The sequence below is a fragment of the Streptomyces sp. NPDC014727 genome, from assembly GCF_043083485.1.
Taxonomy (GTDB): Bacteria; Actinomycetota; Actinomycetes; order Streptomycetales; family Streptomycetaceae; genus Streptomyces.
In genome coordinates this window covers 1-49,298 of record NZ_JBIBYR010000041.1, presented here as the reverse complement: position 1 = coordinate 49,298, position 49,298 = coordinate 1, and the positions used below count along the sequence as shown (strand labels likewise).

Below are 49,298 nucleotides of genomic sequence, written 5' to 3'. Positions count from 1 at the left end.
TTTTTGTCTAAAACAAATAGACATTTTTTTTTTTTTTGTTTTTTTTTTGTGTTTTTTTTTTTTTTTTGGGGGGGGGGGGGGGGGCGCCCCCCCGCCCCCCCGGGGGGGGGGGGGGGGGGGGGGGGGGCCCCCCCCCCCCCCCCCCGCCCCGCGGTGGTGCATGTGGCGCGACGGAAACTACTTCACGTCGACGAAGTCACCCGCGGCCGAGACGGCCGGGGTGGTGGACGTTCCGGCGAAGCTGTAGCGCCAGTAACCGTCGACCGACGCCTTGACCGTGGTCTTCAGGGTGCCGGTGCTGCTCGACTTGATCGTCTTGACCGTGGTGTACGTGGAGCTGGTCTTCTTGCGGAACTGGAGCTTCACCGGCTGCGTGGCGTAGCCGTGGTACTTCAGGTCGTCGAAGTTCGCCCGCGACAGCTTGCCGGTGACCGTGATCGTCCCGCCCTTCTTCACGGGCTCCGGAGCGGCGTCGACCGTCAGCTTCGACAGCCGCTGCACCCGGGCCGTGCCCAGGCCGTCCTGCAGCGCGAAGCCGATCTTGCTGACGTCGGGGTTCTTCGGGTCCTGGCCGTTGTAGTCGACGGCGAAGCCCATCGCCTTCCACGTCGTGGCGTCGGCGTTGCCGATCAGGTCGTACTGCGGCCAGATGGCGATCTGGCCCTTGCAGGTGGCGACCGTGGAGGAGACGGCCTTGCAGGTGGGGGCGGCATCGCCGTAGAGCTCGTTCGTCGGGCTCTCGAACGAGCCGCGGTAGAGCTCGACATCCAGCTCGAAGTCCGAAGCGAAGATGTTCACATCGGCGGCGTGCGTCACGGTGAACGTGGTCGGCACGGTCTTCGTGGCGGCGGTGCCCACGGCGATCGGCTTGCCGCCGTTCACCGTGAACTTGGAGAAGGTGAGGTCGAGCTGGCCCGGGGTGCTGGCGGCCGCGAGGGAGCGCGCGCCGGACTTGGCGCCGGAGTCGGCACCGGTGGTGGAACGAGCGGCACGCGCGACGTCGCTGACGGTCGAGCGGTGCGTGTCGTCGGCCTGGGCCGCCGACGGAATGACAAGGGCGGAGAGAGCCAGGGCGCCGGTCACGGCGGCCACGGTGGCACGAATGCGCATGTTCATTCCCCAACAGGAGAAGGGGGCCCGCAGCGGTCCTCCGCCGACAGGCCCAAGATCGTCTGTGAAGCCTGATGGCTTCACAGGAGAGACCACCGGGACATGTGAACGGTTGTGCGCCTGTTGGGGATTTCTTGTGCACTCGCCCCGCGCTCCAGCACGGATGTGCTTCGGACCCGCTCCGGCCGGTCAGTCGAACCAGCGGTCCCGGGCCAGTTCCTCCGTACGGGACGGGTCCTCCAGCAGCGCCGCGACCTCGAAGCGGCGCGGCCACTGGCCCGCCGCCCAGGCCAGCCCCGCCGCGACGCCTTCCAGTGTGGCGGCGTGCACGGTTCCGTCGGGGGTGCGGCGCCAGTCCAGTTCGACGCCGCCCGCGCGCAGTTCGGCGTGTTCGAGGTACACGTCCGGGGTTCCGGCGCCGAGCAGCACCCGTACCGAATCCGGCACGCGGTGCTCCTCGCCCTCCGTCGTCACCTCCGCCTCGACGCTCTCGCCGAGCCGCCGCACCTGGAAGAGCTCGGCCAGATCGGCCGCGCGCGTCGGGGCGACCGGCAGCAGTGGAAGCCCGCCGGTGAGCGGCAGCAGGTCCGGGGCGTCCGCGATCACGGCGTCCGCCGCGTCGACCACCCGGGCCTCGCCGTCGACCACGGCCCGCAGTTCGTCGGGGAGCGTGACCTGTTCCGGGTCGAGATCGGCCAGCGCCGTGTACAGGGAGTGCAGTTGTACGGGGCCGACCTCACGGTCCTCGTCCGCGAGCCGGCCGAGGAGTTCGGCGGCGCCGCCGGGCTCGTCGAGGAGCGCGGCCACGGACGTCCGTACGCCGAGGGCGCGCAGCACCTGGGCGTCGTCGAAACCGGTCGCGTCGGCGGAGTCGTACAGCCCGGCCAGCCGCGGGTCGCCGGACGCCGCCCGCAGACCGGCCGGGCGGCGGCCGTCGAGCACGGGGTGGTCACGCAGCCACCAGGCCGTGTACGGGCGGACGGACTGCGTCGTGCCGTCGGGCAGCAGCACCCGTACCGGCTGGGTGAGCGCGTCGCGCAACGGCGGCTGGGCGAGCAGCGCGAGCGCCTGCGGCCAGGCGTCGTCGTCGACGAGGTCCAAGTCGCGGACGGCGACGAGTTCGGTGGCGACCGGTGGCACGGGGCTGTCCGGCAACTGGTCGAGGACGTCCTCGCACCACACGTCCACGGCGTCGAGCAGACCGGCGTCGTCGGGCTCGGCGAAATCGCCGTCGCGGGGCTCCAGTTCGTCCGGGTCCAGGACGACGTCGGCGGCCCGCACGAGGGCGAAGGTGGCGAGCACCCCGCAGGCCGTGAGCGGCTGCGCTCCCCAGCGGTCGGTCAGCTCCTGGTCGCAGAGGGCGAGTTCACCCTCCCGCATGATGGCTGCGAACGGACTTCCGGGCAGCACGAGTTCACCCGCCGGCGCGGGCTCGCCGTCCTCGTCGGGGAGAGCGAGAGCGCCGAGCCAGGGTTCGTCGCCGGGTGCCAGTTCGGCGTCCCGTACGAGGGTGAGGACGGTCTCGGCGAGTTCGTCGGCGTCCAGCGCGTCCTCGTCCCAGATCTCGCCCGCGTCCAGCGATCCCGCGACGGCGGCCCGCACCTGCGGGGTCGTCAGCACGGCGCGGGGCGTGGCGGGCAGGGCGCCCAGCTTCTCCAGCAGCGGATGGGCGGCGTCCGGGTGGGCGACCTTCAGCCCGAGCCGGGCGAGGCGCCCCAGGACCGGGCCGGTGAGGGCGTCCGGGAGCGGGAGGAGGACCTGGCGGGGGCCGATGGCGGTGCGGGGGGCGGCCGGGGTCCTGGCGTCCACACCCTGCGCACCGGCGAGCGGGACCGGCAGGCCGGACAGACGGTCCGGGTCGATGCCGGACAGGCTGTCGTACAGCCGCCGCCACCAGCCGGGGTCGCGTTCCAGCCCGGCGAGCCGGTCGATCGCCTCGGTCAGCGGGACGCGGGCGACGCCGAGGGTGCGCAGTTCGCTGCGGCGCTCCAGTCCGGCGGGCAGCAGGCACGGCAGGACCTCGGCGAGCACCCGTACGGTCTCGGCGCCGACGCCCTCCAGCACTTCGGCCTCGATGGGGCGCAGCGCGGTGGGGGCCGCCTCGCGGATGCCGCCCGCCGCCGCGTCCCAGCTGTCCCACCGGTCCGCTTCGGCGGCGGGGTCGCGCGGGGCGGCGGGTTCCAGGAACGAGATGCGCGGCAGCCGCTCCAGGATCGCGCCGCGCAGGGCGCCGTCCAGTTCACCCTTGCCGAGCGGCCCGGGGACGAGGTCGATGGTGTCGATGGACAGCGGCTGCCAGCCGGCGAGCAGTTCGGCGTACGCGTCGGCCGCGCGCTGCACCAGGAAGTCGGTGAGCGGCCCGGGGGCGGGGTGACGGCGGGTGGTGTCGAGCGGCAGCGACGCGATGAGCAGCGCGGGGATGCCGAGGGGTTCGTCGGTGGGGGTCGGCGCGTGGACGACGGGGGCGGTGCGGGGGCGTACCGGGGCGCCCTCCGCGTCCACCGGGACCGCCCAGGTGACCGACCAGTGCGGGCGGAGCCGTTCCTCACGGGGCCGGTCGGCGAGCAGGGCGGGCTCGACGGCCCCGTGCCGGACGGCGGTGCGCCAGCGGTGCGTACCGTGCGCGGAGTCCTCGACGTGGGTGTACGGGCCGTGCTGCGAGCGGCGCAATGTCCGCACGGCGTCCGGGGTCTCGATCACGACCTCGTCGAGGCCGCGCAGGGTGAGCAGGAGCGCGTCGTCGACCGCGGTGAGCAGCCGGACGACGAGGTCCTCGGCGCCGCCGTCGCGCAGCGGGAGGACGACGACGGTGTCGTACCCGTCGGGTGCGGTGCCTTCGGCGGGCAGCGGGAGCCGCAGCAGCGGTACGTGGCCGTCGCGGCGGCGGAGCTCGTCGCCGAGGCCGGGGCTGGCGACGGCCGCCCGTGCGGCGAGGTCGCGGGCCTCGGCGAGGGACCAGCGGACGCCGCCGTGCCGGCCGACGACGGCGGGCTCGTCGCTCACCGCGAGCACGGCGGCGAACCCGACGCCGAACCTGCCGACGGCGCCCTCGTGGCCCTCGCGCTTGGCGGAGGCGCGCAGGGTGGAGAGCGATTCCACGCCGGTGGCGTCGAGGGGGGCGCCGGTGTTGGCGGCGGCGAGTACGGCGGGGGCGTCCGCGGTCGCCGCGTGCAGGGTCAGGCGGAGCCGGCCGGGGACCTGTGCGCGGGCGGCGGCGTCGGCGGCGTTCTGGGCCAGCTCGACGACGAGGCGGTCGCGGTAGCCGCCGAGCGCGAGGTCCTCCTCGGCGTTGGCGTCCTCACGGAATCTGGCGGGGCCGGCACCCCAGGCGTCGAGCACACCGCGTCGCAGCCGTGCGGTCCCGAACGGATCGGCCCCCTCGGTCGCATTCATGCTCACGCTCTGACTCCGCTCTTCTCCGGTTACACGTTGCCCGTGCCGCCAAGTGTGCGCCTGAAGGTACCGGGTCCTCTCACCGGACGGGGCGCCGCGAACGGCACTCCACGCGGGGGATGGCGCATCTGCCCCACTCAGCGGCCGGGTTCCGTCCTCGAACGCCGGACGGGCCGGGGTGCGAGCCGGCCAGGGGCCTCTCGTCCGGATCAGCCCGGATGGGCAAAGGACCGTCCTGGCGCGCCGGGGTGCTCCCACGGCCGAGGCCGCCCTTGCGGGCCGGGGCGTCCCACCGCGGGGACGGCCGGATTCAGGCCCGTCCGGCGATCGTGGACGGAACCGGTGCGCCGGGGGCGCCCGCAGGCTCACCCGGAGCGCGCCCGAGCGCAATGCGCCCCGCTCTCCGCGCCCTGCTCAGGAGTGGCCGAGATCCTCCGTGGGGGTGTCCGCTTCCGCCGGGACCGAGCCGGAGTCCCGGGCCGGGCGCAACGGGTACTCGTCCGCCTGCATCGTGTCCAGCGCGTGCGGCGCCGGCTTCGGCGGCTTCGGCATCACCGCCGCCTCCGAATGCCCGCCGCACCCGTACGACAGCGACACCACATGTCCGTCCGCCGGACCGAACTCGTTCGCGCACACCCCGAACGCCTGCTTCAGCGACCCCGCCAACGGCACCAGGAACGCGCAGGTCACACACGAGGCCGGGGCCGCCTGCGCCATCGGCGTCTTCGCGCCGAACGCCTCGTCCCACCGGTCGGCCGCCGCATGCAGCCCGTACCGCGAGAGCACTCGCGCCCGCCGCATGCCGAGCTCGTCCGCGACCGCCGCGATCGAGCCCCGGCTCGTCGTCGCGGGGCGCGTCGTCAGTTCCGCGTCCTCCACGTCGACGAGGTCGGCCATCTCCTGCGACATCTCGGATACCGCGGAGTTCGGCGGCGGCTCGTCCTCGCCGGTGTAGCCGGGCTCCAGGCGGATGTCGTCCGCCTCCGTGGGCAGCAGATCTCCGGGCCCCATGTCCCCGGGGCGCAGCCGCTCGCTCCACGGCACCCACTCCGGGGCGAGGAGCGCGTCGCTGCCGGGCAGCAGCACCGTCTCGTCGAGGGTGACGTTCTTCGCGCGGGAGGCGCGCGCCACGGTCACCGCCCAGCGCCAGCCCCGGTAGCCCGGCTCCTCGCACTCGAAGAAGTGCGTGACGACCCGGTCTCCCTCGGAGACCACGGCCACATGCTCACCGACGACCCCCGGCGCGGCTGCTTCCTCGGCCGCGGCGCGGGCGAGGTCTACCGCCTCGGCGCACAGACGGTCGGGGACAGGGGTACGGGCCGTACGGCTTCGCGTCGTCGCAGCACTCACAGGTCTCGCTTCTCTCCTACGCCAGTCTCACGAGTGCGCCAGCACATCCATCGATTTCGGCCATGACGGATGCGGGCGGAGCGGACCTGGGGGCCGCGTCGACGTCCACACCCGTTGTGCCTGCCTCGGGCGCACCTTCTGCCATCCATTCTGCGGGATCGCCGATAGGCGCGCGGCCGAGAACAACCGCCGGTGGCGCGCTACGCACGCTACCCTCTCTGCCGCCCCCCGCCCACCTGCCCGTCCCAAACAGGCCGTATCCGGCTCCGTGGCCGGGCGAGGACCGCCCCGGAACGCCCGACGGTCACAGGGAGACTGGCCCGACAGGGCGGAGTGCGTCCGTGCCCCGCACCGGTCCCGGTTCGTCGGTGTCATGACTGGGGCACTATGACGAAGTGACTTCCGCCAGGTCGCACAAGGATTCCGGCCCGCTCCGCAGGACGGGCCGGACGATCGGTCGTGCCCTGCGGACCCCGTTCACCGGCACCGCGAGAGGAATCCGGAAGGCGACGCATGCCCATGGTGCCGGCGAATCCGGGCTCGGCAAGCTGATCGAGCTGCACGCCGTGAACGGCGCGGGCGATGTGATGATCACGATCGCGCTCGCCTCGACGGTGTTCTTCTCCGTACCGACGGACGAGGCCCGCGGCCGTGTCGCGCTCTACCTCGCCGTCACCATGGCGCCCTTCACCCTTCTCGCCCCCGTGATCGGCCCGCTCCTGGACCATCTGCCGCACGGCCGCCGGGCCGCGATGGCCGGCGCGATGCTGGCCCGCGCGGTGCTCGCGCTCACCATGGCGGGCGCGGTCGCCACCGGCGGTCTGGAGCTGTATCCGGCCGCGCTGGGCGTCCTGGTCTGCTCGAAGGCGTACGGAGTGGTGCGCAGCGCGGTCGTGCCACGGCTGCTGCCACCCCGCTTCTCCCTGGTGAAGGCGAACTCCCGGGTCACCCTGGCCGGGCTCCTGGCGACCGGTGTCGCCGCCCCGATCGGGGCGGGGCTGCAGACCGTCGGCTCCGGCTGGCCGCTGTACGGCGCGTGCGCGATCTTCGTCGGGGGAACCGTTCTCGCCTTCACGCTGCCGCACAAGGTCGACTCCGCCAAGGGCGAGCGGAAGGCCCGGCTGGTGCTGCCGCACGGCGTGACGGCCGCCCGGCCCGCGACGAAGCGGAACGGAAGGGGCGGCAGGGCGGGGCGCCGGGAGAGGAACGGGGAGAAGCGGCCCGGCCTGCGGTCCGTGGGACCGTCCGTGCTCAACGGGCTCCACGCCAACACCGCGCATCGCGCGCTGTCCGGCTTCCTGATCTTCTTCCTGGCGTTCCTGCTGCGCGAGCAGCCGCTCTCCGGGCAGAGCGCCGCCGTCTCGCTCGGCATCGTCGGCGTGGCGGCCGGTGCGGGAAACGCGGTCGGTACGGCGGTCGGCTCCTGGCTCCGGGCGCGCGGCCCCGAGGCGATCGTGGCCGCGGTGCTGGCCCTGGCCCTGGGCATCGCGGTGCTCACCGCGCTGTTCTTCAGCACCGTCATGGTCGCCGCGCTCAGCGCGACGGCGGGCTTCACCCAGGCCCTGTCGAAGCTCTCACTGGACGCGATGATCCAGCGCGACGTGCCGGAGGAGGTGCGGACATCCGCGTTCGCCCGGTCCGAGACCGTGCTCCAGATGGCGTGGGTGATCGGCGGCGGAATCGGCATCGTCCTCCCCCTCAACGGCGTACTGGGCATGGCGGTCGCCGCGGGCATCCTCGCCCTGGGTGCGGCCACGTCCGTACGGGGTCTGCTGAGCGCCGCTCGGCGCGGCTCGCCGCACCCCCGCGTGGCGTGAACCGGAGCGACCGATAGCCTTCGGCCCATGACCGTTGCGTTCTTCTCCGGTAAGGGCCGTCGAATCGGCGTCGCTCTCGGTGCCGTGTCCGCGGGACTCCTTGTCCTGTCCGCCTGCAGCAAGCCGACGCCGCTCGCGACCGTAACGGTCGGCGGCAACTCGGTGAGCACCGAGGCGGCCTGCTACAACGACGGCAAGCCCCTCAAGACGTCCGAGTACCAGAGCTGCCTGAACAAGAAGGCGGAGAAGTCCGTCGAGGTCGCGATGGACGACAAGGTCCGCTTCGGCGTCGACCCGGAGATCGCGGACAACGGCTGGACGCTGTTCATCAACGGTCAGCAGGCCGAGCAGGAGCCGTACAAGAGGACCTACCGGTCCATCCCGGGCAGCGCCTTCTTCTCCAGCCAGACCGGCGAGACCACGAACAAAACGCAGATCAGCATCGTGGAGACCAAGGGCAAGCAGCTCACGGGCGTCTGGCACTTCGAGCTGAAGAAGACTTCCTGACCCTCGCCCGCCCCTCCTGACCTCGGAGGATCCGCCCCGTGCGTGTGCTCGTCGTGACCGCTGTCCCAGAAGAACGGGACGCGGTCACGCGTGCGTTCGGGGACGGGCCGGAGGTGGCCGTGCACCATGCGCCCGGTACCGAGCTCCACCGTGTGGGCGGCCTCGGCGGCGACAGCGTCGTCGATGTCCTCGCGGGCGGCGCCGGGCCGGCCGCGGCCGCCGCTGCCACCGCCTTCGCCCTCGCCGCCGGCCACGCGTCCGGGCCGGGCTCCGCGCCGTACGACCTCGTCGTCTCGGCCGGGATCGGCGGCGGCTTCGCGCCCGTGGCGCCGGTCGGCTCGCTCGTCGTCGCGAGCGGCATCGTCGCCGCCGATCTGGGCGCGGAGACGCCCGAGGGCTTCGTGCCCGTCACCGCGCTCGGCTTCGGCCAGAACCGGCACCTCCCGCCCCGGTCGCTGGTACGGGACGTGGCCGCCGCCACCGGCGCGCTCACCGGCGAGATCCTCACCGTCTCGACCGTGACGGGCAGCGCCGAGCGCGCCGCCGCCCTGCGCGCCGCGCACCCGCGGGCCGCCGCCGAGGCCATGGAGGGCTTCGGCGTCGCCGAGGCCGCCGAACGGTCGGGCGCGGCGGTGCTGGAACTGAGGGCGGTCTCGAACGCCGTCGGCCCGCGCGACCGGGATGCCTGGCGCATCGGCGACGCGCTGGCCGCGCTCACCGGGGCGTTCGGGAAGCTCGTACCCGTACTGGAAGGTTGGACCCACCATGACCGACACGACACATGAGCCGTCGAACCCGTTGCACATCGCGTTCTCGCCGTGCCCGAACGACACCTTCGTCTTCGACGCCTGGGCGCACGGAAGGGTCCCCGGCGCGCCCGCCCTCGATGTCACCTTCGCCGACATCGACATCACCAACAAGATGGCCGAGCGCGGCGAACTGGACGTGCTCAAGGTCTCGTACGCGGTGCTGCCCTGGGTGCTGGAGGAGTACGCGCTGCTGCCGTGCGGCGGGGCGCTCGGGCGCGGCTGCGGACCGCTCGTCCTCACCAGGGACGCGGGCACGGATCTGACGGGGAGGACCGTCGCCGTGCCGAGCGAGCGCTCCACGGCCTATCTGCTGTTCCGGCTCTGGGCGGCGGAAGTGGTGCCGGGCGGGGTCGGCGAGATCGTCGTCATGCCGTTCGACGAGATCATGCCCGCCGTGCGCGACGGGAAGGTGGACGCCGGTCTCGTCATCCACGAGGCCCGTTTCACGTACCAGAACTACGGGCTGCACAACCTCGCCGACATGGGCCGGCACTGGGAGGAGACGACCCGCCTGCCGATCCCGCTCGGCGCGATCATCGCCAAGCGGTCGCTGGGCGCGGACATGCTGAAGCTGCTCGCCGAGTCCGTGCGCACCTCGGTACGGATGGCCTGGGACGACCCGGAGGCGTCACGGCCCTACGTGCGGGAGCACGCCCAGGAGATGGACCCGGCCGTGGCGGACCAGCACATCGGGCTGTACGTCAACGAGTTCACCGCCGACCTCGGCGAGGACGGCTACGCGGCGATCCGCGGACTGCTGACCCGCGCCGCGGCCGAGGGGCTGGTACCGCCCCTCGGCCCGGACGCGCTGTCGTTCGTCTGAGAGCCTGTCGGATGGCCGGGGCCGACCCGGTCCTACACGTCGAGCTGGTCGGCGACCGCGCGCAGCAGGCTGCCGATCTTCTTGCCGGCCGCCTTGTCGGGGTATCGGCCGCGCTCCAGCATCGGCGTGATGTTCTCCAGCAGGGTGGTCAGGTCCTGCACGATGGACGCGAGCTCGTCCGGCTTGCGGCGCTGTGCGGCCGCGACGGACGGGGTCGGGTCCAAAACCGCCACCGAGAGCGCCTGGTCTCCGCGCTGACCTGCCACGACACCGAATTCCACGCGCTGGCCGGGCTTGAGTGCGTCGACGCCGTCGGGAAGCACCGAGGAGTGCACGAAGACGTCGCCGCCGTCGTCGCGGGAGAGGAAGCCGAAGCCCTTCTCACTGTTGAACCATTTGACCTTGCCAGTCGGCAAAGCACGCACCCCATCTCAACCCGTATGCAACCTGTATGCCGGAACAAAGCCTCAGCAGGTCAGGCTATCCAGTGGTGGTGCTCCCCTGCTGGCAGAAGCCTCCCCAGGTGAAGTACCCCTCGTCAAGCCTGGTCATCCGGACTGTGTCCAGAAACGGTGCTTGCGCCGCGCGCGACTCGCCGCGGGGCGTTTCACCGGTGCCGGCAACTACCCTGGCGGGGTGAGCACTACTCCTTCTGGCGCTGGTGACCGGCTCGTCCGGATCGGCGCGATCGTCTTCTTCATCGGAGCGCTGGCCACTCTGGCCACGGTGGCCCCGCTGTTCCTCGGCACCCATCCGCTCCCGTCCATCGCCTGGTCGTTGTGCATGCTGATGGGCGTGGGCTTCCTGATCGCCGCGGCGGGCGTGGTGCGCTCGGTACGGGCGGGAGCGCCGAAGCGGTAGGGCCGGGGGCGCCCGGCGGACCGAATCGGCCTCGCGCCGGACGGGGCCCGGCTGCTGGACCGGGTACTGGAGTGCCCCCGGCCGCCACACCGGGCGGGCGCGGCGGCCAGTGGCATCGGCTCGGCGGTTCGAGTCAGTCGGCCCGGAGCAGGGTGTGCAGCTCGGCGGTGTCGATGATGTGGGCCCGTGCGGGGAAGACTCGATGGAGCAGGACGTTGTGGACTTCGGTGTCGGGGTCGGCGACGCCGTCGGACAGGACGTAGAGCTGGTAGTCGCGGTCGGCCGCGTCGATGACGGTGGACAGGACGACGCCGCTGGTACTGATGCCGGAGACGACCAGAGTGGTGATGCCGCGCTCGCGCAGCCGCTGGTCGAGGTCGGTGGTGGACAGGCCGCCGTGGCGGATCTTGCGCACCGTGATGTCGCCGCCCTGAGGAGCCAGGCGCTCGTGGACGGCAGCGGCAGGGTCCTCATGGTGCATGACACGGTGCCGGGCCACCGGGGCGAAGGACTTGTTGGTGGCCGGGATCGCGTCCCAGTCGGCCTCGGTGAAGCCGACGCGGACGTAGGCGATGGTGCCGCCGTTGGCGCGGACGTCGGCGATGGCCCCTTCCACGCGGCCGAGCAGGGCTTCGCGGTCCCCGCCCTCGGGCAGAAGGGCCAGCATCGCGGGCTGGTAGTCCATGACGAGAAGAGCGGTGTGCGCGGGGTCGAGTGCGGGGGCGGTGCTCATGCGAGTGTTCTCCTTGCTCGGTGGTGCCTGGTCGGCGCGGACGCGCACCGGCGGACCAGCTGCGGCGTTGCGGGCTTCGGTGGCGCGTTGCGGTGTGTCATGTGTGGCTGCCGGCGGGCTCCGGCTCGGCGAGGGGCGCCGCGGCGCGTCGGGGGAGCAACAGCGGGGTCGCCAGCAGGAGCACGCCGGCCAGGCCGATGGCCGTGCGCGGGCCGAGCAGACCGCCCAGCACGCCCCATGCGGCCGTCAGGAGCGCGGTCGAGGCCTTGGTCGTCACCGACCAGGCGGTCAGCGTGCGGGTGACCCGCTCGGTCGCGGTGCGCTCAAGGCGGTAGGTGGCGTAAACGGGGTTGAAGACCCCGCAGCAGAAGATCAGCCCGAGCTCGACGCCCATCACCAGCAGCAGTCCTCCGGTCCCCGGCCCCAGGAAGGCCAGGCCGACGGACCAGAGCGCGCGCAGCGCCCCGGCCGCGACCAGGACCCGGTGCTGCCCGAACCGGGTGACGAGCGGCCGGGCCAGCCGCGAACCGAGCAGCCCGCCGATCGCGGGTGCGGCGAAGGCGAGGCCGTACTGCCACGGTGCGAACCCGAGTCGGCCGAGCATCAGGACGGCCATCAGCGGCTGGGTGGCCATCACCAGGCCGTTGAACAACGCGGTGTTGAAGAACAGCGGACGCAGCGTCGCGTCGGCGAGGATGTACCGCCAGCCGTCGAGCAGGTCCCCGGCCCGCATGTGCGCCGTCTCCCGGCGCTCGGGCCGCGGCTCCTTGCCACCCGTCGCACGGATTCCCAGGGCCGAGAGCAGGTAGCTGACCGCGTCGGCCACCACCGTCGCCACCGGACCGAGGAGCCCGATCGCCGCGCCGCCCAGTGGGGGTCCGATGATCGTGGTCGTCCAGGTCGTGGACTCGAACCGGGCGTTGGCGACGAGCAGGTCCTCGGGTGGCAGCAGCGTCTTCAGGTACGCGCCGGAGGCGGCGCGGAAGCTGATGTCGGCCGCCGCGACGACGACCGAGACCAGCAGGAGCTGGACGAAGGTGAGCACGCCGAGCGCGACCGCGGCGGGGATCGTCAGCAGCGCCGTGAACCGCACCAGGTCCATCCCGATCAGCACCGGCCGCTTGCGGCGGAACTCCACCCACGGGCCGAGCGGCACCGCCACGGCGGCGCCCACCGCCGCCCCCGCGGAGGACAACGCCGCGACCTCCGCCGGCCCGGCGTGCAGCACCCGGATGGCGATCAGCGGGAACGCGCCGAAGGCGAGCCACGTGCCGAGCGCGCTGGTCCCGTACGCTCCCCAGAGCCACCCGAACCGCCGCCCCAACCTGTGCCCGTTTCTCATGTCCGACGTCCCCCGCTGCTCACTCGCACAACCGATCCGCGATCGGAAGCATCAAAGCGAGCACCATGACCGCGGATCAAACAACCACCGGACCGCCCGGCCACAACCGATGGTTGTGCCCATAGGGTGTCGGCATGGACCTCGACACCGTCCGGACCTTCGTCGCCGCCGCCGACGCAGGGCAGTTCCAGGAGGCCGCCGCCGAGCTGGGGGTCACCCAGCAGGCCGTCTCCAAGCGCATCGCCGCGTTGGAGCGCGACCTCGGCGTACGGCTGTTCACCCGCACCCCGCGCGGCGCCGAGCTCACCATCGACGGACAGGCGTTCCTGCCCCACGCCCAGGAGCTGCTGCGCGTCGCCGAGCGCGCGGTCGCGTCCGTGCGCACCGGCCACCGTCCGCTGCGCGTCGACGTGATCGCCTCGCGCAGTGCGCAGTCGGGCCTGATGCGCGGCTTCCACCGCGCGCACCCCGAGATCGACCTCGACGTGGTGATGCTGTTCGACATCGAGACGGCCGTCGCCGCCATCCGGTCCGGCACGATCGACGCGTCCTTCCGCGCCGTCGCCGCGCCCGGCCGGCCCCTTCCCGAGGACATCGAGTCCGTCCGGGTGCTCGACGAGCCGCTCCAGCTCCTCACCGGCCCCGCCCACGCGCTGGCGCGCGCCCGGTCGGTGCCCCTCACCCAGCTCGCCGGGCACCGGATCTGGATGCCCGGCATCGTCCCCGGTACCGAGTGGGCCGCCTACTACGACGACCTCGTCGCCGAGTTCGGCCTCACCATCGAGGCGACCGGCCCCAACTTCGGCTCCGACGCGCTCCTCGACACCATCGCCGACACCCCGGCCCTCGCCACCTTCATGAGCGAGCAGACCCGCCTCATCTGGCCCGCGGGCCACGGCCTGCGCCGCATCCCGGTGACCGACCCGACACCCCTCTACCCGCACTCGCTCCTCTGGCACCGCGACAACTCCCACCCCGCGCTGGCCACCCTCCACGCCCACCTCGCCGCCACAACCGCCCGCCACGACGCCGCCGGGACCTGGATGCCGGGCTGGGTGATTCCGCGCTGAACACCGCCGCGCCCGCGATCACCCACTTCCGCCCATCGCGCGGTCGCTGCGCGTGCTGGTGGGCGTGTGCCTCTTGTTGACCGCAAACACCACGAGCCCCACCCTGCTGCCGCCCGATCCTCGCCTCACGGAACAGCAGCAGGAACCGAAAAGGGCAGCACAAGCCGCCCATCAGGCAATGTTTCCCGATCGCCCCACACCCCGACAGCAACGCTGCATGCCCACCACAACACGCGTTTGGCTTGAAATGCGTTGCAAATGCTACGAGCACGTTGATACATATGAAGATCCTTTTGTCAGTAACATGCATGTTGCCGGACGCAGTTGACGAGATGTATCAGCCGGGGGATGCGGGGGGTTGGCGTGACGGGGTGGGATATCAGGCCGAGCGGGGTGGAGTCCGTTCTGTCGTTGGTGGGGCTGGCGGCCGAGGACCTGAGCAAGGGCGTCAGGGGTTACGGCGAGAGCGTGGAGGATGCCGCGCTGCACGCCGGGACGATCAGTGGGCCCTACTGCGGTAATGCACCCGCGGGGCCCGTGGGGGCTGCGGTGGCGAACTTCATTGCCGACACCCAGCAGCAGATCAGGTTCATGGCGGCACGGACCAAGAAGTCGATGGACGGCACGGTCAAGGCCACCACCGAGTACATCGAGGGCGACCTCGCCATGGCCGCCCAGGCCCAGCGCGACGCGGCCAAGGCGCCCACCCCCGCAGAGATCAGGGCGGTCGGGCAGAAGCCCGGCCACCGGGGCGGGGAGTAGCGGGCGTGATCGAACCGGGTCAGATACCGCAGTACACGGGTGACTTCGGTCAACTGGAGAAGGCCGCGTCCAGCCTGCGGACGCACGCGATCGGCATCCGGAACGGGGGGAAGGACGTCCACTCCCGCTTCCAGGCGACGGCGGCCTACTACCAGGCTCCCGAGGCCGACAAGCTGTTCTCCTCCACCCAGCCCGTCATGGACACGGCCGACGAGTTCGCCGGGGACATCGAGGCGCTGGCCGATGCCCTGGACACGTTCATCTTCGAGGCCAAGCCGCACGCGGACCGGCTGGAGCAGCTGAAGTCGGACGCGTTCACCTTCGTCGACAGCGTCCAGGGCGATGACGACTGGACCAAGGACCAGGACAAGGTCGAGGCGCAACAGGCGTTGGTGGACGACGTGGCAGCGGCACGCGAGGGCTTCCAGGAAGCCGAACGCAACGCCGCCAACAAGATCAACGCGATCAGTCCGGCTGTGTGCCGCCCGAAGTGGGTGGTGGACGACGGCACGCACGGCCTCGGCATGTACGGCCAGACCGCCGACGCGCTCAAGGACGTGAAGGACCTGCCGTGGGGCTTCGCCGAAGGGCGTACCTATGAGCGGTGGAGTCTGGAGTGGTGGGGCCACGGGGCCAAGAGCTGGGCGTGGGACGGCATCGTCAAGGACAGCATCTGGGGCGGCATCGACGGCCTGGGCACCCTGGCCGGCTTCCACGGAGCCGAAGAGCGCGACCAGGCCTGGGACGGGCTCAGGCGCACCGCCGTCGGCGGCTACGCCTACGGCATGGACCTCTTCGGACAGGACGAGCACCTGACCGGCTGGCAGCGCGACAGCAAGGCGTACGCGAAGGAGTTCGGCAAGCAGTTCATCGCGTACGACATGGCGGCGGAGGACCCCGCACGCGCCCATGCCGTGGTCTCCTTCAACCTGCTCACACTTGCCTCCGGCCCACTGGCCGCAGCCTCGAAGCTCGGCAAGGGCGGCACGTTCGCGAAAGCGGCCGGGACCGTGGCGAAGATCGGCGACGCCCTCGACCCCCTCGGCGGCGCCTTCAAGGCCGCCAAGGCCCTCTCGGACCTGCCCAAGGTCTCCCAGGTCCTGGCCAACGTCAGCGACCACCTCCAGATACCGAAGATCAAGTTCCCCGACGGCGCCCTCGACCTCAGCGACCGCTACCGGGTCGACAAGGACGGCAACTTCATCCCGCTCGACCGGGACGGCACACCCCACCTGGACCCGGCCAAGCACGAACCCTCGGCAGCCGAACGGGGCGTCGGCGGACGGCAGGGCGATCGCGAGCTGGTTGGCGTAGGAGGAAACGCGCCCGGAGCCGTCGCCCACGCGGGCGACGGCCTGCCGCCGCGCGGCGGTCACGCGAACTCAAGCGGCGGCCGCAGCAGCGGAGAGGGCGGAACACATCGCGGGGCGGGAAGTGATGCGCCTGGTGGAGCCGGTTCCACCGGCCGGGCGGCTGATGAAAGCACATCAGGAGCAGGCCACCACGGCCGAGGATCTGCAGAGTCAGGCACCGTCCCAGACACGCCTGGACATGGGCACGGCCCTGCCGACCCCTCTTCGGGCTCGCCTCCCCATGAGCTTCCCGACCGGCACCAGACGAACCCTGCACCTGATGATGCGGGTGGCCACGGCGAGCCAGCCATGCCGGCTGAGACACATCCGGCGCATGACGGTCCTCCCGACATCGACCCGACCAAGTACACCAAGGACGTCAACGACCTCGCGCAGACCCATACGGGGCGCATGAAGCCGGAGCAGGAGGCCGGAGTCGTCGCAGAACTGAACCGCGCCAGGATGCCCCCGCGCAGTCAACAGTCTTTGCTTGCCTCCCTACGCAAGGGGCCCTACGGAGCAGGTGCCGCAGAAATGATCTCGCGCGGGCATCTGCGGGACATGGAGGGTTACAACAAGCTGCTCGACATGTGCAAGCAGGGGCCGACTAAGAAGGAACCGGGCATGGTTCCAGCCGCCTACATGGCCATGAAGCTCGCTACCGATCTGCAGGAGCACGGAGTGGGACGCATCGGAGTGGAACTCGATACGGCAACGTTCGACCTTGATGTTTACACCCGCCATCCCGACGGAGCGATCGACTACGGATATCAACTCAAAGACGTCAACAACATTAGCGGCATCAACTCCGCAGTAAAGAAGGCAGCAAAGCAATTGACTCACGACGGCATCAGCCATCGAGTGATCTTGCTGGACATCCACCAGTCGATGACAGATCTCACGCAACGCATGTTCGATGAGGCATCGTTCCAGGCGCGGAGAATGAACGGGGCAGTCCATCTGCGCTTCGCCGATGGGTCAATAATTGTTCCGCCGAACAGATCCACATTCCCGTAAGGAAAGACCATGACAACATTGATGCGTGCGCCGCGGGAATGCGGTTCCTGGTACTGGGACCTCTACGAAACCGCCGCACCGGGGCTGGAGTCGGCCCTCTCGGTCGCGGCACGGATGTGTGACGTACTTGCCCGACTCGAACTCCTCGCTCCCATCGAGCTCAAGTACAGCTGGTACGTCCTGGACGCCGGACCGACCGGCGTCACAAGCACTCTCGAGCTCACCGGGCCACTGGGGGATCCGAGCGTCCCGGGGCGGGTGCGGGGCAGCCGCCCCTCCGCACACCCCTCCGCCGACATCGCGGACATCGATGTGATCGGCAAGGGAACGTGGATCGACATGGCCGGGCAACCCCGAGAAGAGCCACAGCTGGTTGACCTGTCCCTCTCCACCGCACCCACCGGACTCTCGGCCGAGCTGTCGGTGCACCACGACATCTGGGCTTGGTACGACTTCGCGGGTCACCCGCACCCCGAGGTCTACCGGAACAACGCTCCACGGCTCACGGCTGCCCTGAATGAACTCGGCACCCTGCTCGGCGCACCTCCCGAGCCCGGCGCGCCGACGTACTTCGGAGCAGCCACACCCGAAGGGCTCGCAACGCCGGACGCGTACGAGGACGGCCTGGGACCCGACCTGACCGGCAGACTCTGACGAGAAAACACCCGTCAGAAGATTGGCGGCCTCGAAAAGTCACTATCGATCGGATGGGCGGGCTCGAACCCCGTTCACTGAGAACGCCCATCCGATTCCCCTGAAGGTGAAGCAATCGTCGCACGACCCGACGATTCGACGTTCTCGCTCCACAATTATCTCGTTCAGGCTCGCATCGTATTTTTTGAGTACGGTCCGCCCTCAAGTGAGTGTCAGTCGAACGAAAGGCGTCGGAAATGGCGAGGACAGGTGCCCCGATATCAGATCTCAAGCGATGGTCCGAAGAGGGACGCCAGACGGTCATCGATATCGCCGACATGCTGGGAGTTCCTCCAATCACGTACACCAGGGATCCGCTGAGTCTGATTCCAGCCCTGCAGAATTACGTGTCACGTCTCCCTCTCGACCAGTTCGACCAATCAGACTGGGCGACACTGCACAGTGATTTGATGTCATATGTGTCAGATTTCCTGATCCAAAAGCACGGCGCCCGCTGGGCAGTAGTCGATGACTCAACTACAGCTCGCGGCTATCGCTATGTCATCGAAGCGGAAGATCGCGATGGGGAGAATCGCAAAATCGACCCTGCAGATGTCGTGATGGCCGAGTTCGAAAATCTTCCCATCGAGGTCACGAGAATGCTCGCCAGCGCAGAACTCACGCTGCGTTTGGCATCTCAAGCCAGCGAAGAAGATGACACATTCCGGCACTTCAGGAGCAGCACATGACCCAGGACGTCATAGCCCTCACCCCGCAGATGCCGGATACGAAGACGCTGCTGGCCGGGCTCCACGCCGGTGGCCCCGATCTGCTCGTGAACCGGGCGGGCGGTGGGTCCGTCGTTCAGTTGTGTACCGCTGCCGGGCAGGCGTTGGTGTCGGTCGAAGCGCCCCGGTACCTCCAAGTGCCAGGTGAAGTGGCCAGGTTGCTCGGGCCGGACGTGGACGCGGAGTCGCCGGTGTGGTGGACCGAGGCGCGGGCCACCACCGCTGTGGAGGAGGCAGGGCGGCTGGCCGGGTCCGTCGCCGGTCGCCTGACCGCCGTGCACGGTGGCGCCGTCTGGCCACGCGAGGCCGGTCATACCGACGTCGTTGCCGACCTCGCCGACGCCACCACAACGGCAGCACCCATGGGTGTCGACATACTCACCGACACGGCCGCCGTCGTCATCCAGGGCCGCCCCGTCGTCGCTGCCACGACCTGGCTGACCGACGTGGTGCGCAACACGGTCCGGACCGGGCGCGAGCTACAGATCCTCACCCCGCCCGGCACCCGGCTCACGCTCCCCGCCCGCACGCTGCTGGACGGTCTGCCCTCCCGCTGGGTCGTCCGCGACCCCGGGTGCGGCTACTACGACGGGCTCTCCGGAGCCGTGCTCGACTGGCACGGCGGCCGATTCGTCCCAGTCGCCGACGACGGCCCCCGGATCGCGGACGCCTTCCGGCCCCGTCCTGGCAGCGAGGGAGAACAGCAACTGCTCCTCTCCATCCGCACGATCCACCCGGCCGACGAGCGGCTCATCCTGGGCGGCGCCCTGGAGCAGGCATGGCGCACGCTCACCGGCGCCCCGCCCGCCGGCTGGGCCACCGCCGAACCCGTCAACGTTCCCTGGTCACCCAGGCAGTTGACCGACCTGGCACGCACCCGCGCCCTAAGGTCCCTGCCCACCTGGATCGTCGCCGTCGGCACCCCCGACCGCCCGGCGATCGCCACCGCGCGCACAGTCCGCACCCACGCCGGAGTCGAGGAGCACATCACTCTGGCCATCGGCTGCGGCGCGGACCAGAGCACTCCGGTGGACACCGTGCCCGACCTGGCCGAGTCCCTGGCCACCGATCACAACCTCGCCACGATGATCAGCCAACTACGCACCGCACGCGCGGATCTGACCACCCCCGCCCACTACGAGCCACCCCCGGTACCTGTCGGCCTCACCCTCGGCCCCGACGCTGTGGCCGACCGCGGCCTCGACCAGGAGCACAGGGTCTTCGACGGCATCACGCCTGCCCGGCTCGGCCCGGCCGCCCGGCCCGCCCTGCACTATGCGCTCGGCGACGGAACCGATCCCGCTGCCTGGCAGCGCCTCCAGCGGATCAACGACCACCTGAACGGCGCCCGGCAGCACGGACACCACGACGGTGAGTGACGCAACGCCTCCAAGACAAAGGACCTGACGGTGGGCTTCTGGATGGGAATCACTCGGCACGACTACGCGGAAATTCTGCAACTGCTTGACCACCCGGAAGGGCCGGACGCGGGCAGGGAGCGTATTCGTGACGAGTGGAACTCCGACGACGACTACCACCGGCCCGGATCCGCTGCGCACTGTGGAGTCGACGTGCATCACACGTACCTGGGATGCGATCCATGTGCTGCTGACCGGTTGCGAGAACGTCGACACGGTCGACTTCGCTCCCCCGATCGGTGAACCTCCCACCTCTGACGTCATCATGGGTGGCCTCATCATCGGGCGCCGCGGTGGCCACCGCCGGAGGACGAACAATCTCCTGCTGCTGACGCCGGATGAGGTTCGGGCCGTCGACCGATTCCTCCAGGACCTTGACCTGGATGCGGTGATTCGAGAACGCCGTGATCTGCTGGATGACGTGTACGTGTACTCCTTTTACTCGACCATCCAGAGCGAAGTCGGCAGCCTCGCAAGCGACTTCGCGATCTTGCGCGGCTTCTACGCCCGCGCAGCTGAGGCCGGACACGCCGTGATCAAGGACATCTCGTGACTCAGGACGGGTTGACCGGGTCCTCGTCGTCGAGTCCTGCGAAGTGGTCGAACTCGTCGGCCACGACGCCCTTGGTGAAGGCGTCCCATTCCGTCGTGGCCGTCGTCACGATGTCCTCGGGGCCGCTGGTCTCCCGGAGATAGACCAGGCCGTCCGGGCCGAAGGCGATCTCGATCCAGGGGCCGGGCCCTCCTCGCCCTCGGAGCGGCGCGGATCCAGGTGAGGTCGGCGGGGATGTCAGCCATGGAAGCGGTTCTCCTTGACGACGCGTACGACACCTAACGGTCGATTTACGGGCTATCCGCCGAGCGACGAGAATTGGATTCCATGATGAACCAGGTGCATCGCATCGACATCGATGACCCTGATGCCGATATGAACATGGGTCATCGCATGCTCTATCGGGGCGAGTTTTTCACAGGAGAGGTCGCAGAATATCAGAACAGACAAATAGTTTGCCTTGATACCTACGTCGACGGAATCAAGAACGGATTGTCTCAGATGTGGCATCCGGATGGCTCCTTGAGGTTGCAGGGCACTGTCATCAATGGCGTCGCATCAGGAGAGTTCCTGGAATGGCACCCCAATGGCACTCTGAAGTCTCGAAAGTTTTTCGATAGCGATATCTATTCGCTCCGAGAAGAGACCACTTGGGACGAGAAAGGCAATGTTGTTCGCGACTGGCATCGCGAATAGGCGCCGTGCGGGCACCTCTCCGACTCCTCAAGAAAAGTGTGACCGGCGGGGTACCTGCGGCACCTGGAGCTGGGCACTCTGGCCATCGGCCATGGCGCGGACCAGAGCATCCCGGTGGACGGCCTGCCCGAGCTCGCCGAGTCCCTGGCGACCGGGCACAACCTCGCCACGATGGTCACCCAACTACGCACCGCACGCGCAGATCTGACCACCCCGGCCCACTACGAGCCACCGCCCGTACCCCTCAGCCTCACCCTGGGGGCCGACGCCGTCGCCGACCGCGGCCTCGACAACACACACAGGGTCTTCGACGGCATCACACGCACCCGGCTCGGCCCGGCCACCCGGCCCGCCCTGCACTACACGCTCGGCGACGGCACCGACCCCGCTGCCTGGCAGCGCCTCCAGCGGATCAACGACCACCTGAACGACGTCCGGCAGGAGGAGTGAGCAGGGTTGCGGCAGCCTGTGTGGAGGACGTGACGGTCGAACGCCACCGGTAGTCCGGGTGTACTCCGACAGCGGCTGCTGGGAAACTCCAAGCATGCCGATTGTTGAAGTCTCGCCCGGAGTGTCCATCGCGTACGAAACCTTCGGTGACCCTTCTGACGTACCTGTCCTGCTCGTGGTGGGTTTCAGCGCCCAGATGATCGCCTGGCACGAGGACTTCTGCCGCGCACTCGCCCATCGTGGCCGCTACGTGATCCGGTACGACAACCGCGACTGCGGGCTGTCCACCAAGTTCGATGGCCATCCCGTCGATACGGGCCGGCTCATCGCCGCTGTGAGCTCGGGAGACATTCCGTCCGCCCTCGCGATGGTTCCCTACACGCTTCAGGACATGGCCGACGACGGCCTCGGTCTGCTCACGGCGCTCGGAATCGAACGAGCTCACGTGGTCGGATCCTCGATGGGCGGAATGCTCGCCCAGACGATGGCCATCAGCCGGCCGACGCGGGTGCTGACCCTGACGTCGATGATGTCCTCGACCGGCGAACCCGAATACGGCCGGTCCGGTCCCGAAGCCCAGGCGGTGGTCTCCAGTCCGAAGCCGGCGGACCGCGAGGGATACATCGCGGCGGCGGAGAGAGATCTGGTGTGGGCCTCCAAGCGCTATGGCGACCCCACGGCCCTTCGTGAGCTGGCTGCCGACAGTTACGACCGCGCGTACTACCCGGCCGGAGTCGGACGGCAACTCGGAGCGGTGATCCTCAGCGGTTCACGCGCACATGCGCTCCGGGAGCTTCGGGTCCCGACCTTGGTGATCCATGGCCTGGACGACACACTGGTCGACCCCAGCGGTGGGGAACGCACCGCAGAACTCGTGCCCGGAGCGAAGCTCTTGTTGATCCCCGATATGGGTCACGACCGCCCCCGCCAGCTCTGGCCCGAGATCATCGACGCCATCGAGGCGCACACCGGCCGCGAATGAACAACTACAGCCGCAGCCCCGCCACGGTCACGACGCTCCGCCGTAGAGCGCCCGGAAGTGCAGCAGCGCCTGATGGTCCGAGTCGGATTCCGTAAGCGTGTAGTCGTCCTCAAGGACACCGTTCTCAGCCCACTGCTTCGCCCACAACGCAATGCCGTACTCGTACTCGCCGTCCTCCGCGAGCTGCCCGTTCCTGTGCCACTCCCGAGCCCGCCCGTGCAGCATCCCCTGCGCGAAGGTCGAGTCCACCATGGGCTGCCCCGACGGATGCCACTCCTTCGTCGGCCCCCACCGCAGACCCTCCCGGTAGGTCGCCTCGGACCTGAGGGCGCCCTCCTTCTCCGTGAAGGCGACCCCGGTGAAGGGCACGCCGTCCAGGTAGTGGAGGCCGTCGTCTTCGTAATCGACTCGGTCTGCCGGGACTCGGTCCATGAAGGCTTCCTAGCTGTCCTGCCGTCTGGTTCGACGGGCGTGTCCTGTCGGCTGCCGGTCCGCAAGTACCGTCTGCCGCCGCTGACTTGTGATATCCGGTCCGGTCCGATTCTGCCAAAGCGGCGGCCCGTGACAGGTGGGGGTGTGCGTGGGCGTCAGCGGGGGGACAGGACGGCGGCCTCGGCGCCGAAACCGGCCACCAGTCGTCCATCCGGCGCCACCGTCGCGGCGTGCACCGGCGAGGGGAACACCAGCGGCGGGCCGATCTGCCGGCCGGCAGCCAGGTCCCATACCCGCACCGTGGCATCGGCGCTGCCGGTGACGGCGACCGGCCGCCCGTCGAGCACTCCTGTCGCCACCGCCAGCACCCCGCGGGTGTGGCCGGCCAAGGGCTCACCGACCTGCCGGCCGGAAGCCAGGTCCCACACCCGCACCGTGGCGTCGACGCTGCCGGTGACGGCGACCGGCCGCCCGTCCAGCACTGCTGTCGCCACCGCATTCACCGCGCGGGGGTGGCCGGTGAACTGCTCGCCGATGGGCTGCCCGGTGGCCAGGTCCCATGTGCGGCCCGTCTTGCCGGCACAGATGACCACCACCGGGCGACCGTCCAGGACAGCCACCGCGAGCTGGCCGGCGGCCAGGGGCTCGCCCATGGGTTGCCCGGTGGCCGGATCGTAGACACGCACTGAACTGTCACAGCCGGCAAGGACGACCGGCCGGCCGTCCAGTACGGCAGTGATCAACTGATTCACGAAGCCGTCCCCGGTGACGATGGGACGGCCGACGGGCTCCCAGGTCTCCAGGCTCTGCACCCGGAGTACACCGTCGAAATCGGCGGTGACGACTACAGGCCGCCCGTTCAACACGGTGGTCGCCTGTGCGACAGGAGTGTTGCTGACGGAGCAGGGCCGGCCCACTGGTTCTCCGGTGACCACGTCCGTCAGGCGCATCGCCTCCTCGTCCTGCTCGCCGCAGGTGAGTACCACCGCGCGGCCGTCCAGCATTGTCGTCACGGGGTCTACGAGGGCACTGATGCGACGGGCCGACGGGGCTTTGACGCCGGGTGCGACGGCCAGGTCCCATACGCGTGCGAGTGTGTCGTCGCCGGAGCCGGTGACGGCGGTCGGCCGACCGTCGACGATCGATGCTGCCAACGTGTACAACGCGGATCGGTGGGTGATGAGCGGCGTGCCGATCTGTGTTGCGGTGGCCAGGTCCCATATGCGGACCGTGCCGTCGTTGCTGCCGGTGACCGCGCCGGGGCGCCCGGCCACGTCGATCGTGGCGATCACGGTCACCTCTCGGGTGTGACCGGTGAGGGGACGGCCGACGAGCTGACGGGTGGCCAGGTCCCACACCCGGACCGTCTTGTACTCGCTGGTGACGGCGACCGGCCGCCCGCCGAGCACGGTTGTGGCAACAGCTGATGGGCCGGACGAACAGCGGTCCGTGTGGAGAACACCCACTTGTTCTCCGGATACCAGGTCCCACACCACTGCCGGGCTTCCATGCCTGCCGGTTGCGGTGATGGCCACGGGCCTCCCGTCCAGCACGGCCATCGCCACCGACACCACCTCACCCTCCAGGCCGTCGAAGGGAGCGCACCGCGGTTGCCCGGTGTTCGCGTCCCACGCTCGCGCGGTCCTGTCGGCGCCGCCCGTGACCACGACAGGGCGGCCGTCCACCGCCATCGCCGCAACCGCCCGCACCCCGTGGGTATGACCGGTGAGGAACTGGTTGATCTGCTCATGCGTGGTCAGGTCCCATACCCGCACCACCCCCTCACCGTCGCCCGTGACCGCGATGGGGCGGCCTTCGACGACCACCGCCGCCACCGCACGGACCGGGCCGGCGTGGCCGGTGAGCGGGTCGCCGAGTTGCCGGCCGGTGGCGACGTCCCACACCCGCGCATCACTGCTGCTGGTGACGGCGAGGGTACGACCGTCCACCACTACCGTCGCCGCCGCCAGAACCGCACCTGTGTGGCCGGTGAAAGGGTGACGGAACCGTGAATCGACCTGATGGCCGACAGCCCAGTCGACACGCCATCCGCCGGCCGGTTCGTCCGGCACGGGAACCGCGGAAATCTGCGCGGACAGGTTCCGGTCCCCGTAACGAGCCGCGTCCAGGGCCAGCAACTGCCGACGCGTCGCCGGGCCCGCATCATGATGCAGGTGCGCCGAGGCCCGGTACACAGCCGAAACCAATCGCGCCCGCGAACTCATCGACCGGTCCAACAGCGCCATGACCCGTGCCGGATCCGCCATCACCAGGAATCGCGGATCGCTCAGCCGGTCATCCGCATCGAGAGCGCTTGAGTGCGGGCCACTGTCATCACGTCGATGTCCGGGGAAGGTCCCCGTCCACGGCTGTCCCGAGGCCGCCTCCGCCTCCACCGGGCCGTCCTGCGGATACCCGGTCGTCTCCACCCGCTCGCCCAGCCGCTCCAGAGTCACAGCAGGGTTCAGCGCCGAGACCACCTCGGGTGTGAGCGGCCGCAGCGCATAGCAGTGATGCACGGCCGAAAGATCCACCGGGCGCCCGTAGTAACTCTCGGCCCAGTTCTGGTACTCCTGGGGAGTTCCGTCGACCAGGAGCTGGAAGAGCCAGTCGGCCCCGTCCGCATCGTGCAAGCCACCGGGGAACTCGACGCTTCCCACGTGCCAGGGCTCGTCGTCGGTCTCCCGCCACAGGCAAGCGGTCACCCGGGCCCAACCGTCCTCATCGAATGCGAGTTGCCGGACGTAGGGCTGGAACGCCCCCGGGACCGAGTCGAGCACCCCCGGCCACGGGCTGCCGTCCACGCGATCGTACGGGCTCATCGGCGACTCGTGGTCAAACCCTTGGAGGTACGCCCCGGCCTCGGAGAACACGATGCAGTACGTGTCTCCTGCTCCGTTGTCCATCGAGGCCAGCCCCTGGGTCCCCTGCCAGCGGGCATCGAAGCGGTGCCGCGGCTCGCCGGCCGGGTCCGGGTCGAGGATCGCGTCGAGCATGGCGATCGATCGGCAGAGGTTCCGAAGGGTGGGAATGTCCGGCAGCCGGCGTGCGACGTCATGAGCACTCATGCGCCGACCCAATCACAGCCCTCCGACAACGCACCGGGCTGCACGGCGGGGCGTTCGAGCCGAAGCGCGGCACCCTGATCGCCACCCGGGTGCCCGGCGTTGCCGTGGAGGAGGTGGACGTGGGTCACGTGAGGACCAGGGACCGAGCGGCGGAAGGCGTCGCCCTACGCCGGTAATCGTTGGGCACTACGGACCGAGCCCACCGCCTCCGGTCTCGCGGCGTGCTGCTTCGCTGAACGCGTCTTGCTCACGTGCACGCCGTGTGAGCAGCCACGGCGTCGATGATCGCGGGCCAGAGCTCTCGTGGTCGGTCGTGGCCCATGTCGGCGAGCAGGACCAGTTCCGCGCCGGGCACGAGTTCGGCTGTTCGCTTCCCTCCGCTCGGGTCGATGAGGGTGTCGTCGAGGCCGTGGATCACGAGGGTCGGGACGGTGAGGGAGGTAAGTGCTTCGGCGCGCGACCCTGCGAGGATCATCGCTCCGAGCTGACGACCTGTGCCCGCCGGGTAGTACGCGCGGTCGTAGCTACGGGCGGCGAGTTCTCGGATGCCGTCGATATCGGTGTAACGCCGGGACGCCCAGATGGCTTCTCTCTCGGATGCGTTGATGTATCCGGCACGGTCTGCGGGCTTGGGGCCGAACAGCACCTGCTGGGCTGCGGGACTGGGTCGTCCGTATTCGGACTCGCCGGTGGAGGACATCATCGAGGTCAGGGTGAAGCACCTCTCAGGGTGGGAGATCGCCATGGTCTGAGCGATCATCCCGCCCATCGACGAGCCGAAAACGTGGGCGCGAGTGATTCCCAAGGCGGTGAGCAGGCCCAGGCCGTCGTCGGCCATGTCCTGCAGCGTGTAGGGGATCATCGCTTGAGCAGCGGGGACGTTGCCGGCGCTCACGACCTCTATGAACCGCGTCATGTCGACCGGATGGGCGTCGAACCTGGTGGACAGGCCGCAGTCGCGGTTGTCGTAGCGGATCACGTAGCGCCCTCGCGCGGCGAGCATGTGGCAGAAATCCTCATGCCAGGAGATCATCTGGGCTCCGAAGCCCATGACCAGCAGGACGGGCGGATCGGCAGCGTCACCGAAGGTGTCGTAGGCGATGGAAGCCCCGGAAGGGACGTCGGCGATAGGCATGGTTACTCCTCCTGAACGTGGCGTCGGTCGCGTCGCCCTTGCGGCTGGGGGTGTTTGATCTTTACGTCGTCCAAGCAGGTCGTGGTGGTTCTCAGGTGCTTGAACGGGATCTTTTCGGATGTCAGATAGTCGATTGCCATGACCTCGGCCTCCACTGCGGCGAGGTCGTCGGCCTCGACAGCGGTGTCCGCGTCGACTCCGATGCGACAGCGGAACGTGAATCTGGTCAGGGTCGGGGTGTACGTGAAGGTTCCGCCCTCGGTGAAGGCGGCGAACTGCAGGTCATGTTCGCGCTGCTCGGCGAGCAGCCGTGTGCGGAGCGGCTGTTCGAGCCCATCGAACCGGCCTGTCACCTGAGCTCTGTATGTCCTCACCGTCATGTATGCCTTACCTTCGTGAGTCGCTGTGTGGCTGCTTTGTTCGTTCTGCTGCCTGGATGCGGGATGCAAGTGAACGGCGCGGGCGCCTGCGCTGTGCACCGATCTCCGGGTGTGTCGATACGGCCCGCGTGCGTTCGCGGTGACCGACAACCGCCATCCCACGTGTCCGGCGGAGCGTGTCGGTCACTGGCCTTGGCCGTTGTAGGCGTGGCGTGGCAACAGGAAGGTGAGCACGAACGCGACCAGAACGAGACCGGCGCTCAGGTACATCGCCGTCGAGGCGGCGTCACGGAACGCCTCGATGTGCGTGCGGGCGGCGGACGTGCTCAGACCGTGGAAGAACGTCGTGCCCAGCAGCGCAATGCCGAACGCTCCGCCCAGCTGCTGCACCGAGGTCAACGCGCCTGAGGCGGAACCGGCCTCACGGGCGTCCACACCGGCGAGAACGATGTTGAAGAACGGCGCCATCGTGAGTCCCATCCCCACTCCCAGCAGACCCAGGGCAGGTGCCATCGAGACGATCCCGATGCTGTCGCCGGCCAGGTGCAAGGTGAGTGCGAAGCCACCGAAGCCGGCCATGGTCATCGCCTCGCCGAGGAACATCAGCCCGCGACCGAATCGAACGTTCAGCGGCCGGGACACAACGAAGCCGATGATCATTCCCAGTGCCTGGGCAAACGTCGCCAGACCCGCTTTGAACGGGGAATAGCCGAGGCCGACCTGGGCCAGGAGCGCGAACACCACCGAACAGCCCATCAGTGCGCCGAAGAGCATGAGACCGGTTGCCAGGCCTGCGGTGAACGCCGGCTTGGCGAACAACGACGGCGCGATCAATGTGCTCCGGCCCCGCCGCTGCCGGAAACGCTCGACAACTCCGAAGGCACCGAACAGCCCGAGCCCGCCGGCCATCGACAAGTAGGTCCACCACGGCCACCCGAGTTCGCGTCCCTGGATGAGCGGGTAGATCAGCATGACCATGGCAGCCGAGGCAATCGCGCCGCCGACCAGGTCGAGCCGCCCGCGGCAGGGCCGGGACGCCGGAAGGAGCACGAGACCAGCGAGACCGGCGCACACGCCGACCGGCACGTTGATCGCGAAGATGGCCCGCCACGACCAGCCGAACAGGTCGAGGTCGATGAGCCAACCCGCCAGGATCGGGCCCGCCACCGCCGACAGTCCCATCACCGGACCGAGCACGCCGAACGCGGTCCCGGCTTCCTTCGGCGGGAACATCTCCTTGATCATCCCGAGCCCTTGCGGAATCATCAGCGCCCCGAACAGGCCCTGCAGTGCCCGGAAGGTCAGGAGCATCGCGGCGTCCGGCGACAATGCGCACGCCAAGGACATCGCCGTGAAGCCGGCCATGCCGATCATGAACATGCGGCGACGACCGAACACGTCACCGAGCCGCCCGCCGATCAGCAGGCCCGCGGCCATGGCGATCGTGTACGCGGCACCCAGCCACTGGATCAAGGTCTGCCCGCCGCCCAGGTCACGCGTGATGCTCGGGCCCGCGACCGAGGTGACGAGCGAGTCGAGCATGTCCATCACCTGCGCGGCGAGGATCACCCCCAGGGCGCGCCGGCGCAGCGGGTAGGCCTTCGCAGACGCGGACGCCGAGGCATGCCCCTCGGCAGAGACCGTAGTCATGTCTTCCCCAGATCTGGACGAGAAGAGGTTCACGATCACTGATCGTAAAATCGACGAACAGTGTTCTTCACGAACAGTGTTCGTGTCAACTATGCTTCGCTCATGCCTCCCCAGAACCCACCCCGCAAGGCGGTGCGCTCGCCTGGCACCCCCGCCCGCGGCTCAGCCCGGCGACGCCACCGCGCCCTTGGTCGGGATGCGATCGTCCAGGTGGCCCTCCAGATCGTCGACACCAAGGGAATCGACTTGGTCTCGATGCGGAGCGTCGCGGCAGAGTTCGACACCGGCCCCGCGAGCCTCTACGTCTACTTCGACAACAAGGACGCGCTACTGCACGCTGTTCTCGACCATGTCCTCGACCAGATGCCGATACCCGAGGGCGAGGACTGGAAGAGCATGCTGCGCAACCACGCCCACACCAGCCGCGCCCTCCTGGCCCGTCACAACGATCTGGCCCGGCTGACGTTCGCGCACATCCCCAACAGTCTGCGCATGTTCGACGCCGCGGAGGCGCTGCTCAAGAGCATGATCGAGTCAGGCGTGCCGCCTCGTGCCGCCGCCTGGGCCCTCGACCACCTCTCCGTCCACGTCGCGAGCACTGTTTACGACGCCTACCTCAAACGGACACGCTTCGGTGACGACAGCGGCCGCGACCCCGAAGAACTCCGCGCAGCCCAGTTCGTCGCCGGGGTCGGCCGGGCCTTCGCCGCCACATCGCCCACGCGCTTCCCCTACCTGATCAAAAACGCGGACGCCCTCATGGCCGGAACCCAGGACGACCGCTTCGCCTTCAGTATCGACACCCTCATCGCCGGCCTCACCGCGTACGACGGGGCCGCCCTCACGTCCGGCGATCACATGATCGAGCGACCTCGTCCGTGAGCGCGACGACGATCCATACCCGGCCCAGGAATGTGGGCCGTGATGGCGCCGCACAGTCGTTCGGAGCGATGAGGGGCGTTGCCCGGTGAGGTCAGGCCGGGGCCACCGGGGCTTCGCCGTCGAGTTCGGCGAAGTGGTCGAACTCGCCGGCCACGACGCCCTTGGCGAAGGCGTCCCATTTCGTCGTGGTCGTCGTCACGACGTTCCCGGGGTCACTGGTCTCCCGTAGATGGACCTGGTCGTCCGGGCCGAAGGCGATCTCGATCCAGGGGCCGGGGCCCTCCTCGCCCTCGGGGGCGGCGCGGATCCAGGTGAGGTCGGCGGAGATGCGAGGGTCAGTCATGGCGGTGGCTCTCCTTGACGGCGCGTACAAGGGCTGTCCACACAGCGGGGGTGGTGCGGAGTATCGCCCCGGTGGGGTCGCTGCTCTCGGTGAGTTCGACCGTGCTGTTGCTCGCGGCGACGTGCACGCACGAGTCCCCCTGAGCGCAGTAGGACGACTTCTGCCAGTGGTCGTACGTGGGCATGAATGCTCCCCTCACAGGTGCTGACTGATGTGGTGGATGAGATCCCGGGTGTCTTCCGGCGACAGCGCCGCCTCCTCAATCCTGCTGAACAGGGTCCGGTAGTTCCGGAGTTGGGTGTCGGCATCAAGGAACGCGAGGCCGTGGGACTGGTCGAGGTGGACGGTGTCCAGCTCGGGGACTGGACCGCACGCGTAGTAGATGGACTGGCCTGAGCCTGGAATGGCGCCCGCCTTGAACGGGATGACCTGGATGGTGATGTGGTCCTGCCCGCTCATGTCGAGGAGGTGCTGCAGCTGCGCCCGTGTCGTCTCGGAGCCTCCGACCTCGGTACGCAGCGCCGCCTCGTGGATGAGCGCCTGGTACGGGGTCGGCTCCGCCCCGCACAGCACTGCCTGTCGCTTCGTTCGGAACGAGACACGGTGCTCGACGTCCGAGGGCGGAAGCTTCGGGACGTGCTGCCGGAAGATCTCCCGCGCATGGTCGGCGCTCTGGAGCAGCCCGGGAATGTGTGCCGTGATGGCGCCGCGCAGCCGTTCGGCGTGGTGTTCCAGTTCCGCAAGGTCCAGGAGAGGTGTCGGCAGCAGCTCTTGGTACTCGGACCACCAGCCGGGCTTCCGGTCCTTGACCATGTCGACCAGGGCTTCGATGAAGACATGGTCGGAGCACTCATAGTTCTGCGCCATGGCGCGCAGCCGCTCGCCGCTCACTCCGAACCTGGCGGTCTCGATGTTGCTCAGCTGCCCCTGGCCGATGCCATGCAGTCGGGCGGCCTCGGTGGCCGTGAGACCGGCACGCTCACGCAATTTGCGCAGTTCGGTAGCGATTCGGATGCGCCGACCGGTTAGGGGCGATCTACCTGCCATGTAACTCCTCCTTTGCGGGGTTGAGTTCGACTCATCACTCACACGAGGGGATCTGCATGCAGTTTCCTCATTGCAGCGCAAATAGAACTTGCAGAGAATCTAGTCTCTGACTCAGGCCACCCGCCCGGAAGTACCCCGCTCGACGGAGCGGCCTCGTCACCGGGTAACCGGAAACCCATGATTCAACTTCCCTCCGTGAACGGAGACTTCCATGGTCAGTGCCACGGTATCCCCGCCCTGGGCGTACACCCTCCAACTCCCGCAGGATCCCCGCGCCCCCGGAGTGGCCCGCTCCACCCTCCGCACCGTCCTGCGCGTGCACGGCATGGGTGAACTCATCGAGATCGCCGAACTGTTGGCGAGCGAACTCGTCACCAACGCGTATCTGCACTCCTCGGGGGCCTACTCCCTGCGCCTGCGCGATGCCGGGCGCAGCCGTGTCCGGCTGAGCGTATGGGACACCAACCCACACATCCCCGCCCCCTTCCGATGGAGCGCCGAAGCACCGGAGGAGCTCGCCGAGCGCGGGCGGGGGCTGTACCTCGTCACCCTCTACGCGGAGAGCTGGGGCGCCCACCCCATGGGGACCGGACTGCCGGGGCAGGGCGGGAAACTGCTCTGGGTGGAATGCGCGGCCAAGACGGAAGAGGCTCCGTCGTACAGCGTTCAGTGAACCCGCACCTGCCTGAAGAGCTCGTTTCTCATGGTGTGACGACCCGCCCCCGTCACGGCCCGGCCAGTGGTGCGGGCGCCCCTCGTCGGCCGGGTCGCGAGAACCATGAACGCTCCGGGACCGGGCATGCCGCTCCGTGTGTCGACCAAGGCACTGACCACTGCGGGCTCGGCCCGACGGCGGAGTCGCCGCGGGCGAAACCTATGATCTGCTTTTCATTTATTCATGCATGAGAAGGAGGGGGCATGCGCCGTACGTTGAGTTTTCTGATCGCGCTGCTTGCCTTGATCGCGGGCGTATCGCTCGCATCGGCACCTGTGGCCTCGGCCACGGACGTCTCAGCGGATGCTGTGGATGTCGCGAAGTCGGCGGGGCAGAAGTGGGCACTGCGGTCGGTACTCACGGGCAGGTACGTCTCCGTGGAGTTGAACGACACGGATCAGTACGAATGGCGGATGAAGGCCAGGAGCGAGAAGGTCGGTTCCTGGGAAAAGTTCACGCTCCACACCAACCACGCGGGCACGACGATGAGTCTGCGCTCGCTGGTCACGGGCTTCTTCGCGACCGCCGAGTACGAGGACGCAGGTGACCGCAACGGCATGCTTCGCGCCCGGGGCTACCGGCTGGGCAGCTGGCAGCAGTTCACGGCGCACTACTCGACCCCGCCCGCGTTTCTGAACTCCCCTGCCGGCTCGGTGGGCGTGTCCTTCGAGTCCGTCGACGAGTCGGGATACGCCGGCAGGTGGGTGGCCGTGACAGGGGACGGCACGCTACGTGCCATGACACTGACCCCGGGCGAGGAAACACGATTCGTGCTGGAGCCGGTCGACGCTCCGACCGAGGCGCCGTACGCGGGATCGGCTCCCGCGTCGAGCCTGAACGTGATGACCTGGAACGTCTGCGCCAACGCCAACAGGAACTGCGGATGGAACCAGGCTCCCTACCAAGGAGAGGCCGGGTACCAGGAACTCAACGACGCGATTCGCGAACGCCTGGTCAGCTCGGTCATCGGCGGATATCCGGACGTCATCTTCTTCCAGGAGTTCTGTGAGAAGCACGCCAAGCGTGTCGAGGAGATGCTGGAAGCCCAGACGGGCAGAGGCTGGGACGTGAGGTTCGCGCCCATCCACAACCGCGTCGGCGGCAGCCCGCTCATCCAGAAGCAGTGCGCCATGGGCGGTGAGTCGAACGCCGACCGAGGCGCCTACGGCATCGCTCTGGCCGTCCCGGACGAGAACACCTGGTACAGGCGGTACGAGCTCACGTCGCCCGCCGACAAGGAGCAGCGCACGGCCCTGTGCGCGTCCATTCCGTCCCGCGCGGTGATGGCATGCACCGCCCACTTCAGCGCCGGCAAGGGCTATGACGACAACGACGGCTCGTGGCGTACCAAGCAGGCCGTGCAGCTGCGGGACCTCGCCAACACGTTCAAGGCAAAGGGCTACCGGCCCGTCTTCGGCGGCGACCTGAACCTGGTACCGCCCGTCCCGGACGCGACCGTCGACGAGGGCGGCCCGAGCACGGCGCTCAATCCGGTCTACGACGCCTACCAGGAGTGCGGCCAGCTGAACGGGCTTCTCTCCCCGCGCACCGGAAAGCCGACCGCCAACGCCGACGCCAACGGCAACCCCACACGCAAGCTCGACTACATCTTCGCGCCGCACACGTTCTCCCGGTGCTCGGTCTCCGCCACCGCGGGCAAGTCCGACCACTGGACCCTGTACGGCGCTGTGCCTCTGCCGGCCGTCTGATCCCGTTCCGAGGCGATGTGGGGGCTGGGCGGAGATCCGCCCAGCCCCCGGCGCGTCTGCGCGGTATCGAGTGTGGGTACCGGTCCGCGTACGTAGTACACGGATTGCCCCGAGCCCGGACAGTACGTGGCCTCGAAGGGGATCACTCGGACGGTGGCGTGGGGACGCTCCCTCTCGTCGGGGGGATCGCGAACGGGGGTGGGCCTACCTCCCCGTGGCGTAGGCGCTCCAGATCCGGAGCGGGAAGACATTGCCGCGCCCCGAATCGGGTCCGCCCACGCCCTGCATTCCCAGCAGTTGAGGGGTGCCCGGCTTGCTGCGGAACATCGTGACGGCCGTGGTCAGCCCCTTGGTGTGGCCGATGAACCAGGCCGACTTCATCCGGTCGTCCTCGCCGGTCGTGCCCGCCGCGAGGTCGTCGGCAGCCTCGGGCCTGGCGAACGTGGCGAACTTCCCGTCCTGCCCCAGCCTCGTCCGGGCCACCGCCCCCAGGGTGTTGTTCACATCGTTGGCCACCGAGGCGTCCATCGCGCGCCGCAGCTCGGGCTTCCCGAAGCCCTCGACCACCTCGCCGTCCCGGGTCATCCTGGTCACCGAGTAGGGATCGGCCCTCATACCGTCGTTGCTGAAGGCGGTGTACGCGTCCGCCATCCTGACCGCGCTCGGTGTGGACGTGCCGAGGGGAAAGGACTTGTCCAGGCGGGCCAGGCTCTCCTCGTGCAGCCCGGCCGATACCGCCAGTTCCTTCACCTTCTTCAGCCCGATGCCCTTGCCGAGCAGCACGAAGGTTGCGTTGGACGACTTGACCAGCGCCTCGCGCAGGGGCGTCGGCGCCGTGACCATCACCTGGCCGGGACCGGCACCCGACGGGGCGGGGACCGCCGCGTACGGGCCGTCCTTGATCAGACGCCCCTCACTGTCGTAGCCGCTGTCCAGGGTGATCCCGTCGCCGTGCTGAAGGGCCGCTGCCAGCACGAAGGGCTTGAAGGCCGAGCCGACGGGGACGCCCGCGGTGTCGGCGTTGTTGGCGAAGTGGGTGACCGCGTCGGCTCCGCCGTACACCGCGACCACGGCCCCGTCGGACCGCACGGATGCGGCGCCGACCTCGACGTACTTGTCCTCGGGGCGCTTCTTGGGGTCGAGGTCGCGCTTGCGCACGCTCCGCACAGCCCGTTCCAGCTGCCCCACCCTGGCCTTGTCGAAGGTGGTGTGCACCCGGTAGCCGCCCCGGAAGAGGTCCTTGTCGGTCAGGCCCGAGCGCTTCTTGATGTACTTGTTGGCGATGTCGACGAGATAGCCGGTCTGGCCGCCGAGGCTGGTCGGCTTGGCGGCCGGCCTCGGCTCGGGGAACTTCTGGTACGCGGCCCGCTCGGCCTTCGTCATCGTGCCGATCTCCACCTGCCGGTCGAGGATCCACTCCCAGCGGTCGACGGCGCGTTCGTGGTTGCCTTTGCCGCCTGCGGGGTCGAACTGCTCCGCCCCCTTGAGCAGGGACGCGAGCAGCGCCGCCTGGCTGGGGTCGAGGTCCTTCGCGGGGATTCCGTAATACGCCTGCGCCGCTGCCTGGATGCCGTAGGCACCGCGGCCGAACCAGCTGGTGTTCAGATATCCCTGGAGGATGTCCTTCTTGCTCTGCTTGTTGCTCAGCTTCAGCGAGATGAAGAACTCCTTGAACTTCCGGGTGGCCGACTGCTCCTGGCTGAGATAGGTGTTCTTCACGTACTGCTGGGTGATGGTGGAGCCGCCCTGGGTCTCACCGCCTTTGACCATGCTGACGGCCGCGCGGGCGATCCCCTTCGCCGATACCCCCGAGTCGGAGTAGAAGGTCTCGTTCTCGGCGGCGATGACCGCGTGCTCCACCGAGTCGGGTATGTCGGCGAGCGTGACGTTCTGCCGATCGACCGCGCCCACGCTCACCATCTGGCTGCCGTCCGCCCAGTAGTAGACGGTGCCCTGCCTGCGCGCCTCGGTGTTCTCGTCCGGGATGTCGACGGATGCGTAGACCACGGCGAACAGCCCGGCCAGCGCTCCGGCTCCGAGCAGGATCCCGCTCAGCGCCTGCCGCCACGAAGGGACCCAGCGGCGCCAGTTGCTTCTCCCCCGGCGGGGGTAGTCGACACGGAACCCCCGAAGGCGGATCGGACGGATGGGGCGTCGGGCCATGCTCCGGCTCCTCGTTCACCGTCCCGCACCGGTGTGGCGCGGGCTTGTGAGAGGAGATGTTCCGGATCGCGATCAGGTTGTCCCGGAGCCCCGTCCGACACGGGTGGCGACCCGAGGACGAAGCACAGCGGCCGTCGGCAGCCAGGTGGATCGGGGGCGTCAGCCCGCCCCGGGAGCGTCCGGAGGCATGGCCGCTCAGTGGATCCGCCCCGCCGAAGGCCCTACGCCGCTTCCCCGTCCAGGTACCCGTCCAGCCAGGACGGGAACTCCGACAACGAGGACAGGACGACGTCCGCGCCCGCCGCCCGGAGCTCCTCCGCGTCGCACGGGCCCGTGGCGACCGCGACCGACAGCGCCCCTGCCGTGCGGGCGCCGCGTACGTCGCCGGTGTGGTCGCCCACGTACACGTGCGCGCCGTGTTCACGCAGCGCCCGGCCCTTGGCCTCCGCCCACAGGCCGCCGATGACCGCGTCGGGCTCGATCCCGAGGTGGGCGAGGTGGAGCTCCGCGCTCGGCCGGTGCTTGGCCGTGACGACTATCGCCCGGCCGCCCCGCTCACGGATCGCCGCGATCGACTCCCGGGCGCCCGGCAGCGCGGGGCTCGGGGTGATGGCGTAGGTGGGATAGATGTCCCGGTAGCGGTCGGCGGTGGCGGCCACCGCGTCGGCCGGGAACCAGTTGCGCAGCTCGTCGTCGACGGGCGGCCCGAGCCTGCTCACCACCAGGTCCGCGTCGATCGGCGTCCCCGTCTCGGCGGAAAGGGCCAGGTAGGCGGCCTTGATGCCGGGCCGGGTGTCGATGAGCGTCATGTCGAGGTCGAAGCCGACCATCAGCGGGTGCGAAGGCATGAAGCCCATTGTCGCGTGTGGCGGGTGCAGGGCGTTGGCGGTACGGGCCCTCGGTCGCCGAACCGGCGGTGCTTAGACTTAGCCAAGCCTAACTTTGCTTCACCTTTCGATTGGGTCCCATGTCAGCCGTCGCACCACGCCGCCCCAGACGCGCACTCGCGACAGCGGCGGCCGTTGCGGCGCTGCTGGTGGCGGTCCTTCTCAGTCTCGCCGTGGGGGCCCGTTCCATACCCCCGTCCGAGGTGATCGACGCCCTGCTGCACGGCGGGCACTCCGACCCCGCCGAAGTCATCCGGAACATGCGGGTACCGCGGACCCTGATCGGGCTGATGGTCGGCGCGGCACTGGCGCTCGCGGGCACGGTGCTCCAGGGCATCACCCGTAATCCCATCGCCGACCCCGGCATCCTGGGCATCAGTCAGGGCGCCTCGGTGGGCGTGGTGCTGGCCATCGCGTACGCCGGAATCCACACCCTGACCGGGTACGCGTGGTTCGCGTTCGCGGGGGCCGCGATCGCCTCGGTCGCCGTGTACGCCGTCGCCTCCAGCGGGCGCGGAGGCGCCACCCCCGTGAAGCTCGCCCTGGGCGGAGCCGCGATCAACGCGCTGCTGGTGTCGGTGACGACGGCGGTGCTGACGACCAAGGCGTCCGCGCTGGACGAGTTCCGCTTCTGGCAGGTCGGCTCCATCGCCGGGCGCGAGGCCGATGTGGCCCAGCAGATCTGGCCGTTCATGCTGGTCGGGACCGTGCTCGTGCTGTCCGTCGCCCGGGGGCTGGACGCGCTGGCGCTCGGCGAGGACGTGGCGAAGGGCCTCGGGCAGAAGGTCGCCGCGGTACGGATCGTCGGCGGCATCGGGGCCACCGTGCTGACCGGTGTCGGTGTCGCGGCGGCCGGTCCGATCGCGTTCATCGGGCTCGCCGTCCCGCACATCGCCCGCGCGATCGTCGGCAGCGACCACCGCTGGGTGCTGCCGATGGCGGCGCTGATCGGACCCGTCATGCTGCTCGTCTCCGATGTCGTCGGCCGTGTCCTCTTCCCGCCGAGCGAGGTGCCGGCGGGCGTGATGACGGCACTGATCGGTGTTCCGTTCCTGGTCGTGCTGGTGCGCCGGAAGGCGGTGCCCGCATGAGCGGCACCACGGTCCGGGTGCGGCCCGCCGGGTACCACGTCGTACGGATCGGGGCGCGGGGCCGGTTCCTGCTGCACCGGCGCGCGGCCGTCGTCGCCGCGGCCCTCCTCGTCGCGCTGGCCGCCCTCTGTGTCGCGTATCTCTGCGTCGGCGAGAGCTTCGTCGCGCCCGGCGAGGTCGTGAAGGTGATCCTCGGGCAGCCGTCCCCCGACGAGCTGGTCGTCGGCACGCTGCGACTGCCACGGATGGTCGTGGGGCTGCTGGTCGGTGCGGCGTTCGGGATCGCCGGTGCGCTGATCCAGACCGTCGCCCGCAATCCGCTGGCCAGCCCCGACATCATCGGCATCAGCCAGGGGGCGAGCGCGCTCACGGTCGGCGCGATGACCTTCGGCGTCACCTCGTACACCGTGCTGCCGTATCTGTCCGTCATCGGCGGGGTGGCCGCGGCGGCGCTGGTGTACGTCTTCGCCTGGCGCGGCGGACTGCACGCGACCCGCTTCGTCCTCATCGGTATCGGCTTCGCCATCGCGCTGCGGTCGGTGACCACGCTGTTCATGACGAAGGGCGACTATCTGGTCGCCCAGCAGGCGCAGGTCTGGATGACCGGCTCGCTCAACGGCCGCGGCTGGTCCGAGGCCGCGCCGATCGGCTGGACGCTGTTGATCCTCCTGCCGGCCGTCCTGTGGGCGGCGCGGGCCCAGCGCACCGTCTCGATGGACGACGACACCGCGACGGCGCTCGGGGTGCGTCTGGGACGCGTACGGCTGGGGCTCGTCGCCCTCGGCGTGATCCTGGCGTCCGTGGCGACCGGGACGGCCGGGCCGGTCGACTTCGTGGCGCTGCTCGCGCCGCAGATCGCCCGCCGGATGACCCGTACCGCGCAGATCCCGCTGTTCTGCTCGGCGCTGCTCGGCGCGGTGATCGTGGTCTTCGCGGATCTGCTGGCGCGCAGGCTCTTCTCGCCCACCGAGCTTCCGGTGGGCGTTCTGACGGCGGCGGTCGGCGCCCCGTATCTGATCTGGCTGATCGTCCGAGGTCACGGCGGCGGCCGCGGCCGTAGTGGAGGCACCGCATGAGCTCGACCCGTACGTCCGACGCGCCTGACGCGCCCGAGGCCGCGGCGACCACGGCCGGCCGGCTCACCGCACGAGGGCTGACCCTCGCGTACGAGGACCGCACCGTCGTGCGCGAACTGGACCTCGATGTGCCCGACGGCCGGGTCACCGTGATCGTCGGGCCGAACGCCTGCGGCAAGTCGACCACCCTGCGCGCGCTCGGCCGGCTCCTCAAGCCGCGCGGCGGGGCGGTGCTCCTGGACGGCACCGAACTGTCGAGGATCCCCACGCGGAGGATCGCCCAGTCGATCGGGCTGCTGCCGCAGACCCCGGTCGCCCCCGAGGCGATCACGGTCTCCGACCTCGTCGCCCGCGGCCGGCAGCCGCATCAGCACTGGTGGCAGCAGTGGTCCCAGGAGGACGAGCGGGCGGTGACGGAGGCGATGGAGCGTACGGACGTCACCGCGCTCGGCGAACGGTCGGTGGACGAGTTGTCCGGCGGGCAGCGTCAGCGGGTCTGGATCGCGATGGCGCTCGCCCAGGAGACCGATCTGCTGCTGCTCGACGAGCCGACCACGTACCTCGACATCGCGCACCAGGTGGAAGTCCTCGACCTGGTGCGTCGGCTGACCGCCCCGGCGGCGGACGGCACCCGCGGCCGGACCGTCGTCACCGTGCTCCACGACCTCAACCAGGCCGCCCGGTACGCGGACCACCTGGTCGCCATGAAGGCGGGCCGGATCGTCGCCGAGGGCCACCCGGACGACATCGTGACCGCCGATCTCGTGCGCGAGGTCTTCGGCCTGGACGCGGTGATCGTCCCGTGCCCGGTGACGGGTTCGCCGCTCGTGGTGCCGGGTGCGCCGTGGCAGGCCACGCCGACGGCGTGAACCGTGCCCCGCTCCCGGCCCGGGTGGGTGTCCGGCGGGCCCGGGGCCCGGCTGCCCCGCAACGGCTCACCGCCGGTACACCCGTGACCCAGCACCCGGCCCGACCGACGAAAGGCAGTCCATGACCACCTTCACCCGCCGCCGCGGCCTCACCGCCGGCGCCCTCGCCCTGTCCGGCGCGCTCGCGCTCTGTGCCTGCGGTTCCTCGGACCCCGGCAAGGACTCCGGTGCAGCTGCCGCCAGGACCCGCTCCGTCAAGACGGTCATGGGCGACGTCGAGGTCCCCGTGGCCCCCCGACGCGTCGTGGTCCTCGACACCGGTGAGCTGGACTCCGCACTCAGCCTCGGCGTACGGCCCGTCGGGGCGACGCACTCGGCGACGGAGGACGGCTTCCCCTCCTACCTGCCCGAGAGCCGCACGAAGGGCATCAAGGAGGTCGGCGACATCGCCAACCCCAACATGGAGACCGTCGCCTCGCTGAAGCCGGACCTCATCCTCACCAGCAAGGTCCGTGACGGTGACCGTTACGAACAGCTCAGCGCCATCGCCCCCACCGTGATGACGGAGTCCACCGGATCCGCCTGGAAGGAAAACTTCCGGCTGCACGCGGACGCGCTCGGCAAGCAGGCCGAGGCGAAGAAGGTCATCGCCTCGTACGACGCCCATGTCGCGAAGGTGACCGAGGCGATCGGCGGCAAGGAGAAGGCGGCTGCCACGGACGTCAACTTCGTCCGCTTCGTCGAGGGCGCCGACATCCGCATCTACGGCAAGCAGAACTACATCGGCTCGATCCTCGCCGACGTCGGCATGGGCCGCCCCGCGATCACCGACAAGGCCGAGGACGGCTTCTCGTACGACGTGTCCCCCGAGAAGATCGACCTCGCGGACGCGGATGTCGTCTTCACGTCGACGTACGGCGACCCGGACAAGGCGGGTGCGACGAAGACGATGAGCGGCGGCCTGTGGAAGGGGCTGACGGCGTCCAGGAACAAAAAGGTCTTCAAGGTCGACGACCGCCTGTGGATCGCGGGCATCGGCTACACGGCCGCGGACAGGATCCTCGACGAGCTGCAGGCCGACCTGATGATCGTCACCCCGTAGCTGCGGAACCGACGGTGCGCCGGGCCGGCTTCACGACACTGTCCGTAAGCCGACCCGGTCCGTCGGCTGCGGGCCGCGGAGACGGTGGGCCGGACACCGGCCCGACACCTCAGGACGAAACGCAATCCATGGGATGAAACACCGGGAGAGAACGACCTCTCAGCCCGCGCGCCTCCGCGCCCGCCACACCAGGAACACCGCCGACGCCACGGCGGCCGTCCGTACCACCACCGGCCAGACCCCGCTCAGCGCCTGCGCCATCCCGTCCTCCGGGATGGGTTCGCCCCAGCGGCCCGTCGTCCGGCCCCACAGCCAGACCAGGGCGCCCGCCACGACCACGCCCGGCAGCCCCATCGCGGCCCACTTCGCCTCCGCGCGGGAGAGCTTGCGCGAGCTGTACGCCAGCAGCCAGCCGCCGGCCAGGGCCGGCCAGGCGCCCATCACGGCGCCCGCGACCAGCAGCGCGGCGGCGAGCAGCAGCAAGGGGTGGGAGAAACCGCGGCCCGTCGCACCGCCCTCGCGCGCGGCGCGGCGGCCGAGCCCCGGGAACCGTCGGCGGCGCGGGGCCTCGCCGGGACCGTCGTCCTCGGCGGGACCGTCACCGCCGTCCGGCTCGTCGTACTCCGGATCACCGTCACCCGTGCGCGGACGCGGCACGGCGCCCCCGCCCGGGGACGGCGGCTTCATCATGTCCGGGATCTCGACACCGCCGACGAACCCCGGTACATCGACCCCGTCACCGAACGGCGCCGGCTCGACGCGCCACCAGTCGGGCTCGTTGCCGGACCGGCCCAGCTCGTCCGAACCGGCCATGTGCGGCGGCGAGGGCACCCGCCCGGCCGGTTCCGGGGCCGCGGACGGTGCGGACTCCTCGGCACGCCCCGCCTCCGCGTCCGAGAACTCCCCGTCCGAGGTCTCCGCCCGCACCGGCGACGCGCCCCGGCCGGAACCGTCTTTCCGGAGCATTCCCCGGCGCGGCCGGGGGATGCCGCCGCCCTCCCCCACGACGGGTCCCGGCCCCTGCGGCAGCTCCACCGTGCCGTCCGCCGACGCGGCCGCCGCGGCGACCAGTTCGTCCGGCGTGCCGAGCCTCCCGATGATGCGGCGGACCACCGCCGGAGTGTCCCCGGACTGCTTCTCGCGCTGCCGGTCGATCTCGCCCCGGAGCGTCGCGACGAGCCTCATCCGGGCTCCCGAGGACAGCTGTTGCTGCTGCGCCAGGTCCCCGACCCGGCTCAGATAGTCGTAGACGAGCTGGTCGCTCTCGATGCCCACGTGATGGTTCCCCTCTGCGGCCCTGCACCGACGGTAGCGCCCTCAGGCCTGTCCGGAACGACTACCGTGGGACGGATGGGGACGACCACACCACCGCGGACGCTCGCCGAGGCCCTCCGCGCCCGGGACGACGAATCGCTGGCGGGGCTGCTGCGCGCCCGCCCCGATCTCCTCACCCCCGTGCCGGGCGACATCACCCAGCTCGCGACGAGAGCCGGCACGCGTGCCTCCGTCGTACGCGCGCTGGAGCACCTCGACCGGTTCGCCCTGCAGACGGCCGAGGCGCTCGCCGTGGCTCCCGACCCCGCCCCGTACGAGACGCTGCTCGGCCTCCTCACCGGCGACGGCCGGGACGACGGCGAGCCCCGGGGCGGCGCTGACACGGCGATCGGGGACGCGCTGCCCGCCGCCCTGGACACGCTGCGCGAACAGGCCCTCGTCTGGGGCGAGGACGACCGGCTGCGGCTGGTGCGCACCGCGCGCGAACTCCTCGCGCCGTCCCCGCAGCACCCCTCCCCCACCGGCCTGGGCCCGACCGTCGCGGAGGCGACCGCCGGGATGTCGCCGGGCCGCCTCCAGGAGATCCTGGCGGCGGCCGGTCTGCCCACCACCCACGATCCGGTCTCCGCGGTGACGTCCCTGTCGGCGCTCTTCACCGACCGGGCCAGGATGGGCGAGCTGCTGGACACCGCCCCCGCCGAGGCCCTGTCCGTGCTGGACCGGCTGGTGTGGGGGCCGCCGTACGGGGAAGTGACCCCGAACCCCACCCCGCCGGTGAAATGGCTGCGCGACCACGGGCTGCTGCTGCCCGTGTCGACCCGCACCGTGGTGCTGCCGCGCGAGGCCGCCCTGCATCTGCGGGCCGGGCGCGCCCACCGGGTGCCGGAACCGCGTCCGCCGGCCGTGGAGGCGGTCGCCCACCGTGATCCCCAGGCTGTGGACAGCGCCGCGGCCGGCCAGGCGTTCCTGGCGGTGAGCACCGTCGAGGAGCTGCTGAAGAACTGGAACGGCGGCGGGCCCGCGATACTGCGGGCCGGCGGCCTCAGTGTCCGCGACCTGAAACGGACCGCCACCGCCCTCGACGTCTCCGAGCCGGTCGCCGCGTTCTGGACCGAACTCGCCTACGCGGCCGGGCTACTGGCCTCCGACGGCGAGGCCGACGAACGGTACGCGCCGACGCCCGCCTACGACGACTGGGCCGAACTCCCCGCCCAGGACCGCTGGGCGCGCCTCGCCACCGCCTGGCTCGCCGCGACCCGTACGCCCGGACTGGTCGGCGGCCAGGACGCCAAGGGCCGGGTCCTGTCCGCCCTCGGCCCCGACCTCGACCGCTCCGCCGCGCCCGAGGTCCGCCACCGGATCCTGGCCCTCCTCACCTCCCTGGAGCCGGGCACCGCCCCCGACCCGGAGACCGTGCTCGCCCGGCTCCGCTGGGAACGCCCGCTGCGCGGCGCGTCCGCCTCCGTCGGGGACACCACCGACCTGCGGTCCCGGATCGCCCTGTGGACGCTCAACGAGTCCGAACTGCTCGGCATCACCGGCCGCGGCGCACTCGCCGCGCACACCCGCGCCCTGCTCGACTCCGGCCCCGCCGAGGCCGCCGCGCTGCTCGCGCCCCTCATCCCGGAGCCCCTGGACCACGTCCTGCTCCAGGCCGACCTGACGGCCGTCGCCCCCGGTCCGCTGGAGCGCCCGCTGGCGGACATGCTCTCCGCCCTCGCGGACATCGAGTCGAAGGGCGGCGCGACGGTCTACCGCTTCACCCCCGGCTCCGTGCGCCGGGCCCTGGACGCCGGACAGTCCGCGGCCGACCTGCACGCCTTCCTCGCCGCCCACAGCCGCACGCCGGTGCCGCAGCCGCTCAGCTACCTCATCGACGACGTCGCCCGCCGCCACGGCCATCTGCGGATCGGCGCCGCCTCCTCGTACGTGCGCTGCGACGACGAGGCCGTGCTGAACGAGATCCTCGCCGACAGGCGCTCGGCCACACTGCGCCTGCGCCGCCTGGCACCGACGGCCCTGGCCGCCCAGGTCGACCCGGGGTCCCTGCTCGAAGGGCTGCGGGAGATGGGCTACGCGCCGGCCGCCGAGTCCGCCGAGGGCGACGTCCTGATCACCCGCGCGGGCGCCCGTCGCACGCCGCCCCGCACACCCCCCGTCCCCGTGCCCGAGGGCCCTCCGGTCCCGGACGCGACCCTGCTCGGCGCGGCCGTCCGGGCGATCCGCGCCGGGGACACGGCCGCCACGGTGGTCCGCAAGGACCCGGCCGACGCGCCCGCCGCCACGCCCGGCTCCCTGCCCCGTACGACCTCCGCCGAGACCCTCGCCACCGTCCAGGCCGCCGCGATGACCGGCTCGGCGATCTGGATCGGCTACGTCAACGCGGACGGCGCGGCCAGCCAGCGCGTCATCGCCCCGGTCCGGGTCGAGGGCGGCTTCGTCACGGCGTACGACCACACGGCCGACGAGGTCCGCACGTACCCGCTGCACCGGATCACCGGAGTCGCCGAACTGGCCGACGGCGCCTCGTCCTGACTCATCCGGCGCCCGGCGCGGGGCGGCCGGGTCTCAGGCCCGGCCGTACCGCGCCGCCTTCAGCAGCCCCACCAGCCGGTCCACGTCCGTCCACGGGTTGTGCGCGCGCCCCTGTGTCCCTCGTTGCCGCAATGACATCGCGCGGTCCCTGGCCTGTCCGTATCCCTCCTGCAGGGATTGGTGAGCGCCACCGCGATCCCATTCCGTTCCGCCAGCAGCAGCGCCTCATCCAGACCTGGATGCGGGACCGGCGCCTCGACATCGATGACGCACCAGACCTCATCGTACTCCATCCACCGGTCCTCCGGAGAACGGACGGCCCGCTTCTTGTGATCGATCGCCGCACGTACGAGCGACTTCGGCTCTCCGTGCTCACCTCCGAGGCGAATGGCCACCGGGAGAGTACGTAATTCGGCTCTCAGGCCCTTGAAATATTGGTCCTCCGTGCGTTCCCCCTCGCAGTAGATCAGAAATCTACGCTGCTCCGGATGCACGCCTCCCGCCCGCTTCAGCGGCTTCCCCCGCTTCACGTCCACCCCCATACCGGAACGCCGCGGTCATGTCCCGCAGCAGTTCGTCGTCCAAGTGCGGCACTGCCCCATAGCGTCCGCCCAGATACCGCTTCTCCAGGTTCTCCGCGGAGTCACGCACCGAGAACTCCGTCATGGGGAACAGCCGCGTGGCAAGTGTCCGCGGGTCCTTCTCCGTGAACCACACCTGGTCCCTGAAGAGTTCGGTCCGGACGTTCCGGCCGAGCAGGGCCGCTTCGTGCGTGCTGAACACCAGTTGTGCTCCTGCCCGATTGATCTCGGGCGACTGAAACATGCCGACCAGTGCATCGACCAGGTACGGATGCAGACGCGCGTCGAGCTCGTCGACGCAGAGCACGCCGCCGCCCGTCAGCGTGGTGATCACGGGGCCGATCAGACCGATCCAGGTGCGCGTTCCACTCGATTCGGACGCGAGATCGAGTGGGAAGACTCCGTCCGCCGTCCGGTGTTCGACTCGCACTTGCTGGCTGCGGTCCTGCTGGAAGTGGACGTTGTCGCCCAGCGCTTCCCGCAGAGCCTGGGTGATCCGCTTGTGATCCTCCCTGGCCGCTTCGTCCCATTCCTCGATCTCCAGCCCGGACACCCCGAGGTCCGCAAAGCGGAGAAGGGCCATCACAGGCGCCGCTTCGTGCTGGTCACGGTTGTCGAGACAGAGGCGGACCGTCTGGTCGAGACGTTGCGGAAAATCGTGGTCCGTCGCGATCCGCAAGCCGAACCGGAACCAGCGGAACACCTGCCCGAGCTGATCGTGTCCCTGGGCCGCCGCAACCGAAAGATAGAGACTGTTCGGCCGCAACAGCTCGGCGATCAGCTTGCGCCGCCCGGTGAGCCAGCGCCCGAAACTGACGACGCCGTCGGATCCGCGCTCGTAGAGGCGGCGCTGTCGGCCCTCGGGGTAGTAGTAGAGCCACTCCTCGGTCACCCGGTCGTCATCGACGGAGAAGCCGAACTGGTGATGCACTCCGTCCACGACGAAGTCGACGGCGAACGAACTGGGATGTGCCGACGCGTCCCGCCGGAGCGCGAACGGCCGACGCGGAACTCCGCCGCTGGGATCCCAACGGCGGAAAGACGACAGCACTGCCGATCGCATCCAGCCGAGGGAGTCGATGACGTTCGACTTCCCGGAGGCATTGGTGCCGTAGACGGCCACGACGGGAACCGTGTGGTGATCACCACCCGGCACCTGGGATTCGGCCCGCTCCGGATGGCGGTCGGTGGCGACAAGAGAGAGCTCCTGCTCCTCCCGGAGCGAAGCATGATTCGTCACCTGGAACCGAAGCAGCATTACGGCCCCTCCAAGCATCGAATGACGTCGTTTGCCAATCACTCTCGTCAGAAATTGACAATACTGCCTAGCAAACGACATTGCATAGGCTTGTCACCCTTCCGGGGCGGTCCACTTCCCACGCATCGGCTCGCCCCCGGAGCCCGACCGGTCCTGCGCCGGATGCGGCACACTGGACGTTTGGCCGTTCCCGGCCGTCCCCGCAGCAGAAAGGGCCGACGCGCGTGACCGGACCCCTCATCGTCCAGAGCGACAAAACACTGCTCCTGGAAGTCGACCACGACCAGGCCGATGCCTGCCGACGGGCCATCGCGCCCTTCGCCGAGCTGGAGCGGGCGCCCGAGCACATCCACACCTACCGGCTGACCCCGCTCGGGCTGTGGAACGCGCGCGCCGCGGGGCACGACGCCGAGCAGGTCGTCGACGCGCTCGTGCAGTACTCGCGCTACCCCGTTCCGCACGCGCTGCTCGTCGACATCGCCGAGACGATGGCCAGGTACGGCCGCCTCACGCTCTCCAAGCATCCGGTGCACGGTCTGGTCCTGACCTCCACCGACCGGCCCGTGCTGGAGGAGATCCTCCGGTCGAAGAAGGTCCAGCCGCTGGTCGGGGCGCGGATCGACCCGGACACCGTCGCCGTGCACCCCTCGGAGCGCGGACAGATCAAGCAGACGCTGCTGAAGCTGGGCTGGCCCGCCGAGGACCTCGCGGGCTACGTGGACGGCGAGGCGCACCCCATCGAGCTCGCGGAGGACGGCTGGGCGCTGCGGCCGTACCAGAAACAGGCCGTCGAGGGTTTCTGGCACGGTGGCTCGGGCGTCGTCGTACTGCCCTGCGGTGCGGGCAAGACGCTGGTCGGGGCCGGTGCGATGGCACAGGCCAAGGCGACCACGCTGATCCTGGTGACGAACACCGTCTCGGCCCGGCAGTGGAAGCACGAGCTGGTGAAGCGGACCTCGCTGACCGAGGACGAGGTCGGCGAGTACAGCGGTACGCGCAAGGAGATCCGGCCGGTCACCATCGCCACGTACCAGGTGCTGACGACCCGTCGGAAGGGCGTCTACCCGCATCTGGAGCTGTTCGACTCCCGCGACTGGGGTCTGGTGATCTACGACGAGGTGCATCTGCTGCCCGCGCCCGTCTTCAAGTTCACCGCCGATCTGCAGGCGCGGCGGCGCCTCGGTCTCACGGCGACGCTGGTGCGTGAGGACGGCCGCGAGTCGGACGTCTTCTCGCTGATCGGGCCCAAGCGGTTCGACGCCCCGTGGAAGGAGATCGAGGCGCAGGGCTACATCGCGCCCGCCGACTGCGTCGAGGTGCGCGTCAATCTGACGGACTCGGAGCGGCTCGCGTACGCCACCGCGGAGACCGAGGAGAAGTACCGGTTCTGTGCGACGACCGACACGAAGCGGAAGGTGACGGAGGCGCTCGTACGCAAGCACCGGGGCGAGCAGACCCTCGTCATCGGGCAGTACATCGACCAGCTCGACGAACTGGGTGAGCATCTGGACGCCCCGGTGATCAAGGGCGAGACGAGCAACGCCCAGCGCGAGAAGCTCTTCGACGCGTTCCGGGAGGGCGAGCTCAGCGTCCTCGTGGTGTCGAAGGTCGCGAACTTCTCCATCGACCTGCCGGAGGCGACCGTCGCCATCCAGGTGTCGGGGACGTTCGGTTCGCGGCAGGAGGAGGCGCAGCGGCTCGGCCGGGTGCTGCGGCCGAAGGCCGACGGGCACGAGGCGCGCTTCTACTCGGTGGTCGCCCGCGACACGATCGACCAGGACTTCGCGGCGCACCGCCAGCGGTTCCTGGCCGAGCAGGGGTACGCGTACCGGATCGTGGACGCGGACGAGCTGCTGGCCGACGGCTGAGGGGAGTCAGCCGCCGAGCGTCAGGAGCAGGGCCAGGCCGCCCGCGGCCGTCAACCCCGGCAGCACAGCGATCAACGCCGCCCACCGGCGGGCGGCGGCCCAGCCGGGACGCCACGGCAGCACCCAGGCGGCAATCAGGGCGAGCGGCGTGACGAACGGGGTCGCGTACAGCCCGTAGCCCATGAGGCCCAGGGGAACCGTGATGTCCGACGGGCAGTTGTCCGGGCCGCAGCTGTCGGTGGCCATCACCGCGAAGCCGATGGCGAACATCCCGAGGCAGGTCAGGAAGGAGGAGAGGACCGTGGCGACCGTGGCGACGATCCAGGCGTTCGGGCTGCGTGCGGGGACGGCGGGACGCGTCGGGGCAGAGCCGGCCGGGACTCGCGGGACGGCGAAGGCGTGAACGTGGTTGCGCTCCATGCCGCCACCCCATCGCGGCGCAGGGCCGGGCGGCCTCCGGTCATCTACTCATACCGGGACTCATGCGGGGAGGTGGCGCGTACTCAGTGCTCGCGGCGGTGGACGCCCGCCTCCTCCGCGTACTCGCCGAGGACGACGACGCCGAACGCGGCGCGGGCGTAGACCTTGACGGCGCGCAGGGCGTCGCCGACGTGGTGGGTGTACGGGTGACCGGTGGCCGCCGTCGCGCCGTGCGCGGGACCGGTCCTGCGGGGGTTTTCAACTGCTGGGCATCGAGGTCGGGTAGGTGAGCGTAACCATGTGCGAGTGAGTGTCGTTGTCAGGGCGTGAATCTGACGGAGTGGGC

At 70.0% G+C, this 49,298-nt stretch carries 44 protein-coding genes and 2 pseudogenes; 25 read left to right on the top strand and 21 right to left on the bottom strand.

What is annotated here, in order from left to right; all coding sequences use genetic code 11:
- Positions 1–177: 177 nt before the first annotated feature.
- From ACF1B9_RS35365 to ACF1B9_RS35355, 3 genes are all read right to left on the bottom strand, one after another.
- Entirely contained in the window at positions 178–1,110 is a 933-nt protein-coding gene (locus ACF1B9_RS35365; RefSeq protein WP_391738511.1) for a hypothetical protein, read from the bottom strand.
- Positions 1,111–1,299: 189 nt separating this feature from the next.
- Positions 1,300–4,503 (bottom strand): sacsin N-terminal ATP-binding-like domain-containing protein, encoded by a 3,204-nt coding sequence (locus ACF1B9_RS35360; protein ID WP_391739301.1) that lies wholly within the window; start codon positions 4,501–4,503, stop codon positions 1,300–1,302.
- Between the two features lie 414 nt (positions 4,504–4,917).
- Positions 4,918–5,853, bottom strand: a complete 936-nt coding sequence (locus ACF1B9_RS35355) for a DUF3027 domain-containing protein (RefSeq protein ID WP_391738510.1) — start codon at positions 5,851–5,853, stop codon at positions 4,918–4,920.
- Between the two features lie 395 nt (positions 5,854–6,248).
- Here ACF1B9_RS35355 and ACF1B9_RS35350 point away from each other — a divergent pair, with 395 nt between their 5' ends.
- From ACF1B9_RS35350 to ACF1B9_RS35335, 4 genes are read left to right on the top strand one after another with little or no spacing between them, the layout of a single operon-like run.
- On the top strand, positions 6,249–7,670 hold the full coding sequence (locus tag ACF1B9_RS35350; RefSeq protein WP_391738509.1) for an MFS transporter: 1,422 nt from the start codon (positions 6,249–6,251) through the stop codon (positions 7,668–7,670).
- Between the two features lie 27 nt (positions 7,671–7,697).
- Entirely contained in the window at positions 7,698–8,177 is a 480-nt protein-coding gene (locus ACF1B9_RS35345) for a DUF2771 domain-containing protein (protein ID WP_351081902.1), read from the top strand.
- A 38-nt stretch (positions 8,178–8,215) separates the two neighbouring features.
- A complete protein-coding gene (locus tag ACF1B9_RS35340; protein WP_391738508.1) occupies positions 8,216–8,962 on the top strand; it encodes a futalosine hydrolase in 747 nt (248 codons plus the stop codon).
- Positions 8,943–9,809 (top strand): 1,4-dihydroxy-6-naphthoate synthase, encoded by an 867-nt coding sequence (locus tag ACF1B9_RS35335; protein ID WP_391738506.1) that lies wholly within the window; start codon positions 8,943–8,945, stop codon positions 9,807–9,809. The genes ACF1B9_RS35340 and ACF1B9_RS35335 overlap by 20 nt, the downstream gene beginning before the upstream one ends.
- A 32-nt stretch (positions 9,810–9,841) precedes the next feature.
- Here ACF1B9_RS35335 and ACF1B9_RS35330 read toward each other — a convergent pair whose 3' ends face one another.
- A complete protein-coding gene (locus ACF1B9_RS35330) occupies positions 9,842–10,225 on the bottom strand; it encodes a cold-shock protein (RefSeq protein ID WP_351081896.1) in 384 nt (127 codons plus the stop codon).
- 220 nt (positions 10,226–10,445) lie between these two features.
- Here ACF1B9_RS35330 and ACF1B9_RS35325 point away from each other — a divergent pair, with 220 nt between their 5' ends.
- Entirely contained in the window at positions 10,446–10,670 is a 225-nt protein-coding gene (locus ACF1B9_RS35325) for a hypothetical protein (protein WP_327273755.1), read from the top strand.
- 133 nt (positions 10,671–10,803) lie between these two features.
- Here the strand turns inward: ACF1B9_RS35325 and ACF1B9_RS35320 are convergent, their stop codons facing one another.
- A complete protein-coding gene (locus ACF1B9_RS35320; RefSeq protein WP_391738505.1) occupies positions 10,804–11,403 on the bottom strand; it encodes a cysteine hydrolase family protein in 600 nt (199 codons plus the stop codon).
- A 97-nt stretch (positions 11,404–11,500) separates the two neighbouring features.
- Positions 11,501–12,745, bottom strand: a complete 1,245-nt coding sequence (locus ACF1B9_RS35315; protein WP_391738504.1) for an MFS transporter — start codon at positions 12,743–12,745, stop codon at positions 11,501–11,503.
- A gap of 134 nt (positions 12,746–12,879) precedes the next feature.
- On the opposite strand from ACF1B9_RS35315, the gene ACF1B9_RS35310 reads away from it, so the two are divergent.
- The 10 genes from ACF1B9_RS35310 (at position 12,880) to ACF1B9_RS35265 (ending at position 22,466) form a co-directional block, all read left to right on the top strand.
- On the top strand, positions 12,880–13,815 hold the full coding sequence (locus ACF1B9_RS35310; protein ID WP_391738502.1) for a LysR family transcriptional regulator: 936 nt from the start codon (positions 12,880–12,882) through the stop codon (positions 13,813–13,815).
- 348 nt (positions 13,816–14,163) lie between these two features.
- Positions 14,164–14,577, top strand: coding sequence for a DUF6507 family protein (locus ACF1B9_RS35305; RefSeq protein WP_391738501.1), 414 nt, complete (start codon positions 14,164–14,166; stop codon positions 14,575–14,577).
- Positions 14,578–14,582: 5 nt separating this feature from the next.
- Positions 14,583–16,946, top strand: coding sequence for a hypothetical protein (locus ACF1B9_RS35300; protein ID WP_391738500.1), 2,364 nt, complete (start codon positions 14,583–14,585; stop codon positions 16,944–16,946).
- Between the two features lie 9 nt (positions 16,947–16,955).
- The gene (locus ACF1B9_RS35295) at positions 16,956–17,600 is read left to right on the top strand and encodes a hypothetical protein (protein ID WP_391738499.1); all 645 of its coding nucleotides are present in this window, start codon (positions 16,956–16,958) and stop codon (positions 17,598–17,600) included.
- Positions 17,601–17,836: 236 nt separating this feature from the next.
- Positions 17,837–18,328, top strand: a complete 492-nt coding sequence (locus tag ACF1B9_RS35290) for a hypothetical protein (protein WP_391738497.1) — start codon at positions 17,837–17,839, stop codon at positions 18,326–18,328.
- Positions 18,325–19,746 (top strand): DUF6177 family protein, encoded by a 1,422-nt coding sequence (locus ACF1B9_RS35285; protein ID WP_391738496.1) that lies wholly within the window; start codon positions 18,325–18,327, stop codon positions 19,744–19,746. Before ACF1B9_RS35290 ends, ACF1B9_RS35285 begins: the two co-directional genes overlap by 4 nt.
- Positions 19,747–19,873: 127 nt before the next feature.
- Complete coding sequence (locus ACF1B9_RS35280; protein WP_391795969.1) at positions 19,874–20,338, top strand: DUF1877 family protein; 465 nt, start codon at positions 19,874–19,876, stop codon at positions 20,336–20,338.
- A 327-nt stretch (positions 20,339–20,665) separates the two neighbouring features.
- A complete protein-coding gene (locus ACF1B9_RS35275) occupies positions 20,666–21,034 on the top strand; it encodes a toxin-antitoxin system YwqK family antitoxin (protein ID WP_391738493.1) in 369 nt (122 codons plus the stop codon).
- 54 nt (positions 21,035–21,088) lie between these two features.
- On the top strand, positions 21,089–21,484 hold the full coding sequence (locus ACF1B9_RS35270) for a DUF6177 family protein (RefSeq protein ID WP_391739300.1): 396 nt from the start codon (positions 21,089–21,091) through the stop codon (positions 21,482–21,484).
- 94 nt (positions 21,485–21,578) lie between these two features.
- A complete protein-coding gene (locus ACF1B9_RS35265) occupies positions 21,579–22,466 on the top strand; it encodes an alpha/beta fold hydrolase (protein ID WP_391738492.1) in 888 nt (295 codons plus the stop codon).
- 27 nt (positions 22,467–22,493) lie between these two features.
- Here ACF1B9_RS35265 and ACF1B9_RS35260 read toward each other — a convergent pair whose 3' ends face one another.
- From ACF1B9_RS35260 to ACF1B9_RS35240, 5 genes are all read right to left on the bottom strand, one after another.
- Positions 22,494–22,898, bottom strand: coding sequence for a toxin-antitoxin system YwqK family antitoxin (locus tag ACF1B9_RS35260; protein ID WP_391738490.1), 405 nt, complete (start codon positions 22,896–22,898; stop codon positions 22,494–22,496).
- A 155-nt stretch (positions 22,899–23,053) separates the two neighbouring features.
- Positions 23,054–25,966 (bottom strand): WD40 repeat domain-containing protein, encoded by a 2,913-nt coding sequence (locus ACF1B9_RS35255; RefSeq protein ID WP_391738489.1) that lies wholly within the window; start codon positions 25,964–25,966, stop codon positions 23,054–23,056.
- Between the two features lie 247 nt (positions 25,967–26,213).
- A complete protein-coding gene (locus tag ACF1B9_RS35250; RefSeq protein ID WP_391738487.1) occupies positions 26,214–27,101 on the bottom strand; it encodes an alpha/beta fold hydrolase in 888 nt (295 codons plus the stop codon).
- Between the two features lie 2 nt (positions 27,102–27,103).
- Positions 27,104–27,481 (bottom strand): DUF6204 family protein, encoded by a 378-nt coding sequence (locus ACF1B9_RS35245; protein WP_391738486.1) that lies wholly within the window; start codon positions 27,479–27,481, stop codon positions 27,104–27,106.
- 183 nt (positions 27,482–27,664) lie between these two features.
- Complete coding sequence (locus ACF1B9_RS35240; RefSeq protein WP_391739299.1) at positions 27,665–28,984, bottom strand: MFS transporter; 1,320 nt, start codon at positions 28,982–28,984, stop codon at positions 27,665–27,667.
- On the opposite strand from ACF1B9_RS35240, the gene ACF1B9_RS35235 reads away from it, so the two are divergent.
- Positions 28,917–29,078 carry a hypothetical protein gene (locus tag ACF1B9_RS35235; protein ID WP_391739342.1) on the top strand — a complete coding sequence of 54 codons (162 nt, stop codon included), beginning with the start codon at positions 28,917–28,919 and terminating at the stop codon, positions 29,076–29,078. The two genes, ACF1B9_RS35240 and ACF1B9_RS35235, sit on opposite strands and share 68 nt — an antisense overlap.
- Positions 29,079–29,233: 155 nt before the next feature.
- Complete coding sequence (locus tag ACF1B9_RS35230; protein ID WP_391738485.1) at positions 29,234–30,013, top strand: TetR/AcrR family transcriptional regulator; 780 nt, start codon at positions 29,234–29,236, stop codon at positions 30,011–30,013.
- 91 nt (positions 30,014–30,104) lie between these two features.
- Here ACF1B9_RS35230 and ACF1B9_RS35225 read toward each other — a convergent pair whose 3' ends face one another.
- From ACF1B9_RS35225 to ACF1B9_RS35215, 3 genes are read right to left on the bottom strand one after another with little or no spacing between them, the layout of a single operon-like run.
- Complete coding sequence (locus ACF1B9_RS35225; protein ID WP_391738483.1) at positions 30,105–30,356, bottom strand: DUF397 domain-containing protein; 252 nt, start codon at positions 30,354–30,356, stop codon at positions 30,105–30,107.
- Positions 30,349–30,540: a DUF397 domain-containing protein gene (locus ACF1B9_RS35220; RefSeq protein WP_391738482.1), complete on the bottom strand. Its 192-nt coding sequence runs from the start codon at positions 30,538–30,540 to the stop codon at positions 30,349–30,351. The genes ACF1B9_RS35225 and ACF1B9_RS35220 overlap by 8 nt, the downstream gene beginning before the upstream one ends.
- An 11-nt stretch (positions 30,541–30,551) precedes the next feature.
- The gene (locus tag ACF1B9_RS35215; protein ID WP_391738481.1) at positions 30,552–31,403 is read right to left on the bottom strand and encodes a helix-turn-helix transcriptional regulator; all 852 of its coding nucleotides are present in this window, start codon (positions 31,401–31,403) and stop codon (positions 30,552–30,554) included.
- 211 nt (positions 31,404–31,614) lie between these two features.
- On the opposite strand from ACF1B9_RS35215, the gene ACF1B9_RS35210 reads away from it, so the two are divergent.
- On the top strand, positions 31,615–32,076 hold the full coding sequence (locus ACF1B9_RS35210; RefSeq protein WP_391738479.1) for an ATP-binding protein: 462 nt from the start codon (positions 31,615–31,617) through the stop codon (positions 32,074–32,076).
- A gap of 245 nt (positions 32,077–32,321) precedes the next feature.
- A complete protein-coding gene (locus tag ACF1B9_RS35205) occupies positions 32,322–33,827 on the top strand; it encodes an endonuclease/exonuclease/phosphatase family protein (protein ID WP_391738478.1) in 1,506 nt (501 codons plus the stop codon).
- Between the two features lie 204 nt (positions 33,828–34,031).
- Here the strand turns inward: ACF1B9_RS35205 and ACF1B9_RS35200 are convergent, their stop codons facing one another.
- Both ACF1B9_RS35200 and ACF1B9_RS35195 read right to left on the bottom strand, forming a co-directional pair.
- Positions 34,032–35,990: a transglycosylase domain-containing protein gene (locus ACF1B9_RS35200; RefSeq protein ID WP_391738477.1), complete on the bottom strand. Its 1,959-nt coding sequence runs from the start codon at positions 35,988–35,990 to the stop codon at positions 34,032–34,034.
- Between the two features lie 221 nt (positions 35,991–36,211).
- Positions 36,212–36,838, bottom strand: a complete 627-nt coding sequence (locus ACF1B9_RS35195) for an HAD family hydrolase (protein ID WP_391738475.1) — start codon at positions 36,836–36,838, stop codon at positions 36,212–36,214.
- A 119-nt stretch (positions 36,839–36,957) separates the two neighbouring features.
- On the opposite strand from ACF1B9_RS35195, the gene ACF1B9_RS35190 reads away from it, so the two are divergent.
- The 4 genes from ACF1B9_RS35190 to ACF1B9_RS35175 all read left to right on the top strand — a co-directional run bounded on the left by ACF1B9_RS35190 (position 36,958) and on the right by ACF1B9_RS35175 (position 41,015).
- Entirely contained in the window at positions 36,958–37,968 is a 1,011-nt protein-coding gene (locus ACF1B9_RS35190) for a FecCD family ABC transporter permease (RefSeq protein ID WP_391738474.1), read from the top strand.
- Complete coding sequence (locus ACF1B9_RS35185) at positions 37,965–39,044, top strand: FecCD family ABC transporter permease (protein WP_391738472.1); 1,080 nt, start codon at positions 37,965–37,967, stop codon at positions 39,042–39,044. Before ACF1B9_RS35190 ends, ACF1B9_RS35185 begins: the two co-directional genes overlap by 4 nt.
- Positions 39,041–39,913, top strand: coding sequence for an ABC transporter ATP-binding protein (locus ACF1B9_RS35180; RefSeq protein WP_391738470.1), 873 nt, complete (start codon positions 39,041–39,043; stop codon positions 39,911–39,913). Before ACF1B9_RS35185 ends, ACF1B9_RS35180 begins: the two co-directional genes overlap by 4 nt.
- A 121-nt stretch (positions 39,914–40,034) precedes the next feature.
- On the top strand, positions 40,035–41,015 hold the full coding sequence (locus ACF1B9_RS35175) for an ABC transporter substrate-binding protein (protein ID WP_391738468.1): 981 nt from the start codon (positions 40,035–40,037) through the stop codon (positions 41,013–41,015).
- Between the two features lie 159 nt (positions 41,016–41,174).
- On the opposite strand, the gene ACF1B9_RS35170 is transcribed toward ACF1B9_RS35175, so the two are convergent.
- Positions 41,175–42,290 carry a hypothetical protein gene (locus tag ACF1B9_RS35170; RefSeq protein ID WP_391738467.1) on the bottom strand — a complete coding sequence of 372 codons (1,116 nt, stop codon included), beginning with the start codon at positions 42,288–42,290 and terminating at the stop codon, positions 41,175–41,177.
- Between the two features lie 75 nt (positions 42,291–42,365).
- Between ACF1B9_RS35170 and ACF1B9_RS35165 the strand changes: the two genes are divergently transcribed.
- On the top strand, positions 42,366–44,825 hold the full coding sequence (locus ACF1B9_RS35165; RefSeq protein ID WP_391738466.1) for a helicase-associated domain-containing protein: 2,460 nt from the start codon (positions 42,366–42,368) through the stop codon (positions 44,823–44,825).
- Between the two features lie 230 nt (positions 44,826–45,055).
- Here ACF1B9_RS35165 and ACF1B9_RS35160 read toward each other — a convergent pair.
- A pseudogene (locus ACF1B9_RS35160) lies at positions 45,056–45,367 on the bottom strand (RloB family protein); the annotation flags it as partial.
- Positions 45,300–46,745, bottom strand: a complete 1,446-nt coding sequence (locus ACF1B9_RS35155) for an ATP/GTP-binding protein (RefSeq protein WP_391738465.1) — start codon at positions 46,743–46,745, stop codon at positions 45,300–45,302. The pseudogene ACF1B9_RS35160 and the gene ACF1B9_RS35155, both read right to left, overlap by 68 nt.
- 143 nt (positions 46,746–46,888) lie before the next feature.
- On the opposite strand from ACF1B9_RS35155, the gene ACF1B9_RS35150 reads away from it, so the two are divergent.
- Positions 46,889–48,532: a DNA repair helicase XPB gene (locus tag ACF1B9_RS35150; protein WP_391738463.1), complete on the top strand. Its 1,644-nt coding sequence runs from the start codon at positions 46,889–46,891 to the stop codon at positions 48,530–48,532.
- 6 nt (positions 48,533–48,538) lie between these two features.
- On the opposite strand, the gene ACF1B9_RS35145 is transcribed toward ACF1B9_RS35150, so the two are convergent.
- Together ACF1B9_RS35145 and ACF1B9_RS35140 are read right to left on the bottom strand one after the other, a co-directional pair.
- Complete coding sequence (locus tag ACF1B9_RS35145; protein ID WP_391738462.1) at positions 48,539–48,952, bottom strand: hypothetical protein; 414 nt, start codon at positions 48,950–48,952, stop codon at positions 48,539–48,541.
- An 83-nt stretch (positions 48,953–49,035) separates the two neighbouring features.
- Positions 49,036–49,218 (bottom strand): annotated as a pseudogene (locus ACF1B9_RS35140) (hypothetical protein); the annotation flags it as partial.
- Positions 49,219–49,298 lie beyond the last annotated feature (80 nt).

What these genes read in the sequence shown, in the direction of transcription:
- ACF1B9_RS35195 (WP_391738475.1), bottom strand. Translation starts at nt 36,838, where the DNA reads ATGCCTTCGCACCCGCTGATGGTCGGCTTCGACCTCGACATGACGCTC.
- ACF1B9_RS35320 (WP_391738505.1), bottom strand. Translation starts at nt 11,403, where the DNA reads ATGAGCACCGCCCCCGCACTCGACCCCGCGCACACCGCTCTTCTCGTC.
- ACF1B9_RS35265 (WP_391738492.1), top strand. Translation starts at nt 21,579, where the DNA reads ATGCCGATTGTTGAAGTCTCGCCCGGAGTGTCCATCGCGTACGAAACC.
- ACF1B9_RS35275 (WP_391738493.1), top strand. Translation starts at nt 20,666, where the DNA reads ATGATGAACCAGGTGCATCGCATCGACATCGATGACCCTGATGCCGAT.
- ACF1B9_RS35305 (WP_391738501.1), top strand. Translation starts at nt 14,164, where the DNA reads ATGCGGGGGGTTGGCGTGACGGGGTGGGATATCAGGCCGAGCGGGGTG.
- ACF1B9_RS35250 (WP_391738487.1), bottom strand. Translation starts at nt 27,101, where the DNA reads ATGCCTATCGCCGACGTCCCTTCCGGGGCTTCCATCGCCTACGACACC.
- ACF1B9_RS35295 (WP_391738499.1), top strand. Translation starts at nt 16,956, where the DNA reads ATGACAACATTGATGCGTGCGCCGCGGGAATGCGGTTCCTGGTACTGG.
- ACF1B9_RS35145 (WP_391738462.1), bottom strand. Translation starts at nt 48,952, where the DNA reads ATGGAGCGCAACCACGTTCACGCCTTCGCCGTCCCGCGAGTCCCGGCC.
- ACF1B9_RS35245 (WP_391738486.1), bottom strand. Translation starts at nt 27,481, where the DNA reads ATGACGGTGAGGACATACAGAGCTCAGGTGACAGGCCGGTTCGATGGG.
- ACF1B9_RS35290 (WP_391738497.1), top strand. Translation starts at nt 17,837, where the DNA reads ATGGCGAGGACAGGTGCCCCGATATCAGATCTCAAGCGATGGTCCGAA.
- ACF1B9_RS35235 (WP_391739342.1), top strand. Translation starts at nt 28,917, where the DNA reads ATGGCGATCGTGTACGCGGCACCCAGCCACTGGATCAAGGTCTGCCCG.
- ACF1B9_RS35220 (WP_391738482.1), bottom strand. Translation starts at nt 30,540, where the DNA reads ATGCCCACGTACGACCACTGGCAGAAGTCGTCCTACTGCGCTCAGGGG.
- ACF1B9_RS35190 (WP_391738474.1), top strand. Translation starts at nt 36,958, where the DNA reads ATGTCAGCCGTCGCACCACGCCGCCCCAGACGCGCACTCGCGACAGCG.
- ACF1B9_RS35185 (WP_391738472.1), top strand. Translation starts at nt 37,965, where the DNA reads ATGAGCGGCACCACGGTCCGGGTGCGGCCCGCCGGGTACCACGTCGTA.
- ACF1B9_RS35165 (WP_391738466.1), top strand. Translation starts at nt 42,366, where the DNA reads ATGGGGACGACCACACCACCGCGGACGCTCGCCGAGGCCCTCCGCGCC.
- ACF1B9_RS35200 (WP_391738477.1), bottom strand. Translation starts at nt 35,990, where the DNA reads ATGGCCCGACGCCCCATCCGTCCGATCCGCCTTCGGGGGTTCCGTGTC.
- ACF1B9_RS35215 (WP_391738481.1), bottom strand. Translation starts at nt 31,403, where the DNA reads ATGGCAGGTAGATCGCCCCTAACCGGTCGGCGCATCCGAATCGCTACC.
- ACF1B9_RS35360 (WP_391739301.1), bottom strand. Translation starts at nt 4,503, where the DNA reads ATGAATGCGACCGAGGGGGCCGATCCGTTCGGGACCGCACGGCTGCGA.
- ACF1B9_RS35225 (WP_391738483.1), bottom strand. Translation starts at nt 30,356, where the DNA reads ATGACTGACCCTCGCATCTCCGCCGACCTCACCTGGATCCGCGCCGCC.
- ACF1B9_RS35310 (WP_391738502.1), top strand. Translation starts at nt 12,880, where the DNA reads ATGGACCTCGACACCGTCCGGACCTTCGTCGCCGCCGCCGACGCAGGG.
- ACF1B9_RS35285 (WP_391738496.1), top strand. Translation starts at nt 18,325, where the DNA reads ATGACCCAGGACGTCATAGCCCTCACCCCGCAGATGCCGGATACGAAG.
- ACF1B9_RS35315 (WP_391738504.1), bottom strand. Translation starts at nt 12,745, where the DNA reads ATGAGAAACGGGCACAGGTTGGGGCGGCGGTTCGGGTGGCTCTGGGGA.
- ACF1B9_RS35345 (WP_351081902.1), top strand. Translation starts at nt 7,698, where the DNA reads ATGACCGTTGCGTTCTTCTCCGGTAAGGGCCGTCGAATCGGCGTCGCT.
- ACF1B9_RS35210 (WP_391738479.1), top strand. Translation starts at nt 31,615, where the DNA reads ATGGTCAGTGCCACGGTATCCCCGCCCTGGGCGTACACCCTCCAACTC.
- ACF1B9_RS35255 (WP_391738489.1), bottom strand. Translation starts at nt 25,966, where the DNA reads ATGAGTGCTCATGACGTCGCACGCCGGCTGCCGGACATTCCCACCCTT.
- ACF1B9_RS35180 (WP_391738470.1), top strand. Translation starts at nt 39,041, where the DNA reads ATGAGCTCGACCCGTACGTCCGACGCGCCTGACGCGCCCGAGGCCGCG.
- ACF1B9_RS35335 (WP_391738506.1), top strand. Translation starts at nt 8,943, where the DNA reads ATGACCGACACGACACATGAGCCGTCGAACCCGTTGCACATCGCGTTC.
- ACF1B9_RS35230 (WP_391738485.1), top strand. Translation starts at nt 29,234, where the DNA reads ATGCCTCCCCAGAACCCACCCCGCAAGGCGGTGCGCTCGCCTGGCACC.
- ACF1B9_RS35175 (WP_391738468.1), top strand. Translation starts at nt 40,035, where the DNA reads ATGACCACCTTCACCCGCCGCCGCGGCCTCACCGCCGGCGCCCTCGCC.
- ACF1B9_RS35365 (WP_391738511.1), bottom strand. Translation starts at nt 1,110, where the DNA reads ATGCGCATTCGTGCCACCGTGGCCGCCGTGACCGGCGCCCTGGCTCTC.
- ACF1B9_RS35205 (WP_391738478.1), top strand. Translation starts at nt 32,322, where the DNA reads ATGCGCCGTACGTTGAGTTTTCTGATCGCGCTGCTTGCCTTGATCGCG.
- ACF1B9_RS35260 (WP_391738490.1), bottom strand. Translation starts at nt 22,898, where the DNA reads ATGGACCGAGTCCCGGCAGACCGAGTCGATTACGAAGACGACGGCCTC.
- ACF1B9_RS35155 (WP_391738465.1), bottom strand. Translation starts at nt 46,745, where the DNA reads ATGTCGTTTGCTAGGCAGTATTGTCAATTTCTGACGAGAGTGATTGGC.